Annotated in this window: 39 protein-coding genes and 1 tRNA gene; 18 read left to right on the top strand and 22 right to left on the bottom strand. The window is 74.7% G+C overall.

Annotation, left to right across the window (positions count from 1 at the left end):
• Nucleotides 1-113 precede the first annotated feature (113 nt).
• Nucleotides 114-1406, bottom strand: a complete 1293-nt coding sequence (locus ACZ407_RS04055) for a WxL domain-containing protein (RefSeq protein ID WP_468125277.1) — start codon at nt 1404-1406, stop codon at nt 114-116.
• A 449-nt stretch (nt 1407-1855) separates the two neighbouring features.
• Nucleotides 1856-2590: a 4'-phosphopantetheinyl transferase family protein gene (locus ACZ407_RS04050; protein ID WP_468125275.1), complete on the bottom strand. Its 735-nt coding sequence runs from the start codon at nt 2588-2590 to the stop codon at nt 1856-1858.
• Between the two features lie 179 nt (nt 2591-2769).
• Between ACZ407_RS04050 and ACZ407_RS04045 the strand changes: the two genes are divergently transcribed.
• Nucleotides 2770-3228 (top strand): GNAT family N-acetyltransferase, encoded by a 459-nt coding sequence (locus ACZ407_RS04045; protein ID WP_468125273.1) that lies wholly within the window; start codon nt 2770-2772, stop codon nt 3226-3228.
• A 288-nt stretch (nt 3229-3516) separates the two neighbouring features.
• Here the strand turns inward: ACZ407_RS04045 and ACZ407_RS04040 are convergent.
• Nucleotides 3517-3589 (bottom strand) — tRNA-Arg (locus ACZ407_RS04040).
• Between the two features lie 292 nt (nt 3590-3881).
• Here ACZ407_RS04040 and ACZ407_RS04035 point away from each other — a divergent pair.
• The 7 genes from ACZ407_RS04035 to ACZ407_RS04005 all read left to right on the top strand — a co-directional run bounded on the left by ACZ407_RS04035 (nt 3882) and on the right by ACZ407_RS04005 (nt 12250).
• Nucleotides 3882-5498: a dynamin family protein gene (locus ACZ407_RS04035; protein ID WP_468125271.1), complete on the top strand. Its 1617-nt coding sequence runs from the start codon at nt 3882-3884 to the stop codon at nt 5496-5498.
• A gap of 4 nt (nt 5499-5502) precedes the next feature.
• Nucleotides 5503-7317, top strand: a complete 1815-nt coding sequence (locus ACZ407_RS04030; RefSeq protein WP_468125269.1) for a GTPase — start codon at nt 5503-5505, stop codon at nt 7315-7317.
• A 149-nt stretch (nt 7318-7466) separates the two neighbouring features.
• Nucleotides 7467-7871, top strand: a complete 405-nt coding sequence (locus ACZ407_RS04025) for a single-stranded DNA-binding protein (protein WP_468125268.1) — start codon at nt 7467-7469, stop codon at nt 7869-7871.
• A gap of 296 nt (nt 7872-8167) precedes the next feature.
• The gene (locus tag ACZ407_RS04020) at nt 8168-9313 is read left to right on the top strand and encodes a thioester domain-containing protein (RefSeq protein ID WP_468125267.1); all 1146 of its coding nucleotides are present in this window, start codon (nt 8168-8170) and stop codon (nt 9311-9313) included.
• Nucleotides 9314-9450: 137 nt separating this feature from the next.
• Nucleotides 9451-11115 (top strand): energy-dependent translational throttle protein EttA, encoded by a 1665-nt coding sequence (ettA, locus tag ACZ407_RS04015; protein ID WP_468125265.1) that lies wholly within the window; start codon nt 9451-9453, stop codon nt 11113-11115.
• 2 nt (nt 11116-11117) lie between these two features.
• Nucleotides 11118-11549, top strand: coding sequence for an acyl-CoA thioesterase (locus ACZ407_RS04010; RefSeq protein WP_468125264.1), 432 nt, complete (start codon nt 11118-11120; stop codon nt 11547-11549).
• Entirely contained in the window at nt 11546-12250 is a 705-nt protein-coding gene (locus ACZ407_RS04005) for a DUF8010 domain-containing protein (RefSeq protein WP_468125263.1), read from the top strand. Before ACZ407_RS04010 ends, ACZ407_RS04005 begins: the two co-directional genes overlap by 4 nt.
• Before the next feature lie 50 nt (nt 12251-12300).
• Here ACZ407_RS04005 and ACZ407_RS04000 read toward each other — a convergent pair whose 3' ends face one another.
• Nucleotides 12301-12705, bottom strand: a complete 405-nt coding sequence (locus ACZ407_RS04000; RefSeq protein WP_468125261.1) for a globin — start codon at nt 12703-12705, stop codon at nt 12301-12303.
• A 92-nt stretch (nt 12706-12797) separates the two neighbouring features.
• Here ACZ407_RS04000 and ACZ407_RS03995 point away from each other — a divergent pair, with 92 nt between their 5' ends.
• A complete protein-coding gene (locus tag ACZ407_RS03995; RefSeq protein WP_468125260.1) occupies nt 12798-13796 on the top strand; it encodes a methyltransferase domain-containing protein in 999 nt (332 codons plus the stop codon).
• A gap of 29 nt (nt 13797-13825) precedes the next feature.
• Here the strand turns inward: ACZ407_RS03995 and ACZ407_RS03990 are convergent, their stop codons facing one another.
• From ACZ407_RS03990 to ACZ407_RS03925, 14 genes are all read right to left on the bottom strand, one after another.
• On the bottom strand, nt 13826-15022 hold the full coding sequence (locus ACZ407_RS03990) for an FHA domain-containing protein (RefSeq protein WP_468125259.1): 1197 nt from the start codon (nt 15020-15022) through the stop codon (nt 13826-13828).
• Between the two features lie 46 nt (nt 15023-15068).
• On the bottom strand, nt 15069-16400 hold the full coding sequence (locus ACZ407_RS03985) for a vWA domain-containing protein (RefSeq protein ID WP_468125257.1): 1332 nt from the start codon (nt 16398-16400) through the stop codon (nt 15069-15071).
• A 35-nt stretch (nt 16401-16435) separates the two neighbouring features.
• Entirely contained in the window at nt 16436-18037 is a 1602-nt protein-coding gene (locus ACZ407_RS03980) for a protein phosphatase 2C domain-containing protein (protein ID WP_468125256.1), read from the bottom strand.
• A gap of 3 nt (nt 18038-18040) precedes the next feature.
• Nucleotides 18041-20950, bottom strand: coding sequence for a serine/threonine-protein kinase (locus ACZ407_RS03975; protein ID WP_468125254.1), 2910 nt, complete (start codon nt 20948-20950; stop codon nt 18041-18043).
• Nucleotides 20947-22290 carry a coiled-coil domain-containing protein gene (locus ACZ407_RS03970; protein ID WP_468125253.1) on the bottom strand — a complete coding sequence of 448 codons (1344 nt, stop codon included), beginning with the start codon at nt 22288-22290 and terminating at the stop codon, nt 20947-20949. Before ACZ407_RS03970 ends, ACZ407_RS03975 begins: the two co-directional genes overlap by 4 nt.
• A gap of 162 nt (nt 22291-22452) precedes the next feature.
• The gene (locus ACZ407_RS03965) at nt 22453-23460 is read right to left on the bottom strand and encodes a glutamate ABC transporter substrate-binding protein (protein WP_468125251.1); all 1008 of its coding nucleotides are present in this window, start codon (nt 23458-23460) and stop codon (nt 22453-22455) included.
• Between the two features lie 13 nt (nt 23461-23473).
• Nucleotides 23474-24844, bottom strand: a complete 1371-nt coding sequence (locus ACZ407_RS03960; RefSeq protein WP_468125249.1) for a hypothetical protein — start codon at nt 24842-24844, stop codon at nt 23474-23476.
• Nucleotides 24845-25057: 213 nt separating this feature from the next.
• On the bottom strand, nt 25058-26053 hold the full coding sequence (locus tag ACZ407_RS03955; RefSeq protein WP_468125248.1) for an N-acetylglucosamine kinase: 996 nt from the start codon (nt 26051-26053) through the stop codon (nt 25058-25060).
• Entirely contained in the window at nt 26050-27324 is a 1275-nt protein-coding gene (locus ACZ407_RS03950) for a 6-phospho-beta-glucosidase (protein ID WP_468125246.1), read from the bottom strand. The genes ACZ407_RS03955 and ACZ407_RS03950 overlap by 4 nt, the downstream gene beginning before the upstream one ends.
• Before the next feature lie 5 nt (nt 27325-27329).
• Entirely contained in the window at nt 27330-28163 is an 834-nt protein-coding gene (locus ACZ407_RS03945; RefSeq protein ID WP_468125244.1) for a carbohydrate ABC transporter permease, read from the bottom strand.
• Nucleotide 28164: 1 nt separating this feature from the next.
• Nucleotides 28165-29046 (bottom strand): carbohydrate ABC transporter permease, encoded by an 882-nt coding sequence (locus ACZ407_RS03940; RefSeq protein WP_468125478.1) that lies wholly within the window; start codon nt 29044-29046, stop codon nt 28165-28167.
• Nucleotides 29047-29181: 135 nt separating this feature from the next.
• Nucleotides 29182-30513 (bottom strand): extracellular solute-binding protein, encoded by a 1332-nt coding sequence (locus ACZ407_RS03935; protein ID WP_468125242.1) that lies wholly within the window; start codon nt 30511-30513, stop codon nt 29182-29184.
• A 78-nt stretch (nt 30514-30591) separates the two neighbouring features.
• Nucleotides 30592-31827, bottom strand: coding sequence for an ROK family transcriptional regulator (locus ACZ407_RS03930; RefSeq protein WP_468125241.1), 1236 nt, complete (start codon nt 31825-31827; stop codon nt 30592-30594).
• 206 nt (nt 31828-32033) lie between these two features.
• On the bottom strand, nt 32034-33119 hold the full coding sequence (locus tag ACZ407_RS03925; protein ID WP_468125240.1) for a mechanosensitive ion channel family protein: 1086 nt from the start codon (nt 33117-33119) through the stop codon (nt 32034-32036).
• 260 nt (nt 33120-33379) lie between these two features.
• Here ACZ407_RS03925 and ACZ407_RS03920 point away from each other — a divergent pair, with 260 nt between their 5' ends.
• Nucleotides 33380-33916 carry an HNH endonuclease gene (locus tag ACZ407_RS03920; RefSeq protein ID WP_468125239.1) on the top strand — a complete coding sequence of 179 codons (537 nt, stop codon included), beginning with the start codon at nt 33380-33382 and terminating at the stop codon, nt 33914-33916.
• On the opposite strand, the gene ACZ407_RS03915 is transcribed toward ACZ407_RS03920, so the two are convergent.
• Complete coding sequence (locus ACZ407_RS03915) at nt 33908-37009, bottom strand: beta-N-acetylglucosaminidase domain-containing protein (protein ID WP_468125238.1); 3102 nt, start codon at nt 37007-37009, stop codon at nt 33908-33910. The two genes, ACZ407_RS03920 and ACZ407_RS03915, sit on opposite strands and share 9 nt — an antisense overlap.
• A 218-nt stretch (nt 37010-37227) precedes the next feature.
• Here ACZ407_RS03915 and ACZ407_RS03910 point away from each other — a divergent pair, with 218 nt between their 5' ends.
• From ACZ407_RS03910 to ACZ407_RS03900, 3 genes are read left to right on the top strand one after another with little or no spacing between them, the layout of a single operon-like run.
• Complete coding sequence (locus tag ACZ407_RS03910) at nt 37228-37443, top strand: hypothetical protein (protein ID WP_468125236.1); 216 nt, start codon at nt 37228-37230, stop codon at nt 37441-37443.
• A gap of 18 nt (nt 37444-37461) precedes the next feature.
• On the top strand, nt 37462-39450 hold the full coding sequence (locus ACZ407_RS03905) for a 4-alpha-glucanotransferase (protein ID WP_468125476.1): 1989 nt from the start codon (nt 37462-37464) through the stop codon (nt 39448-39450).
• A gap of 20 nt (nt 39451-39470) precedes the next feature.
• Complete coding sequence (locus tag ACZ407_RS03900) at nt 39471-39704, top strand: hypothetical protein (RefSeq protein WP_468125234.1); 234 nt, start codon at nt 39471-39473, stop codon at nt 39702-39704.
• A gap of 218 nt (nt 39705-39922) precedes the next feature.
• Here the strand turns inward: ACZ407_RS03900 and ACZ407_RS03895 are convergent, their stop codons facing one another.
• A complete protein-coding gene (locus ACZ407_RS03895; protein WP_468125233.1) occupies nt 39923-40414 on the bottom strand; it encodes a MarR family winged helix-turn-helix transcriptional regulator in 492 nt (163 codons plus the stop codon).
• 218 nt (nt 40415-40632) lie between these two features.
• On the opposite strand from ACZ407_RS03895, the gene ACZ407_RS03890 reads away from it, so the two are divergent.
• From ACZ407_RS03890 to ACZ407_RS03875, 4 genes are all read left to right on the top strand, one after another.
• A complete protein-coding gene (locus ACZ407_RS03890; protein ID WP_468125231.1) occupies nt 40633-41889 on the top strand; it encodes an MFS transporter in 1257 nt (418 codons plus the stop codon).
• Nucleotides 41890-42011: 122 nt separating this feature from the next.
• The gene (locus ACZ407_RS03885; RefSeq protein ID WP_468125229.1) at nt 42012-42962 is read left to right on the top strand and encodes an EamA family transporter; all 951 of its coding nucleotides are present in this window, start codon (nt 42012-42014) and stop codon (nt 42960-42962) included.
• Nucleotides 42963-43008: 46 nt separating this feature from the next.
• Nucleotides 43009-44013: a DMT family transporter gene (locus ACZ407_RS03880; protein ID WP_468125227.1), complete on the top strand. Its 1005-nt coding sequence runs from the start codon at nt 43009-43011 to the stop codon at nt 44011-44013.
• Between the two features lie 9 nt (nt 44014-44022).
• Nucleotides 44023-44937, top strand: coding sequence for a LysR family transcriptional regulator (locus tag ACZ407_RS03875; RefSeq protein WP_468125226.1), 915 nt, complete (start codon nt 44023-44025; stop codon nt 44935-44937).
• Nucleotides 44938-45098: 161 nt separating this feature from the next.
• Here the strand turns inward: ACZ407_RS03875 and pepN are convergent, their stop codons facing one another.
• A complete protein-coding gene (gene pepN / locus ACZ407_RS03870) occupies nt 45099-47681 on the bottom strand; it encodes an aminopeptidase N (protein WP_468125224.1) in 2583 nt (860 codons plus the stop codon).
• A gap of 186 nt (nt 47682-47867) precedes the next feature.
• Nucleotides 47868-48896 carry an aspartate-semialdehyde dehydrogenase gene (locus tag ACZ407_RS03865; protein WP_468125222.1) on the bottom strand — a complete coding sequence of 343 codons (1029 nt, stop codon included), beginning with the start codon at nt 48894-48896 and terminating at the stop codon, nt 47868-47870.
• A gap of 272 nt (nt 48897-49168) precedes the next feature.
• Here ACZ407_RS03865 and ACZ407_RS03860 point away from each other — a divergent pair, with 272 nt between their 5' ends.
• Nucleotides 49169-50638 (top strand): M28 family metallopeptidase, encoded by a 1470-nt coding sequence (locus tag ACZ407_RS03860; protein ID WP_468125221.1) that lies wholly within the window; start codon nt 49169-49171, stop codon nt 50636-50638.
• Nucleotides 50639-50779: the final 141 nt, after the last annotated feature.

Here is a 50779-nt window from a genome sequence, read left to right as displayed (position 1 = left end):
GGGGGGGGGGGGGGGGGGGGGGGGGGGGGGGGGGGGGGGGGGGGGGGGGGGGGGTTTCCCCCCCCCCCCCCCCCCCCCACCACCCGGTGGGCGCTCGCCGACGGGTCCGGCGGTCAGGCGACCGAGAAGGTCACGACGGACTGGTACGTGTCGGCGAACATGAAGGCCGGCAGCTGGATCATCGCGCCGCCGCCGACGGCGAACTCGCCACCGGTCAGCTCGTCCCCGCCCGGAGCGGCGGAGGCGACCTTCATCGGGGTGTCCGTGATGGCTCCGGGGGCCCCGGCGGTGCAGGCGCTCGGGCTGTCCGGGTTGGTGACGGTGCACACCGGCTGGATGCCGAGCTGGGCCTTCGCCAGCGCGTGTCCGGTGGCGGTGTTCAGGAACGGCGTACGGGTGACCGTGAGGTCCCATCCGAGGGTGCCGCCGCGGAAGTCCTGGACGGTGGCCGCGTTGAACTGGCCCACCACGGACTGCTTCTTGCCGTTGATGGTGACCGCGCCGAAGTCCAGTGCGGGCAGCCCGCCGGTCGGGCCGAGGGACAGCGGTCCGGCCAGCACCTCGATGTCCACCGGGTGCGGGACCCCGACGGCCGGCGGGATCCAGTTGAAGGCCTTCGCCGGCTGCACCGCGCCGTCGATGATGACCGCATCGGCCTTCTTGGTGATGGTGAGGTTGCAGGTGGCCACCCCCGCGGCGTCCGCCGAGCCGGAGCCCGTGTCACCGGTGGCCGCGCCCGACAGCAGGGCCTTGCAGGTCACCGGTCCGGCCGGGAAGTTGGCACCGGTGGCGACGACCGCGGTGTTCGGGCCGCCGCTGTTGGGCGTCAGCCTGGTCGTGATCGGGTCCTTGGGCAGGGCCTCGACCTGGATCGAGGCGATGGGCGCGCTCGGGCGCGGCTGCGGCACGCAGGTGGTGGTGAAGACGCTGCCGCTGAGGTCGGCGTCGGTGACCGCCTGGTCGAGGAGGATGTCGAGCTTGGTGCCCTCGGTGCCGTCCGGGACCTTGACGGTGCCGGAGAAGGGCTTGGGGTCGAGGGGTACGCCGGCCACCACCGAGACGGTCTCGGGCGGGCTGACGACGGTCTGCGTGGTGCTCCCGACCTTGAGGGTGATCTTGGTGGTGTTCACCGTGGTCACGGAGAAGCCGGGCACCAGCGGGCTGGCGCCCGGGTCGATGGTGATCGGCACGACGTCCCCGGCCTTGGCCGTGTCGGGCACGGTGACCGTGTAGTTCTGGTTGCCCGAGCCGTCGGGCTGCGGCGCCGGCGCGTCACACGCGGAAAAGACGGGGGTGGTCGTCGTCGCGGCCGCGGCCGTGCCCGCCAGGCCCACCACGCCACCCGTCAGCGCCAGGGTCAGGGCCCCCGCCCCGGCGAGGATTCTTCGTCGGTAACTCGTACTCACTGGGTCGCGACTCCTTCGTCATGACGAACCCCTCCCCCCACCCGCTGTGTGGGGGAGGCCGAGCCGGTGCGGTGGCCGATATTGACGCGTCACGCCGTCGAGAAGTCAATGAGCAGCCGTGCCGGGAAGCGCACAGAAATTGATGTCCCATCAGACCGGGGTGTACGTCCCGGCCAGGGCTGATGGGGCCGGCGCGCGGCGCGGCGGGGCGCGGCGGGGACCCCGGCTGCGGGGCCGGGCGGGGTTCGGACGGAGGCCCGTACCGGGGCCGGACGGAAGTCGGCACGGGGGCCGGACGGGAGCCGGGCGGGGGCCGGACGGAGACCGGTATGGAGGCCGGTACGAAGGCCGGACGGGCGCCGGTACGAAGGCCGGACAGGCGCCGGTACGAAGGCCGGCCGGGCGCCGGTACGAGGGCCGGGCGGCGGTCGGGCGGCGCCCGGCCGGCGTCAGCCCGCCTGCGGCGCGTCCGGGTCCGCGGACACGGCCAGTGCGGCCGAGAAGCCCGCCGGGGCGGGGACGTCCGTGAGGATCCAGCCGGGAGTCGGTGCCGGGGTGGCGGCCGAGCCCACGTACGGATCGGCGAAGCCGAGGCCGAGCCCGGTGCCGGTGCCCTTGAGGTAGGCCTCCTTGCGCGACCAGATGCGGGCCAGCGCCGCCGACTGCTGCGGCCCGTCCAGGGCGAGGAGTTCGGCGGTCTCCCGCGGGTGCAGCATGCGCAGCAGGTCGGCGACCACGGCCGGGCCCGGCACCGCCTCGACGTCCACGCCGACCGGGACCCCGGAGAAGGCCAGCAGGGCCACGTCCTCACTGTGCGAGAGGGAGAAGTGCAGGCGGTCGGCGGGGCCCCCGCCCGGGCCGCCCGGGGCCAGGGCGGGCCGCCCGTGCGGTTCGCCGCAGCAGGGGCACTCCTCGCGGATGAACTCGACCCGCTCCGGAGCCGTGCCCAAGTAGCCCCCGAGCAGCACCCGCAGCCCCACGTGCGCCGCCAGGTAGCGGTGCCGGTCGGCGGGCCGCACGAAGGCGGCGGCGCGGGCCCGCTCGGCCTCGTCGAGCAGGGCGTCGCCGACCGGGTGCCCGCCGACGGCCTGCCGGTCGGTGTTCAGGTGCCAGAGCACCACGGCGCCGCCCAGCGGCCGCTGCGCGGTGTCCGGCTTCCTTGAGTCCAGTTCGTACGTGCCCATCCGACGAGGGTAATGCGCCTCCCGCCTCGGAAGTTCGCCGGTTGGGGGGATGCGGCGCGATCCGCACGGTGCCCGCGGGCCGCTCCGGCGGAGCTCCGCGCGCGCCCGCCCGGGCGGTTCGGACCGGCAGCTGATCACTTTCGCCGCCATCCGCGGCACCCACGCTCTAGCCTGGCGCGATGGAGATAGCAGTCGATGACCTGTCGGGCCCCGACATAGCCCGCTTCCTGGCGGAGCACGTCCAGGAGATGCAGTCCGTCAGCCCGCCGGAGAGCAAGCACGCCCTCGACCTGCACGGGCTGCGCCGCTACGACATCACCTTCTGGTCGGCCCGGGACGCGGACGGCGTCCTCGTGGGCTGCGGTGCCCTCAAATGGCTGGACGAGGAGCACGCGGAGATCAAGTCGATGCGCACGGCCGCCCGCGCCAAGCGCTCCGGCGTGGCCACCTTCGTGCTGACCCACCTCATCGAGGAGGCCCGGCGGATGGGCTACAAGCGGCTGAGCCTGGAGACGGGCTCGGCGGAGTTCTTCGCCCCGGCCCGGGCGCTGTACGCGAAGTTCGGCTTCGAGCCCTGCGAGCCCTTCGCCGACTACAAGCCGGACCCGCTCAGCGTCTTCATGACCCGGAGCCTCTGAAGCCTCCGGCTCCCGGCCGCCCGTGCCTCTCCTCGCACACCCGAGTACGGGCGCACCGGGCATCCCGGCCCGTCACCCCACCGGAGTACGGCGTACCTGCCGGAGTACCCGTCCGCGGACCGCGGCGGGCCCCGATGCGCCGGGAATCGGCCAGTCGGGGGGAGGGTCGCCCGGATGCCGGGCGGGCCTTATCGCGCCACTACACCCGCCGCACTAAGGTGCGCTCGCCGGCGCAAGCACTCCGGCCCCGAGGGCCGGTGCGCGCGCAGGAACGCGGAAGAGAAGACGTGCCCCCGGCAGGACTCGAACCTGCGGCCAAGTGCTTAGAAGGCACCTGCTCTATCCACTGAGCTACGGGGGCCGGAAGGTGACCGTGAGCCGGGTCAAGGATAGGGCTCCGCTCGCCTTGTCCCGGTTGCTTCACCCGCGTGCCACGATGTGGAGGTTCGGTGAAGCGGTCCCGATAATCGCAGGCAGGTGCGATTCGCGCAGCGCTTTTGCGCCGCCGCGTGCCGGGTGTTGTGTACTCGTTATGCCGTCGCCCCAGTCGTCCGTTGTGTCCCGCGTGTCAGTCCGGAGTGGCGGTCGGCGCGCAGAGAGTCTATAAGCTTCAAAAAGGACACAAAATTGGGCATTCTTCGCATGTGGTGACCTTGGATGTTCGGCCTCAGCTGATCGATGCCCTCTCCGCCCTGCGCGACCGGGTCGCCTCCGTGCGTCTGCCGCTGCCCCTGCCCGGCGCCCCGCGCGCCCGCCAGACCAGAGCCGAGCTCCTCGCCCAGCTCGACGACTACCTCGTACCGCGGCTCAAGGCCCCCGAGGCCCCGCTGCTCGCCGTCATCGGCGGCTCCACCGGCGCCGGCAAGTCCACCCTGGTCAACTCGCTCGTCGGCCGCCAGGTCAGCGAAGCCGGGGTGCTGCGCCCCACCACCCGCACCCCCGTCCTCGTCTGCCACCCCGACGACCACCACTGGTTCGCCGGCATGCGCGTCCTGCCCGACCTCATGCGGGTCTGGCTGCCGCACGACGAGGCGGAGTCCCTGCGCGCCGCCGGCGACACCGGCGAGGACGAACCCGGCGGCACGGACGGGGCCCACCGCGAACTGCGCATCGAGACCGTCGCCACCCTGCCCCGCGGACTCGCCCTCCTCGACGCGCCCGACATCGACTCCCTCGTCGTCGAGAACCGCACCCTCGCCGCCGAGCTCATCTGCGCCGCCGACGTCTGGGTCATGGTCACCACCGCCTCCCGGTACGCCGATGCCATCCCCTGGCACCTGCTGCGCACCGCCAAGGAGTACCGGGCCACCCTGATCACGGTCCTCGACCGGGTCCCGCACCAGGTGCTCACCGAGGTCTCCCGCCAGTACGGCGCCCTCCTCACCCGCGCCGGACTCGGCGAGGTCCCCCGCTTCACCGTCCCCGAGCTCCCCGAGTCCACCGGCGGCGGCGGGCTCCTGCCCGCAAGCGCCGTGGCACCCCTCCACGCCTGGCTCACCCACCACGCCCAGGACCCCGCCGCCCGCCAGCAGGCCGTCGGCCGCACCGCGCTCGGGGTCCTCGACTCCCTCGGCAGCCGGATGCCCGAACTCGCCGCCGCCGTGGCCGCCCAGCACGCCGCCGCCGTCCGCCTCACCGCCGCCGTGGAGGACGCGTACCGCCGCGAGGGCAAGCGGGTGCGGACCCGGCTCGACCAGGGCGCCGTACTCGCCGGCGACGCCCTCACCCGGTGGCGCGGCTACCCCCTCGACACCACCGCCGACGAACTCCTCGACTCCCTCGCCGAAAGCCTCGCCGCCCTCATCCAGTGCGCCGTGGCCGCCGCCGACGAACGCATCGCCGAGGTGTGGCGGCGCGAGCCTGCCGCCGGGGCCGTCCCGCTGCCCGTCCCCGACCGGGAGGCCGCCGAACGCATCGGAGTGGCCGTACGCCGCTGGCGGCGGGTGCTCGAAGAGCTCGCCGAGGAGGAGGTCGCCGGACTCGACCACCAGAACGCACCCGAGGCCGACGCCGTCGCCGCCCTGCTCGTCGCCTCGCTCCTCGGCGGCAAGCGGGCCCGGGCCGCCGGCGAACGGCTGGCCCAGCGCATCGGCGCCCAGGGCGCGCTGCGGCTGCGCGACCGCGGGAACGAACTCGTCGGCACCCACCTGGAGCAGGTGCTGAAGGCCGAGCGGGACCGGCGGCTCGCCCCCCTCGACGCCCTCGAAGTGACCCCGGAACCGCAGGCGGAGCTGATCGCCGCGCTGTCCGTACTGCAGAAGGAGAGGTGACGCGGTGACCGCAGTGACCGATCAGCCGGAGCACAACCGTTCCCGCTGGGACGACGGGCTCATCGCCCGGCGGGTCGCCCCCGGCGCCGCCGGCGGGCCGGGCGGGCCGGGCGGCCCCGACGAGGAGGAGGACGCCGAGGCCCACGCCCTGCTGCGCGCCGTCTCCGGGGCCGCCCGCCCCGCCCCCGCCCCCGCCGGCCCCCCGCCCAGCCCCGAGAGCCTGTCCCTGCGGGTCCGCCTCGACGCCTTCCGGCAGCTCGTCGGCCTCTCCCGCACCCGGCTCGACGGCAAGACCCTCGCCGAGGCCGGCCGGGTCCTCGACGAGGCCGCAGCCCGCCGGGGGCTGTCCCCCCGGCACACCGTCATCGCCATCGCGGGCGCCACCGGCAGCGGCAAGTCCACCCTGTTCAACGCCCTGGCCGAGGTGCAGATCTCCGAGACCGGACTGCGCCGGCCCACCACCTCCGCCCCGATCGCCTGCAGCTGGTCCGACGGCGCCGCCGGGCTCCTCGACCGGCTGGAGATCCCCGGCCGGCTGCGCCGCCGCCCGCGCGACGCCGGCAACACCGACGAGGCCATGCGCGGACTCGTCCTCATCGACCTCCCCGACCACGACTCGGCCGTCGTCACCCACCGCGAGCACGTGGACCGCGTGCTCGGCCTCGTCGACGCCGTGATCTGGGTCGTGGACCCCGAGAAGTACGCCGATGCCGTCCTCCACGAGCGCTACCTGCGGCCCCTCTCCGGACACGCCGAGGTCACCTTCGTCGTCCTCAACCAGATCGACCGGCTGCCCGGCGAGGCGGCCGACCTCGTCCTCGACGACCTGCGCCGGCTGCTCGACGAGGACGGCATGGCCCTCGGCGAGCACGGCGAACCCGGCGCCCTCGTCTTCGGGATCTCCGCCCTCACCGGCGAGGGCATCCCCGAACTGCGCGACGTACTGGGCCAGTTCACCCAGGAGAGGGGAGCCGCCACCCGGCGGCTGTCCGCCGACGTGGACCGTGCGGCACTGCGGCTGCGCCCCCTGTACGTGGCCGACGGACGGCCCGAGATCGGGGAGGGCGCCCGCGCCGAGTTCGAGGACCGGCTCGCCGAGGCGGTCGGCGCCCACGCCGCCGGACTCGCCGCCGAACGGGCCTGGCGGCGCAACGCGGGCAAGGCCTGCGGAACGCCCTGGCTGCGGCTGTGGCGCTGGTACGAGAACCGCCGCTCCCCGCAGCGGATCGCCCAGCGGCTCACCCGGGGCGGCGCCCCCGAACCCCCGCCCGAGGAGGAGGTGACCGCCCGGCAGCGGGTGGAGCAGGCCGTCCGCACCGTCGCCGACGAGGCGGCCGCCGGCCTGCCCGAGCCCTGGGCCCTGGCGGTCCGCGAGACGGCGGTGCGCGGCGCCGACCGGCTCCCGGAGATGCTCGACGAACTGGCCGTGACCGTGGGGGCCCCGCCCGGGAAGCCGCCGCGGCCCGCGTGGTGGCCCGCCGCCGTCCTCGCCCAGGCCGCGATGACCCTGCTGCAGATCTACGGCGGACTGTGGCTGGTCGGCCAGATCGCCGGGGTGCTGGAACCGGGGCTGCTGGTGCCGGTCCTGCTGATGGTCGCCGGGATCGTCGGCGGACCGCTGGTCGAATGGACCTGCTCGGTGGCGGCCCGGGGACCCGCCCGGCGGTACGGGCAGGAGGCCGAGAACCGACTGCGGCAGGCGGCCGCCGGCTGCGGACGGGCCAAGGTGCTCGAACCCGTCGCGGCCGAACTCCTGCGGTACCGGGAAGTGCGGGAGCAATACGCGACGGTGGCCAGGTTGTCCACAACGCCCCAGTAATCCACAGGCTCCGGCGGGATTCCGGGAAAGGGTCCAGCATGGCGTACGAGGGCTCGGGGAGAGCCCTCGTACGAGTGAGCGCGAGGGGTCGGACCGGCGCGGAAAGCCGGTGGCCGGCGCGCGCGCCGAGCCGAGTGGGGGCGAGTGGGATGAACGAAACCCTGGTGACGCTGGTGGGGCACGCGGCGACCCGGGTCGACTACCGGGAGACGCCGACGGGGGCCGTGGCCAGGTTCCGGATCGCGGTCCGGTCGCGGTATCTGGACCGCCGGAAAGAGGCCTGGGCCGACGGGCCCACGAGCTTCTACACCGTCTGGGCGAAACGCGCGCTGGCGGCGAACCTGGCCGGATCCGTATCGGTCGGCGAACCCCTGCTGGTGCACGGCCGGCTGCGGGTGCGCGACGAGGAGGCCGGGGAGGGCAGGCGGTGGGTCTCCGCCGAGGTGGACGCGCTCTCCGTGGGCCATGACCTCTCCCGGGGAACCGCGGCGTTCAGACGGGTGGTCAAGGCGGACTCGGCACTGACTGAAGCTCAGAAGGCGGCGGTGGTCTGAGTGTTCGAGAGCGCTAGGATTCCCCGGTACTCATGGGCACGTGGGTCTTTGGCCCGAAGGGGAAGACTGTGTCTGCTGCCGTTCCCGCCGTTCCTCCTGCTGCTGTTCCTCCTGCTCCTGCGGTTCCTGCCGCCGGTCCTGCCGTCGTCCCGGCGGACGTTCCGTATGCCGTTGCGCCCCTCCTCCCGGACACCGCTTCCGGTTCCGCTTGCGCCGGGCCGACCGCCGCCTGCCCGGGTGCCGCGGAGGCGGCCGCCGCGGTTCCGCCCGCCCCCCGGGGCGCCGCAACCGCCGGGGTGCGGCGGCCGGTCGCCGTGGCCCTGCTCGCCGCGGTCCTCGTCGCGCCCGTCGGCGTCGGCGCCGCCGCCGCCGTGGGGGCGCCCGACCGGCAGGCCGGGACCACCGCCGTGCTCGACGGGCTCACCGCCGCGGCCGGGCAGGCCGTGCTGCGCGGGCCGCAGGGGGAGCAGCGCATCCCCGCCGGGCTGTACGAGATGCGGGTCGAGGGCGGCGGCACCCTCCAGACCTACGGGCTGGGCGTCAAGAGCCTCGCGCAGCGCGAGACCCGCTACACCGAGACCCCCTGGGCCGCCGGGCCGCTGGCCGGCAACCGCGAGGCCGGGCGGATCCGCTGGATCCTGGAGCACTCCTACCCGCAGCGCAACGACCTCGCCGGGCTCGCCCGGGCCGCCGGGGCCGGCAGCCTCACCGCCGAGAGCGCGGCCGCCGGCACCCAGGTCGCGATCTGGCGGATCGCCGACCGGGTCCCGGTGGAGGCCGTCGATCCCGCCGCCGAGAAGCTGGCCGACTACCTCCAGAAGGCCGCGCGCAGGTCTGCCGAGCCGCCCGCCTCCCTCAGCCTCCAGCCGGGGTCCGTGGCCGGGAAGGCCGGCAGCCTGATCGGCCCCGTGACGGTCCGCACCCGCGCACAGAGCGTGACGGTGACCCCGGACGCGGCGGCCCTCGCCCACGGGGTGCGGATCGTGGACAAGGACGGCGACCCGCTGGCCTCGGCGCACAACGGCACCAAGCTGTGGTTCGTGGTGCCCGCCGGCACCGAGGACGGCACGGCCTCGGTGACCGTGCAGGGCGCCACCGGGGTCCCCGTCGGCCGGGTGCTCACCGGCGGCGCCGGGGACCAGGCGCAGGTCGTCGCCGGGTCCAGCGAGTCCGTCACCGCGGCCACCGCCACGGCGGTCTGGGCGCCGGTCCCCGAGCCCCGGAGCTCCGCCTCCCCGGCCGCGGTCCTGGCTGCCCCGGGCGCCCCGGCCCCGCAGCTCGCCGGGCAGACGGCGGCCGCGGCGGACGAGGAGCGGCTGGCGGCGAGCGGCAGCTCCGCCGCCACACCGGTGATCGCGGCCCTGGCCGTGGGCCTGGTGGTGCTGGGCGCGGGCGTGGTCCTGGCCCTGCGCAGCCGTCCCTCGGAGGACCCCGGCCGGTAGCGGGCGCGGGCCGCCGCCGGGCGGCCCGGTGCCGGGGCGGTGCCCCCGGGCCCTGACCACACGGGTTTCCGCCGGGGGATGGACGTACGGCAAGATGGGGTGTACTGCCCACCCATCGATCTGCCGGACGGTTTCTCTTGGCTGAGTACATCTACACCATGCGCAAGACGCGCAAGGCGCACGGCGACAAGGTGATCCTTGACGATGTCTTCCTGAACTTCCTGCCGGGAGCCAAGATCGGTGTGGTCGGCCCGAACGGTGCCGGTAAGTCCACCGTCCTGAAGATCATGGCCGGTCTGGAGCAGCCGTCCAACGGCGACGCCTTCCTGGCGCCGGGCTACTCCGTCGGCATCCTCATGCAGGAGCCCAAGCTCGACGAGTCCAAGACCGTCCTGGAGAACGTCCAGAACGGTGTCGCCGAGATCAAGGGCAAGCTCGACCGGTTCAACGCGATCGCCGAGGAAATGGCGACGAACTACACCGACGAGCTGATGGAGGAGATGGGCAAGCTCCAGGAGGACCTGGACCACGCCAACGCCTGGGACCTCGACGCCCAGCTGGAGCAGGCCATGGACGCCCTGGGCTGCCCGCCCGGCGACTGGCCGGTCACCAACCTCTCCGGTGGCGAGAAGCGCCGCGTGGCCCTCTGCAAGCTGCTGCTGGAGGCCCCCGACCTGCTGCTCCTCGACGAGCCCACCAACCACCTCGACGCCGAGTCCGTGAACTGGCTGGAGCAGCACCTCGCCCAGTACAAGGGCGCCGTGGTGGCGGTCACCCACGACCGCTACTTCCTCGACAACGTCGCCGAGTGGATCCTGGAGCTCGACCGCGGCCGCGCCCACCCGTACGAGGGCAACTACTCGACCTACCTCGAGAAGAAGGCCGAGCGCCTCAAGGTCGAGGGCAAGAAGGACGAGAAGCGCCAGAAGCGCCTCAAGGAAGAGCTGGAGTGGGTCCGCTCCAACGCCAAGGGCCGCCAGGCCAAGTCCAAGGCGCGTCTGGCCCGCTACGAGGAGATGGCCGCCGAGGCCGAGAAGATGCGGAAGCTGGACTTCGAGGAGATCCAGATCCCGCCGGGCCCGCGCCTGGGCTCGATCGTCGTCGAGGTCAACAACCTCTCCAAGGCCTTCGGCGAGAAGGTCCTCATCGACGACCTCTCCTTCACCCTGCCGCGCAACGGCATCGTCGGCATCATCGGTCCGAACGGCGCGGGCAAGACCACGCTGTTCAAGATGATCCAGGGCCTGGAGACCCCGGACTCCGGCGACATCAAGGTCGGCGAGACCGTCAAGATCTCGTACGTCGACCAGGGCCGCGCCAACATCGACCCCAAGAAGACCCTCTGGGCGGTCGTGTCGGACGAGCTGGACTACATCAACGTGGGCCAGGTCGAGATGCCCTCCCGCGCCTACGTCTCCGCGTTCGGCTTCAAGGGCCCGGACCAGCAGAAGCCGGCCGGCGTGCTCTCCGGCGGTGAGCGCAACCGCCTGAACCTCGCGCTCACCCTCAAGCAGGGCGGCAACCTGCTGCTCCTCGACGAGCCGACCAACGACCTCGACGTCGAGACCCTGTCCTCCCTGGAGAACGCGCTCCTCGACTTCCCCGGCTGCGCCGTGGTCGTCTCCCACGACCGCTGGTTCCTGGACCGAGTGGCCACGCACATCCTGGCCTACGAGGGCGACTCGAAGTGGTTCTGGTTCGAGGGCAACTTCGAGTCCTACGAGAAGAACAAGGTCGAGCGGCTCGGCCCGGACGCCACCCGTCCGCACCGCGCCACCTACAAGAAGCTGACGCGAGGCTGAGCATGGCCCGCCACATCTACCGGTGCCCCCTGCGCTGGTCGGACATGGACGCCTTCGGGCACGTCAACAACGTCGTCTTCCTCCGCTACCTGGAGGAGGCGCGCATCGACTTCATGTTCCGGCTGGCGCCGGGGAACGGCTCGCAGTCGTTCCAGGGCGGGTCCGTCGTGGCCCGCCACGAGATCGACTACAAGCGGCCGCTGGTGCACCGGCACGAACCGGTCACCATCGAATCCTGGGTGACGAAGATAGGCGCGGCCTCGCTGACCATCGCCTACGAGGTCAAGGACGAGGACACGGTGTACGTCAGCGCGTCCACCGTCGTCGTCCCCTTCGACCTCGAGTCGCAGCGCCCGCGCCGCATCACCGAGGAGGAGCGCTCGTTCCTCCAGGAGTACGTGGACGACTCGGCCACGTCGGTGCCGGCGGCATGACCGACCTGCTGCGCTTCGCCGATTCCGGGGAGGCGGCGGACCTCGCCGCCTTCCTGGGCCGGCTGGTGCACTACGACCGCGCCGCTGCCGTCCGCCTGCAGGGCGGCGGCGGCGCGCTCGCCGTCTTCGGCCGCCCGCCCTCCTTCGAGGTGCTCGCCATCCGCACGGCCCGGCTCGCCGCCCCCGTGCAGCTGGACCGCACCGTCTCCGCGGGCGAGCTGCTCGAAGGCATCGACGAGACGGCCGGCACGGCTCCCGTGCCCGCCGCCGTCACCGGCCCCCCGTGGGCCGGGCTGCTGCCGCCCCGCGGTGGCTGGCAGCAGGTTCCGGGACTGCCCGGACCCGAACCGATGCGCGCCGCGGTCGCCGCGGCCGTCGCCGAGTTCCGGGCCCGGGACGAGGCCCTGCCGCCCGAGCGGCGCACCCGGGCCGAACGCGACCGGATCGGCCGCGAGATCTGGTCCCGCACCCTCGGCACCACCGAGCTGCCGCTGCGCGCCGTGCACGCCGCGCAGGCCCTCGGCTTCCTGCGGCCGGTGCGCACCCCCGTGCCCGCCGGTCAGACCGCCCCCGGCGCACCCGAGCCGGTGGCCCTGCTCGCCTCCGGCACCTGGCTGCGCCTGCGCACCCCGTACGGCTCCGTCGCCACCCGGCGGCCCGGCGGCGGCGGTCTCGGCGCGCTCCAGGTCAGCCCGCGCTGATCCGCCGCCCCGGCCCGGGGCCGCAGCCATCGCCGGGGATCGGCCCCGGGTCAGCCCGGGGTGTTCATCATCGAGGCGGCCGCGTAGGTCAGGTAGCGCCACAGCTGCTGCTCGTGCTCGGGGGAGAGTCCCAGCTCGTCCACCGCGTCCCGCATGTGACGCAGCCACGCGTCGTGCGCGGCCCGGTCCACCACGAAGGGCGCGTGCCGCATGCGCAGCCGCGGGTGCCCGCGGTTCTCGCTGTACGTGGTGGGCCCGCCCCAGTACTGCATGAGGAACAGGGCGAAGCGCTCCTCGGCCGGGCCGAGGTCCTCCTCCGGGTACATCGGACGCAGCAGCGGGTCCTCGGCGACCCCCTCGTAGAAGCGCCGGACCAGACGGCGGAAGGTCTCCTCGCCGCCCACCTGCTCGAAGAAGGTCTGCTCCTGAAGCGTGTCCTGCGGATTCTCGTTCACCCGACCATCGTCTCAGACGCCCGGACGGAGTACTCCGGTCCTCGGACCACTCTGCGCTCGCCTTCGAGCCCGCCGCGCAGGACAGTGGACCCATGGGCGCACGCAGCGCACGCGCGGCCGGTGCGCGGGACCTCAGGGCCACCGCCCACGCCGCGCAGGTGCGGGAGCTGACCGCCGCCGGGGTGCTGTCCGATCCCGCGTGGCGGGCCGCCTTCGAGGCGGTGCCGCGGCACGTCTTCGTCCCGTACTTCTTCGAGGGCCGCGGGGCCGGCCACGAACGGCTGTGGGGCGAGGACCCGGACCCCGCCCGGCGGGCGCGCTGGCTGCGCGGGGTGTACACGGACGCCCCGCTGGCCACCCGGGTGCGCGACGGGGAGCTGGTCTCCTCCAGCAGCCAGCCCTCCCTGATGGCGAAGATGCTGGAGGCCCTCGACGTGCACGACGGGCAGCACGTCCTGGAGATCGGCACCGGCACCGGGTACAACGCGGCCCTGCTCTGCCACCGGCTCGGCGACGAGCTGGTCACGACGGTGGACCTGGACGAGGAGATCACCGAGGCGGCCCGCTCGCACCTCGCGCTGCTGGGCTACCACCCGGAAGTGGTCACGGGGGACGGCGCCCGGGGCTGCCCGGCCCGCGCCCCCTTCGACCGGGTCATCGCCACCTGCACCCTGCCGCTGGTCCCGTACGCCTGGCTGGGCCAGTGCCGGCCCGGGGCGCGGATCCTGGCCCCGATGGCCACGGGGCTGATCGCCCTGCGGGTGCGTGACGCCGCCTTCGCGGAGGGCCGCTTCCTGCACACCTCCGCCTACTTCGTGCCGCTGCGCGGGGGCGCCCGGGTGCACCACGGCTCCCACCCGCCGGGCGGACTGCCGTACGAGGTGCTGGAGAACGAGCGCTTCCAGTTCATGCTGGCGCTGACCGGTGGTGCGCTCGGGGCGCGGGAGGCGCTGGACCTGTGGCGGCACGAGGGGCGGCCGGGCCGGGAGCGCTTCGGGGTGACCGTGGCGGACGGGCGCCAGTGGGCCTGGCTCGACGATCCCCAGGGGCCCTACACATGGCCCCTGGGGGAGCGCGCCGGGGACGGGTGAAGCACCGGCCCCGGCCGGGTGGCGCGGGATCAGCCGCGGCGGACCGTGATGGTGGTCCAGGCGCCGACGTGCACCTGGTCCCCGTCCGCGAGCGGGACCGGGACGTACGGCTGGATCGGTTCCTCGCCGCCGTTGATCGTGGTGCCGTTGGTGGAGTTCTGGTCCACGACCGCCCAGCCGCCGTCCGGCTGCTGCACCAGCACGGCGTGCTGGTGCGAGACGCCCGGGTCCTCCGGCGGCACGGACAGGTCGATGTCCGGGGCCTCGCCGGTGGTCACCCGGCGGCGGCCGATGGTGATCTGCCCGCCGGCCAGCGGCAGGTGCTGCTCGGGGGCGTACGCGGGCAGGTTCAGCCCGGCGGCCTCGGGGCCGCTGCGCCGCATCATCGCCATGAAGTACGAGCGGTCGGGGCCGATGGTCGCCGACCAGTTGCCGCTGCGGTCCGCGAACGCCCCGGCCTGGCCGGGGTGCCCGCCCTGGAAGGGGTTGCCCTGCGGCTGCCCGGGGTGGCCCTGGCCGGGGTGCTGCCGGAACGGTGCGCCACCGCCCTGCTGCCCGGGGGGCGGCAGCATCCAGTCGTCCCCGCCGGTCTGCTGCGGGGCGGGCTGCGGCGGGCGCTGCCGGTGCGGGGCCTGCGGGGCGGGCTGTTCGAAGCCGGGCAGCGGCGGCAGCACGGGCGCGTTCGGGTGCAGGCCGGGCGGGCGCTGCCCGGTCGGGGCCTCCGGGCCCAGCTGCTCGGCGGTCCGGTGCACCTGGGAGGGCCGCGAGCCCTGGTACTCGTCGTACGGGGGCTGCGGGCGCTGCGCCTGGGCGGGCGGCGGGAAGCCGGGAGGCACGTTCATGCCGGGGCCGGTGTGCGGGCCGCCGGGGCCGGGCGCGCCCGGGTGTCCCGGGGCCTGCGGGTGGCCGGGGGCCTGCGGGTGCCCGGGGCCGCCGAGCGGCGGGCCCGCCGGGTTGTAGGCGGTGGCCTGGCGGGTCAGGAAGTGGTACCGGCACTCCTCGCAGTACGGGGCCATGGCCTCGCGCGGGGTGCGGCACTGCGGGCAGAGTTCGGCCTGAGCGGTGGGCTCGCCCCCGGCCGGGGGGAAGCCGTATCCGCCGCCGCCGTAGGAGGGCGGCGGGGGAGGGGTGGCGCCGGCGGGCGCCCCCGTTCCCGCCATGCGGATGCCGCAGACCTCGCACCAGTCGTCGGAGACCGATGGGTGTCCGTTCGGGCAGGTCGGCATGTCGGCCCTTCCCCCTCTCCCTGCCAGGCCCCCGTCGGGCCGCAATTCAGGACTTCTTCACTCGAACGGTCTTCGTCGAACGCGTTTCGAGAGTCATCTCGTCCGCATCCGTAACCTTCGCCTTCAGCCGCACAGTACCTGCCGCGGCATCGACGACGTCGACCACCTTCGCGAGCAGTTTCGCAGTGTCCTCGTTCCCCGATGCACTCGCCAGTTGCACGGCACGGCCCAGCTTGGCCGTGGCCCCGTCGAAATCTCCTGATTTGCGGGCTTCCAGCCCCTCCTGGATCGCCTCGGCCAGCTCCGCCTGGCCTGTGTAATGCGCCACTTGCGGGTTGATCGCGGTGGATTCGGCCACGTCGTCGGTCCACACGGCGCGGATCAGGCCGTGGGCCAGCACGTCCGGGGCGCCCCCCGCGGGGCCGGGGCGGACCAGCGAGGCGCGGGCCGCCAGCATCTCCTGGCCCAGGCCGGCCGGGGACACCCGGACGCCGACGTGGTAGTCGCGGGACTCGTCCCCCCAGGAACCGGTCGGATAGTCCCCGGCCCGCGGGCCCGCCTCGGTGCGGCGGCCGGTCAGGTCCACCACGGCGGGGGCGACCTGCTTGACGAACAGGACCTCCGCGCCGACGGGGGTCCACAGGCGCAGGGCCACGTCCGCGACCTCCTTGCCCATCGCCTTCTCCATCATCCCCGTGAAATCGGCGGCCAGGCCGGCCGGCTCGGGCACGATGTCGGCGGTGCCCAGCAGGGCCCGCGCGATGCCGGTGACCTCCTTGACCTCCCAGTCGTAGCCGACCCCGCGGGCATCGCAGGTGAAGCGGCCCTCGCAGGCGGCCAGGGCCGCGGCCAGCGCCTCGGGGGACTCGTGCTCGTTGCGGCCGTCGGTCAGCAGGATGCCGTGCCGGATGGCGGCCCCGGTGCCGGCGAACAGGCGTTCCGCGAGCCGCAGCCAGGTGCCGATGGCGGTGCCGCCGCCCGCGGACAGCCGGCGCAGCGCCGTCTTGGCCTCCTCGCGGGTACGGGCGTCGGCCACCGCCATCCGACCGCCGCCGGGGTAGACGTCCTTCGCCTCGTGGGTGCCCGCGACCACCGCGAACGCGGTCCCGTCGCGCAGGGTGTCCACGGCCGCCGCGGTGGCGTCCCGGGCGCTGCGCATCTTCTCGGGCGGGTAGTCCATGGACCCCGAGCAGTCGACCATCAGGACGACGGCCGAGCCGGGGCCCGGACCGCCGGATCCGGCCGGGGCCAGCTTGGCCCCGCCGGTGGACTGCACGGTGACGATGGCGCTGACCTCCCGCCCGCCCTCGGGCAGGTGGGCGTTCTGGTACACCTCCACGGCGAACCGCGGGGCCGTGGGCTTGGCGAAATTGGCCATTCGTTCGGCTCCTTGGAGAACGTCGGTGGTGCGCCTCAGGGGCGGGGCGGCCCGGGGAACGGCAGCACGGCCACGGTGATGTTGTCGTGGCCGCCCCCGTCCAGGGCGTGCCCCACCAGCACCCGGGCGCTGTGCAGCGGGTGCCCGGCGGCGTCGGCGGGCAGGACCCGGGCCATGTCGGCGGCGGACTCCGCGTAGTTCCAGAGGCCGTCCGTGCAGACGAGGACCACGCCGGGCCGGTCGGGCTTGAAGGCGGCGGTGTGCGGTTCGAGCTCGTACGCGTCGGCGCCGAGCCAGCCGGTGATGGCGTGCGCGCGTACGTCGGCGTAGGCCTCGGCCTCGCCCATCAGCCCCGCCGCGACCATCTGCGCGGCCCAGGAGTCGTCCTCGGTGAGCCGGGCGGGTGGGGTGCTGCGGTCGTCGGGGACCCAGTACGCGCGGCTGTCGCCGACCCAGCCGATGACGAGGACCCCGCCCATGGACACCGCGCCCACCAGGGTGCAGGCGGGGGCGTTCTGCTGGCCGGGCAGTTCCGGGGCCAGGGCGGTGACGGCGGCCCCGGCCGTGAGGATGGCCTGGTGCATGGCCTGCTGGGGGTGGGTGCCGCGGGGCAGGGACTCCAGCAGGGACTCGTTCGCGGCGGCCGCGGCCGCCGCGGAGGCGTCGTCGGGCCTGCTGGCGGAGGACACCCCGTCGCACACGATGGCCACGGTGGCGGTGGAACCGTCCGGCAGGCTGGTGGCGGCCACCGCGAAGGCGTCCTCGTTGCGGTGGTGGCGCAGGCCGCGGTCGCTGACCGCGGCCACACTGCAGAGCTCCTCCTCCACGTGGTCCCGCTCCCGCGGCTGCGCGTGCCCGCAGTGCTCGCAGTACCCGTCGGTGTCCACCCACCCGGACCGGCAGGCCACGCAGGCCTTGGCGGCGGGGGTGCCGTCCCCGCCCGCCCCGGGCGCCGCGTCCCGGCCGGCGGCCGGGAACTCGCCGTGGGCCGCGGCCGGAAAGCCCTCGGGGCCGCCCTCGGGGCGGCCCTGGTCACCGTGGCCGGGGGGACCGGGCGGGACCGGGTGGCCGGAGGCCGCGGGGGCGCCGAAGGGGGGGCCGCCCGGACCCGCGGGCGGGAAGCCGCCGTGGTCCGGGCCCGCGCCGGACAGGGGGCCGGGCGCGTGCCCCGGTGCGGCGTACGGGTGACCGGACGGCTGCCCGCCGGGGCCCGGCCCGTACCCGGGACCGTCCGCCGGCCCGTGCGCGGCGGCCGGGGGGAGGGCGTAGTCGGGGCCGTCGAACCGGACGGGTCCGGAGGGGAAGGGCTCCGCGGAGCCGAACGGCGCGCCGCCGAAGCCGCCGTGCCCGTCCCCGGCCGGCGGCCCGGCCGGGGCCCCCGGTGCACCCGCACCCGGCCCCGCCAGGGAGTGCCCGCCCGGGACCGCCGCCGTCGCCCAGTCGGCCGGGCCCGGGGCCGGTGCGGCCCAGGCGGCCGCGGCCGGGGCCGGGCGGGGACCCGTCAGGGGGACCGTGGGGCGGTCTTCCAGGGAGGGCGGGGCCGCGAGGGAGTACCCGCACCGGCCGCAGAAGCGGTCCTCCTCCTCCAGCGGCTCCGCGCAGCTGGGGCAGCCCGACTGCCGGTTCATCCGAGCCATAACTCACACCCACGTTCGGGGACGGAAACGGTTTGCCCGCTCCACCAGTTCGATCGTCTCCTCGCCGTCCTGCGCCAGCCGGGCGAGCACGCGGTAGGAGCGCTCCAGGCCGAAGCGCAGCCCCCGCTCGTCCAGTTGGCTGCCGAGCAGCGAAGTCTGTCCGGGATGTGCACCCCGGCTACCCGACAGTACCCAGTCGAGCGCCGTGCCCAGAACTTCGGTGGACAGCCGCTCGTGCCGCACCGCGTCCAGCTTGAACCGCCGCAGCTCCTCCAACTGCCCTGCCGCGGCCGTCAGATCGGCGAGCAGCTCCTCCCGGGCCGACCGGTCGCGCAGCCGGGCCCGCACCGCCGCGACGCGCGCGGCGGTGTAGTGGATGGACGTCGGCGGCACGGACTCCAGGACCTCCACCGCCCCGGCCCGGTCGCCGGTCGCGAGCCGGACCCGCGCCAGCCCGAACGCCGCGCTCACGAAACCCGGATCGGTGCTCCACACCAGGCGGTAGTACTCGGCGGCGTTGTCCAGCTGGCCCAGCACCTCGGCGCAGAAGCCGAGCGCCAGCTTCGGCGCGGGCTCGCCGGGGAAGGCGTCGTAGACGGCGTCGAAGGACAGCGCCGCGAGCTCGTCGTCCCCGGTGGCCAGGGCCGCGATCCCGCGGGACCAGACCACGCGCCAGTCGTCGGGGTGGCGCTGTTCCAGCTCGGTCAGCGCACGTGCGGCCACGTCCTGCTGCCCCAGCTCCAGGCGGGCCCGCAGCTCCCGCAGGCGCAGTTCCACGGAGTCGGCCGGGGCCGCGGCCAGGGCGCCGAGCAGGTCGGCGGGGGCCGTGCCCGTGAGGCCCGCGAGGAAGCCCGCGTTGGGGTCCGACGGGTCCACCAGCGGCTCGGGCAGGGCGAGCGCCGTCCCGGGCGGGTCGAGCGGGGCGAGCATGCCGGCCCCCGGTGCCCCGGACCCGCCGGGCCCGGTCCCGTCCCCGGCGGTGGCGGCCGGTTCGCCGGACGGCCGCGGCGCGGGCACCGCCGTCCCGTGCCCGGCGGCCGGCCCGTACGGGTTCCCCGGCGCGCCGGATCCGCCCGGCCCCGGCCCGTACGCGGAGGCGGCCGCGCCGGTCCCGCCCGCGCCGGCCGCCACGTGCGTGGCCGAGGTCGGCAGCCCCTCGCCCGGCCCGCCGAACGCGGCGCCCGCCGGCACCACGGCCGTCACCCCGCCGGCGGGGCCGCCCTGGGCCGGCACTGCACCCGCGGACAGCCCCGCGGACAGCCCGGCGGACGCTCCCGCGGACTCCGCCGCCGTACCCGGAGCGCCCGGAGCCCCCGGACCGCCCGCCGGGCCCGTCCCGCCCCGCAGCGCCCGCCGCAGCAGACCGCGCCGCTGCGGCACCGGCCGGTCGCCCAGCCGGGAGACCTCCGTACCCCGTTCCGCGAACAGATCCGTGTCCGGCACCCGCAGCTCCGCGCCGAAGAGGGTGGACAGCTGCGGCCGCGGACGGCCGGTCTGGAGCGCCACCACCTCCCGCAGCACCCCCGTCAGCTGCTCGGCCATCTCCTGCGCCGAGGCGAACCGGCGGCCCGGGTCCGGGTCCGTGGCCCGCACCAGCAGCCGGTAGAAGGACTCGTACCGCCGGAACACCTCGATGTGCTCGGGGTCGGGCAGGCTGTCCACGAACACGTTCGTGTAGCCCTGGAAGTCGAAGGTCAGCACGGCCAGGGTGCGCCCGACCGTGTACAGGTCGGAGGCCACCGAGGCGCCCAGCTCGGCCACTTCGGGGGCCTGGTAGCCCACCGTGCCGTACAGGGCGGACTTGTTGTCGCCCATCCGCCGGACCGCGCCCATGTCGATCAGCTTCAGCTGGTTCTGCTGCTGGATCGCGTTGTCGACCTTGAAGTCGCAGTACAGCAGGTTGCGGCTGTGCAGGTGCCCGAGGGCCTCCAGGGCCTCGATCCCGTACGCGCAGGCCTGCTCCACCGGCAGCGGATCGCGCCTGCCGTCGGGGCGGCGCCGCTCGTTCGCTATCTCCTTGAGCGACTTGCCGCCGACGTACTCCATGACGATGTAGCCGTCGAGGGAGCCGGTGCGGTGGTCGAGGTGCTCGACGAAGTTGTAGATGCGGACGATGTTGGCGTGCTCGATCTCCGCGAGGAAGCGCCGCTCCGAGATCGCCGCCGCCATCGCGTCCTGGTCGCCGGTGTCCAGCAGGCCCTTGAGCACCACCCAGCGGTCCGACACCGCACGGTCCACCGCCAGGTACACCCAGCCCAGACCGCCGTGCGCCAGACAGCCCGCCACCTTGTACTGCCCGTGCACCACGTCGCCCGCGCGCAGCTTCGGCACGAAGGAGTAGGGGTGCCCGCACTTGGTGCAGAAACCCTCGGTGCGGCCGGGCCGGTCCCCGCGCGAACGGCCCACCGGGGCACCGCAGTCCGACCGCGAGCAGAACCGCTTCCGCTCCGGCACCTCCGGGTTCTCCAGCACCGCCGTCGAGGGGTCCGGCCGCGGCACCTCCGGCACCGTGACCAGGCCGGCACCCAGCCGGTTGCGCGACAGCCCGCTGGTCCCGGTGCCCGTGCTGCGCACCGACACCGACCGGGTGGACACCGACGCGCCCGTCAGCGAACGCGACAGCCGCCCCGACACCGAGCGGCGGGAGGTGGAGGAGCGGGCCGAGGCCGAACGCGCCGAGACCGATCCCTGCGAGCCCTGGGAGCCCCGCGAACCGCGGGCCGGGCTCGTCATCCCGGTCGGCGGCGAGACCAGCGGCTCCGCCCCGCCCGCCCCGCCCGCCGGGACCGACGCCTGCGGGGCCAGCCCGCAGGCGTCGCAGTACAGCTCGCCGCCGCCCATGTCCTCGTAGGCGCCCGGGCAGTCCGGGCGCCGGCACGCCGATCCCGCGACGGCCGCCGGCATCTCGCTCATGCCCCCTCCTCGGGTGCGTCCGCGGCACCGTCCGCCGGTACGGGCGGCCGGTCCTGCGGCTCGTAGGGCCGCGGCGCCAGCATCTCGGCCGCCGCCTGCTGGTAGCGCAGCACCGCCTGGCCGGCCGCCCGCAGATCGCACGGGGCGCTCCACAGCATCCGGCGGGCGGTGTCGTAGCGCTCCGTCAGCAGCAGGTCCTCCGCCAGCCCGTGCCGGGCCACCTTCGCCCGGTACGCGTCCAGCCGGCCGCGCAGCTCGGCGCGCACGGCCAGCGGGGCGGTGACCGCGGTCAGGGACTCTCGGGCCCGCAGCAGTTCGTCCTCGGCCCGCCGCTCCAGGGACTCCAGCAGCGGGGACAGCCGGTGCCACTGCGCGTTGCGCCGGTACTCGGCCGCCGCGGCCAGCTGTTCCTGGAGCGCCGTCGGCGGTCCGCTCACGGCCGGCACCTCGGAGGCGGCGATCTTCGCGAGCACCTCCCCGCGGGCGGTCCGCGCCTCGGCGAGGGTCCGGTCGGCCCGCGACAGCACGTCCCGCAGCCCGACCAGCCGCTGTTCGGCGTCCTGCCGCACCGCGAGCACCGCCTCCACCTCCCGCCGTACGTCCTCCAGGGCGCGGGCGGCCCGGTCGTAGCGGGCGGTGTCGGGGCGGCCGCCGCCGGGGGCCGAACTGCCGGCCGCCGGCTGCCAGAAGGCCAGCGGGTCCGAGATCACCTCGGCGCGCAGCGCGGCCAGCTCGGCGGTGATGTCCTCCAGGTCGTCGCCCGAGGGGTGCTCGCCGGGGCGGACCCCCACCTGGTGGGCCAGGGTGCGGGTGCGGTGCAGTTCGGCGGCGAGCAGGTCGATGCGGGCGGGCAGGGCCGACCACACCGCGTCCGCCGCCACCACCGTGTCCAGGGAGCTCGCGTACAGCTCGTTCATCCGGGCCACCAGCTCGGCCAGGGTGAACCGCTCGGCGAGGGCGGAGCCGTCCGTGCCGCCCGGCAGGGTCACGCCGCGCCCGCGCAGCAGCCCGGTGAGGGCCACCAGCTCCTCGCGGCCGGCCCAGCGCCGCCGTTCGCGGATCGCACGGGCCTGCTTGAGGGCGTCCGCGTAGGCGTCGAAGCAGGTCCACAGGCGGGTGATCGCGGCCTCCGCGACGGCCCACCGCTCCCGGGTCAGCCCGGTCAGCTCGGCGCCCTCCAGCAGCCTGCGGCCCGCGTGGTCCTGGAGCGCGAGGAGCGAGGTCTCGACGGCCTCGTGCTCGGCGTCCAGCCGGGCCAGCGCACGGTCCACCTCGTCCCGGTCCATCACCGGGCCCGCGGGCCCTTCCGCGGAGCCGGGAAAGGATTCCGTGCCGGCCATGGACGCCCTCTCTGCCGTGCGTGCCTTGTCTGCTGCGTCTGCTGCGTGTGCTGCTGTCGGGTCTGCTGTGTCTGTCGTGCCTGTCGGTTCTGCCGTGCGCGTCGCGTGTGCCGGGCCTGCCGGTCCGGTCCTCGGGTGCATGTCCGCCTGCCGGTTCCGGGGTCAGGACGACCGGTACTTGGGGGCCGGCGGGCCCGTGATGCCCGGCAGGTCGGCGGCCAGCCACTTGCGGTAGGCCGTCATCCAGGGGCTCCCGGCCCCGCCCTGCCGGTAGCCTTCGAGGACCTTGTTGACCCGGCGCACCAGGTCCTCCGCACCCTTGTTCATGGCGATCCCGTAGTACTCGGTGCGGAACGGCCTGCCCACCAGCCGGACCGTGGGGTCCTGCGCGGCCAGGCCCGCCGCGAGCGCGTTGTCCGTGACCATCCCGTCCACCTCGCCCAGCTGGAGCCGCACCAGGCAGTCCAGCTGGTTGGGCACGGTCACCGAGATGTCCGCGCCGAAGGACCGCGACTTCAGCGCCGTCTCGGCGGTGGAACCGCTCGCCGAGCAGATCCGGTGGCCCTTGAGCGAGCGGTCGTAGCCGGTGATCGGGGAGCCCTTCGGCACGAGCACCTGCGGGCCGGTCTCGAAGTACGCGGTGGAGAACGCGACGTCCGCCAGCCGCTTGCAGTTGATCGTCATGGTCCGCACCACCACGTCCACCCGGCCCTCCTTCAGGGCGGGGATCCGCTGGCTGGTCGGGATGGCCCGGTAGATGACCGCGTCCTCGTCGCCCAGGATGTCCTTGGCCAGCGCCTTGACCAGGTCGATGTCGAAGCCTTCGAGGCGGCCGGTGACCGGATTGCGGTAACCCCAGCGGTAGCTGTTCTGGTCGATGCCCGCGACCAGCCGCCCCGCCGCCTTGATCCGCGCGATGGCCGGCCCGTCCGCCGCGGACGGCCGCAGGCTCGCCTCCGGGTCCGTGCACGTGTCGGCCTCCGACTGCTGCACCAGCCCGGTCGCCCGGGGGGCCGCCGGGGCGCCGGCCCCGGCGGCGCCGCCGTGCCGGTGCAGCGGCAGCAGCACCGCCGCGGCCGTCAGCGCGCAGGCGGCCGCCATCCCCGTCACGCCGCCCCAGCCGCGCAGCCCCCGGGCTCTGGCCACGGAGTCCGGCTCCCTTCGCCTCATGCGCATCCGCATCTCACCTGTACTCCGAAAGCCGTCGGCCGATACCGAGCAGGGAGGCCACCGCGCCCAGCAGCGCCAGCACCACCGCGCCCGCCGCCAGCCCGCCGAAGGCCCCGAGCCCGTCCCGGGCCGCCTCGGAGAACTCCCGCTGCTCGTGCGCGAGGGCCTGCTGCAACGCCGCGTCCACCTTGTCGAACGAGGCCCCGGTGCTGTCCCGGCCGCCGATGACCTGCACCAGCGCGCCTTCGTAGTCGCCCTTGACGTCGGTGGCCCGGGCGGCCTGGTGCCGCGCCTGCCACTCCCGTACGGCCGCCATCGCGCGGCTCACCGGCTCGGCGCCCGCCTCGTCGTCCGCGAGCCGGGCCGCGCGCGCCAGGCCGGAGTCCAGTCCGGCCATGTTCCCCGCGAAGTCCACGTCGTACTTGTCGGACTTCTTGTCCGCGGCGAGGACCGCCCCCCGCGAGACCAGTGTGAGGTTCTCGTTGGCCCGGGCCTGGAGGGAGCTGATCCGGGCGTCGTTGAGGACCTTCAGCGACTCCTGGCCGTCCGACCGCGAGGTGCCCAGGTCCGTGCGGGCCACGGCGTGGCCCACGGCCAGCCACAGGAGCACCACCACGGCGGCCGCGGTCGCGGCGAGCATCCCGTGGTTGAACACGCGGTTGGTGCGCAGGAAGTTGCGCCGCTGCGCCCACACCAGGACGCCGATCGCCAGCAGTCCGGCGGCCAGCGCCGCCACCGGCCAGCTGTCCGCCTGCTCGTAGTCCCGGTACAGCCGCCCGGTCTCCGCCTCGTACAGCCGCTGGGCCGCGGGCAGCAGCTGCTTGCTCATCCGCTCGTCGGCGTAGCGCAGGTACGCGCCCCCCAGCGGGAGGCCCTGCCGGTTGTTGGCGCGGGCCTGCTCGATCAGGCCCGTGTACTGCGGCAGCTGCTCGCCCAGCAGGGCTATCTCACGCTGCGACTGGGCGGAGCCCTCGGTGTTCGCCGCCGCCTTCACCAGCAGCTTCGAGGCGTTGGAGATGTCCTTCAGGTACCGGTCCCGCAGCACCCGGGACTCCTGGCCGCCGGCCAGGAACCCGCTGGAGGAGGCCGTGTCCGCGTCCGCCAGCGAGCGGTAGATGCTGGCCGCGTCCGCGCTCAGCGGCTGGCTGCGGCTCACCACGTCCTCCGCCGCGGCCGCCCGGTCGGCGATCTGCCAGGCCGTGACCGCCCCGAACAGCACCACCAGCGCGGCCAGGACCGCCCCGATGAGGCGCAGCCGCCCGGGCTCGGTGGTCGCCGCCGCACGCAGCCGCGCGAGGGCCTCCGCCCAGGCGCTGTCCCGCCCGGGCGGCGGCCGGTCGCCGGCCGCGGGCGGCGCCGCGGGCGTGCTCGGTGCGTATGTCACCTGACCTCCCCCTCGGTCGTGGACGGCGGGTGTCTGCCCGGCGGCCTGCCGCCGGACCGGGCGACGGCCGCCCGGCCAGCAGTATGGCCGTCCCGGCCGACATCCACAGCATCAATGTCCCGATCTTGTCCTCGCCGGCGGTCCCGCCCCCTCCCGTCCACACGCCCGGCGGGCCCGCCACGGTTCCACAACTGCCCAGTGACGGGCCGCTGTTCACCCGAAGTGGGCCCGCAGCTTCGCGTGCGCCGCCGGGTCCGCGGCCACCGCGTCCAGACCCAGCAGGGCGGCGCCCAGCACCGGCGGGGCGGTGACCACCGAGACCTCCGCCCGCGGAGCCGCCTCCGCGAGCAATGCCCGGATCCGCCCGTTGAGTTCCGGATGTCCGGCCGCCAGTACGCTGCCCCCCAGCAGCACCGGCAGGTCCTCCGCCAGCGAGTCCAGCCGGCGCAGCGCCACCGTCACCATGGCGACCACCTCGTCCGCCTGCCGGTGCACCAGGCCCCGGGCCGCCGCATCCCCGGCGGCGGCCGCCGCGAAGAGCACCGGCACCAGTTCGTGGATCCGCGCGCGGGGCACCGCGCCCAGGTGCAGCGCCTCGATGAGCTCCCCCATCGACCCCAGCCCGAAGTGCTCCGGCAGGGCGTCCGCCAGGGCGGTGGGCCCGCCGCGGCCGTCGGCCGCCCGCGCCGCGTGCCACAGGGCCTCCTCGGCCAGGCCGCCCCCGCCGCCCCAGTCCCCGGAGATCATCCCGAGGGCGGGGAACCGCGCGGTCCGCCCGTCCGGCAGCATGCCCACGCAGTTGATCCCGGCCCCGCACACCACGGCCACCCCGCGCGGGGCGTCCACCCCGGCCCGCAGCACCGCGAAGGTGTCGTTGCGCACCTCGACCGTGCGGCCCCAGCCGCGCGCGGCCAGCGCCTCGGCGAGCTCCAACTCCTCCACCGGCAGGTCCGCGTTGGCCAGGCAGGCCGACACGTGCCGCACCCCGCCGCCGGGCCAGTCCAGCCCCGGCACCCGGGCGGCGGCCTCGGCCACGGCCGCGCCGACCAGGTCCAGGGCCGCGCCGGCCCCGGAGGCCCAGGGCCGGAAGCCCGCCCCGCGGGCGGTCGCGAGCACCGACCCGTCGGCGCCGACGAAGGCCACGTCGGTCTTGCTGTTGCCCGCGTCGATCGCCAGCAGCACGGCACCCGCGTCCGCGGTCGTGCTCACGCCCACGCCAGGTGCTCCTTGTTGTGGGCGAGCAGCGCGTCCGTCAGCGCCTCGGCCTGCGCGTACTGCCCGACCAGCGGGTGCGCGAGCAGGGCCCGGAACACCCGGTCCCGGCCGCCGCGCAGCGCCGCGTCCAGCGCCAGGTCCTCGTACGCCGTGACCTGCGCGACCAGTCCCGCGTACAGGGGGTCGAGCCGGGGCACGGGGAGCGGGACCGGGCCCGCGCCCTCCGGTCCGCCGACCCGGGCCTGCACCTCGATCACCGCGTCGTCGGGGAGGAAGGGCAGGGTGCCGTTGTTGTACGTGTTGACGACCTGGAAGGGCGAGCCGCCGCCGCCCAGCAGGGCGGCCGCGAGGTCCACCGCGGCCTCCGAGTAGAAGGCCCCGCCGCGCTTGGCCAGCAGCTCCGGCTTCTCGTCCAGGGCGGGATCGGCGTACAGGCGCAGCAGTTCGGCCTCCATGGCGGCCACCTCCGCGGCCCGCGAGGGCTTCTCGCGCAGCTCGCGCACCACCTCGTCGTGCCCGTAGAAGTACCGCAGGTAGTACGAGGGGACCACGCCCAGCCGGTCCAGCAGCGGCCGCGGCAGGTGCAGGTCGGCGGCGATGGCCTCGCCGTGCCCGGCGAGCAGGTCCGGCAGCACGTCCCGGCCCCCCGGGCCGCCGAGGCGCACGCCCAGCTCCCAGGTGAGGTGGTTGAGGCCGACGTGGTCGAGGTGCACCTCGGCGGGGGAGACGTCCAGCATCGCGGCGAACCGGCGCTGGAAGCCGATGGCCACGTTGCACAGGCCCACGGCCTTGTGCCCGGCCCGGAGCAGCGCCCGGGTCACGATGCCCACGGGGTTGGTGAAGTCGATGATCCAGGCGTCCGGGTTGGTGCGCCGCACCCGCTCGGCGATGTCGAGGACCACGGGGACCGTGCGCAGGGCCTTGGCCAGCCCGCCCGCCCCGGTGGTCTCCTGCCCGACGCAGCCGCACTCCAGCGGCCAGGTCTCGTCCTGCTGCCGGGCGGCCTGCCCGCCGACGCGGAGCTGGAGCAGCACCGCGTCCGCGTCCGCGACCCCGGCGTCCAGGTCGGAGGTGGTGGTCACGGTGCCGGGGTGGCCCTGCCGGGCGAAGATCCGCCGGGCCAGCGCCCCGATGAGCTCCAGCCGGTCCGCGGCCGGGTCGACGAGCACCAGCTCGGTGACCGGAAGGGTGTCGCGCAGCCGGGCGAAACCGTCGACCAGCTCGGGCGTGTAGGTGGAGCCGCCGCCCACCACTGCGAGTTTCAACGAAGTCAGCCTTTCACTCCGGTCAGGGTGACGCCCTCGACGAACGCTTTCTGCGCGAAGAAGAAGAGGACGATCACGGGGGCCATGACCAGCACGGTCGCGGCCATGGTGAGGTTCCAGTCGGTCTGGTGCGCGCCCTTGAAGGACTCCAGGCCGTAGCTGAGGGTCCACGCGCCCGGGTTCTCCGAGGCGTAGATCTGCGGGCCGAAGTAGTCGTTCCAGCAGGCGAAGAACTGGAAGAGGGCCACCGCGGCGATGCCGGGCTTCGCCATCGGCAGCACCACCTTCAGCAGGGTGCGCAGCTCCCCGCAGCCGTCCACCTTCGCCGCGTCCAGGTACTCGTCGGGGATGGTCAGCAGGAACTGCCGCAGCAGGAAGACGGAGAACGCGTCGCCGAAGGCCATCGGCAGGATCAGCGGCCACAGGGTGCCGGAGAGCCCCAGCTGCTTCGCCCAGAAGAGGTACATGGGGATGACCACGACCTGGGGCGGCAGCATCATCGTCGCCACCACCAGCATGAGCGACAGCCGCCGGCCCCGGAAGCGGAACTTGGCCAGGGCGTAGGCGACGGGCACCGAGGAGCACACCGTCAGCAGCGTGCCCAGGCCCGCGTACAGCAGGGTGTTGCGCCACCAGGTCAGGAAGCCGGGGGTGTGCCACACCCGCGCGTAGTTGCCCCACTCCCAGGTGTGCGGCCACAGGTCGCGGGTCAGCGCCTGCTGCCCGCTCATCACCGAGGTCAGGAAGAGGAAGACGAAGGGCAGGACGAAGAACAGGGCGGCCGCCACCCCGAGGGAGTGCACGGCGATCCAGTGCAGTACGGGCCTCTTGGCGGCCATGTCAGTCACCCGTCCCGATCAGCCCGCCGCGCCGGCGCATCAGCAGGGCCGTGAAGGCCATGGAGAGGAGGAACAGCACCAGCGCGACCACGCAGGCGGAGCCGTAGTCGAAGCGCTGGAAGCCGACGTTGTAGACGAGCTGGGGGAGGGTCAGCGTGGACTTGTCGGGGTATCCGGGCTCGAACTGCTGTCCCGAGCCGCCGATCACCCCCGCGGCCACCTTCCCCGCCACCAGCGGCTGCGTGTAGTACTGCATGCTCTGGATCACGCCGGTGACCACCGCGAACAGCACGATCGGCGAGATGTTCGGCAGGGTGATGTGCCGGAACCGGGCCCAGGCCCCGGCCCCGTCCAGCTCCGCCGCCTCGTACTGCTCCTTCGGTACGTCGAGCAGCGCGGCCATGAAGATGACCATGAGGTCGCCGATCCCCCACAGGGCCAGCGCCGTCAGCGCGGGCTTGGACCAGGCCGGGTCGGTGAACCAGCCCGGCTCGGGCAGGCCCAGCGCCCCGAGCACGGTGTTCGCCGGACCGGTGCCCGGGTTCAGCAGGAAGACGAAGGCCAGGGTCGCGGCCACGGGCGGGGCCAGGTACGGCAGGTAGAAGAGGGTGCGGAAGAGCCCCGGCGCGGTCTTGATCTTCGTGACGAGCAGGCCGAGCCCGAGGCCGAAGGCCACCCGGCAGGCGACCACGACCACGACCAGCCACAGGGTGTTCCGCATCGCCGGCCAGAACAGCGGGTACTGCGTGAGCACGTACGACCAGTTGTCGAGCCCGTTGAAGGAGGGCGGCCGGAAGCCGTCGTACTTCGTGAAGGAGAAGTACACGGTCGACACGAGGGGGTAGGCGAAGAAGACGGCGAAGCCGATCAGCCACGGGGACATGAAGGCCGCGCTGCGCAGGGCGGCGGCCCGGCGGCGGGCCTTCGCGCCGCGGGGGCGCCGGGTCGGGGCGGGCCCGGCCGGGGCGGAGCGGGCCGGGGCCGGTGTCGGGGGCAGGGTGCCGGTGGTCATCGTCGGCTACTTCGCCTTCGCGATGTCCGTGTCGATCTGCCGGTCGGTGGCGGCGAGCCCGGCCTTCACGTCGGCCACCGCGCCCTTCTCGTACCGGTAGGCGAAGTCCTGGAAGGTCAGCTGGTAGGTGCCGCCGTCCGCCTGGGCCGGGGTGGTGGTGGACTTCTCGTTGCGCGCGATGTCGATGAAGGTCTTGAACTCCGGGCCGGCCTGCAGGCGCGGGGAGGCCAGCGCGGCGAAGGTCGAGGGCACGTTGTGGATGGCGTTGGCGAAGTCCACGACCGCGTCCGTGTCGGTGGTCAGGTACTTCACCAGCTCCCAGGCGGCGTTCTGCTTGCGGCTGCCGGAGGCGATGCCGATGACCGTGCCCGCCAGGTAGCCCTTGCCGTAGTCGGCGACCCGGTCGTCGGGCACGGGCATCGGGGCGGTGCCGATCTCGAAGGGGACCTTCGCGGCCTTCGCCATGGCGGGCCGCCACTCGCCGTCGATCTGCATGACGACCTTGCCGGTGTGGAAGGGGTGTTCGGCGCCCCACTCGTCGCCGAACCCGGCCCGGAACCGCTCCAGCTTCTCGTAGCCGCCCAGCTTGGCGACGAGGTCCTTCTGGTAGTCGAGCATGGCGGCGAACCCCGGGTCCCCGGCCAGGTTCGACTTGCCGTCCGCCGTGAAGTAGGCCGGGCTCCACTGCGCGGCCAGGCGCATCGGCGTGGTCTCGTAGCCGTGGAAGGTGGGCATCAGTCCGACCCGCTCGTACGAGTCGCCCTTCGGCCGGGTCAGCTTCTGCGCGACCTTCGCGAACTCGCTCCAGGTCTTCGGCGCCTCCTTGATGCCCGCGGCCTCGAAGGCGTCCTTGTTGTAGACGAGTCCGTACGCGTCGCCGAGCAGCGGCAGGGTGCACTGGTTGCCCTCGAACTGCGTGTACTCCAGCAGGGGCTTGGGGAACACCTTCGCCTTGTCCACGGAGGACTTGGCGAGGAAGGGCGTGAGGTCGGCGAACGCGCCCGAGTTGCAGAACTTGCCCACGCTGTCGGTGCTGAACGAGGAGACGACGTCGGGGGCCTTGTCCCCGCCCGCGCGCAGGGCCTGGTTGACCTTGTCGTCGGTCATGTTGCCGGTGAGGCGCACCTTGATGTTCGGGTGGGCCTTCTCGAACCGGGCGATGTTGTCCCGGATGGCCTTGACCTCGGCGGGCGCGGACCAGCCGTGCCAGAAGTCGAGGGTGACCTGTGCGCGGGGGTCGTCGTCGGCCCGGCCGCCGCTCTGGCCGGTACAGGCGGTGGCCAGCAGGGATATGGCGGCGACGGCCACGACGGCGGCGGCGCGGGGGCGTACGGGCATGCGGGGTCTCTCCTCAGGCAGGGGGAGGGTGAGCGGGAAAGGTGGGGAGCGGGGGGCGGGAGCGGGGCCCGCCGGGGCTCAGCGGGCTGTGTCGAAGCGGGAGGTGTCGAAGACCTCGTCCCGGGTGGCGGCCAGGGCGGCTTCCAGCGCCCCCCGCAGCACCGGCTCCTCCCGGACCTCCCCGGCGGCCAGCCGGGGCCGGGAGGGGGCGAGTTCGGCGAGTTCGGCCTCGATCAGGGCGCGCAGCGGGGCGCCGCCCGCGCCGATCACGGCGCCCGAGAGCACCACGACCTCCGGGTCGAGGACGGCGACCATCGAGGCCAGGCCGGTGGCGAGGCCGGTGGCGAAGACGGCCAGCAGCCGCCCGCCCGGGCCCTCCGGATCGGCCGCCGCCCGCTCCAGCAGGGCGATGGCCGCGGCCACCTGCGGCTCGTACGGGGAGCCGGCGGGCGGCGGGGGCACCTCGATGCCCAGTTCCCGGGCGAGCCGCGGCACCGTCTGGTGGCCGGCCAGCTCCTGGTAGCCGCCGGTGTTGGCCCGGGTGACCCCGCGGACCAGCGGGGTGCCGGGCACCGGCATGAAGCCGACCTCGCCGGCGCCGCCGGTCCAGCCGCGGTGCAGCCGGCCGCCGAGGACCAGGGCGGCTCCGATGCCGTCCTCGTTCCACAGCAGGACGAAGTCCTCGTGGCCGCGGGCGGCCCCGAGCCGCTGCTCGGCCACCGCGACGAGGTTGACGTCGTTCTCGTACTCGACGGGCATGGGCAGCACGGCGGCCAGTTCGTCGAGCAGGGTGGGGGAGTGCCAGCCGGGCAGGTGGCTGGCGTAGCGCAGCCGGCCGGTGTGCGGGTCGAAGGCGCCGGGGGTGCCGATGACCACCCGGTGCAGGGCGGTCCGGTGCAGCCCGGCCGCCTTGGCGGCGCCGTCCAGGGCCTCGGTGACCTGGGCCACCGCCCCCGGCCGCCCGGAGCCGCGCAGCGGCACCTCGAAGCTCCCGGTCACGGTGCCCGCGAGGTCGGCGACGGCGGCCCGGATCCGCTCGGGGGTGACGTCCAGCCCGGCCACGTGTGCGGCCTCGGCGTTGAGGGAGTACAGCTGGGCGCTGGGCCCGGGGCGGCCGCCCGCGGTGCCGGTGGCCACCACCAGCCCGGCGGCCTCCAGGCGGGCCAGCAGCTGGGAGGCGGTCGGCTTGGACAGCCCGGTCAGGCGCCCGATCCGGGTGCGGGACAGGGGGCCGTGGGCGAGGAGCAGGTCCAGCGCGGCACGGTCGTTCATCGCGCGCAGGACGCGCGGGGTCCCCGGGGTGGTTCCTGCCATCTCTCCGACCGCCTTCCGATGACTGTTAGGAAGGTTTCCTATTCGCGTGGGCACGCTATGACCCAGGTCAGAGCCGTGTCAATGGGAAGCGCCCCCGCTCTGACCGAAAGGGCCGGAGCGGGGGCGCCGAAGGGGCAGCCGCGCGGGCGGTTCACCCCGATTGCGGGGGTGTGCCCCGCCTGCTTCTTCTGCTTCCTGCGCTTCGGCTACTTCGTCATCCGCACCGGAGCGGCCGGAGCCGGTATCGGCGTCGCGGCCAGCGACTGCGGGGAGGACGGGTTGGCCAGCGCCGACGGCGGGGCCACCGAGGCCGCCGGGTCCGGGGCGGCCGGGCCCTCGTCCTCGGCCGGCGGCAGCCCGCCGACCAGACGGATGCCGGCCGCGTCGAAGGCCAGCTTGATCCGCCAGCGCAGCTCGCGCTCCACCGAGAACTGCTGCCCCGGCACCGTCTTCGCCGACACCTTCACCGTCATCGAGGCGAGCAGCACCTCGTCCAGCCCCAGCACCTCCACCGGACCCCACAGCCGCTCGTCCCACGGGGACTCCTTGGCCATGCCCTCGGCCACCTCCTGGATCACCGTGCGCACCCGCTCCAGGTCCTCGGTGGGCTTGACCTGCACGTCCACCCCGGCGGTCGCCCAGCCCTGGCTGAGGTTCCCGATCCGCTTCACCTCGCCGTTGCGCACGTACCAGATCTCGCCGTTGTCACCGCGCAGCTTGGTCACCCGCAGGCCGACCTCGATGACCTCGCCCGAGGCCACTCCGGCATCGACCTTGTCCCCGACCCCGTACTGGTCCTCCAGGATCATGAACACGCCGGACAGGAAGTCCGTCACCAGGTTCCGCGCACCGAAACCGATGGCCACACCGGCCACACCGGCACTCGCCAGCAGCGGACCGAGGTTGATCTGCAGCGCGCCCAGCACCATCAGCCCGGCCGTGCCGAGGATGACGAACGAGGCCACCGAACGCAGCACCGAGCCGATCGCCTCCGAGCGCTGCCGCCGCCGCTCGGCGTTCACCAGCAGCCCGCCCAGCGCCGTGCCCTCCACGGCCTCGGCACTGCGGTTCATCCGGCTTATCAGCTTGGTGATGCCCTTGCGGACCACCGAGCGCAGGACCGCCGCGATCACCAGGATCAGCAGGATCTTCAGTCCCACGTTCAGCCAGCTGGCCCAGTTCTCCTCGACGAAGCTCGCCGCGTTGGTGGCGCTCTCGTGGGCCTCTTCGAGGGTGTTCGGCGCTTCGGGAGTGGTGGCAGCCAGGGCCGACAAGGGTGCGGGCCAGGACACGACAGAACCTCCAGGTGTAACGGTCTGCCCGCCGGAAGGGGTGTTGCGGGCAGGCCAACCACACTAACGGGGCATACCCCCGGACCCGGTGGCCGTGCAAGGGGGAGAGACCAGGCTCACCAGGGAACCGCGGCCGTGTGGTTGAAAACACCTCCGACCCGTTACAGGCGCGTGGTGGCGCTTTGACCAGCAGTGAGGAGAGACTGAGAGCAGATCGTCCCGGCGCGAGCCACGCGCCGCCGGCGTACAAGGAGGCACCCGTGCCGCACGTCCTGGTCCTCAACGCGTCGTACGAGCCCCTCGGCGTCGTACCGCTCCGCCGCGCGCTCGTCCTCGTCCTGGAGAACAAGGCCATCTCCCTGGAGGAATCCGGCGCCTACATGCACAGCGCGACCAGAGCCGTCCCCGCGCCCAGCGTGGTACGGCTCAAGCGTTTCGTGCGGGTCCCCTACCGGGGGCCCGTTCCGCTCACCCGCCGCGCCCTGTTCGCCCGCGACGGAGGCCGCTGCATGTACTGCGGCGGCGTCGCCACCAGCGTGGACCACGTCATCCCGCGCAGCCGCGGGGGCCAGCACGTCTGGGACAACGTGGTCGCCGCCTGCCGGCGCTGCAACCACGTCAAGGCCGACCGGCACCTGGTCGACCTCGGCTGGCGGCTGCACCAGCCGCCGGCCCCGCCCTCCGGACTGGCCTGGCGGATCATCGGCACGGGTCATCGGGACCCGCGCTGGATGCCGTACCTGCAACCGTACGGAGCCGCGGACGCAATGGCCCGGATCGACGGCGTTTCAGCCTGAGACCGGGCCCTTCTCGTACCCCGCCCCGTTCCCGGGGCGGGGCTTCGGAGCGCCCGCCGCCGGCCCCTGGGGCACGACCGCGTACGCCTCCACCGACCACAGGCTGATCCCGTACGCCGTCGCCCGCGCCTCGCCGGTCACCCGTACGAACCGCACCCCCGGCTCGTCCATCCGCACCGTCTCCCGGCCGCCGCGCGCCCCCGTCACGGCGGCCGCCGTCCGCCAGGACACCCCGTCCGCCGAGGTCTCGATGCGGTACGCCGAGGGGTACGCGTCCTGCCAGGACAGCACCAGCTGCCCCAGCCGCACCGGCGCGGGCAGCTCCAGCCGCCACCAGGCCCCGTCCTGCGCGGGCGAGGACCAGCGGGTCGCCGGGTCCCCGTCCACCGCGGCCGCGGCCGGGAAGTCCGCCGTCTCGTCCCCCGAGGACAGCGCGGCCGCCCCGCGCGCCAGATCCGGGCCGCCGGTGCGCGGGAACGCCCGCACCGTCAGCGTCCGGGACTCCCCGCCGAAGGACACCGGCACCTCGTACACGCCCGCCGGGGTGCCTGCCGGCACGGTCACCTCGACCGGCACCGACACCTGCGCCCCGCGCGGCACCGTGGTCTGCGCCGGCACCTTCACCTCGATGCCGTGCGGGGCCTTCGCCGTCAGTGCGCCCTTGACCGCACCCGGCCGCACCCCCGAAAGCTCGGCGGCCACCCGCTGGGCGCCGCCGCCGATCTCCGCATCCGTACGGCCGCCGCCGCCCAGCTCGAAACGGGCCGAGGGCTCGTCCGCGAACCACGGCACCACCCGGTGCACGCCCGGCCCGTCCCCGGCCCACTGGAGCCGGACCGCGTCCGCCCGCAGCCCCTTCGCCGGGGCCTGGGTCCAGCCGCTCGGCGAGGCCTCCCCGAGCCGGCGCCAGCCCCCGCCCGGCACGTGCGCCTCGACCACCGCACCGCGCCCGCCGGCCGCCGGGTCCGTCATCACCGTGACGGCCTCCACCGGGCGCGGCCGGTCCAGCCGCACCGTGTACGAGCCCGGGGCGCGGGCCACCGAGGCCCCCGGCACCTTCCGGCTCGCGCCCGTCCACGCGTCCGCCTCGGCCACCGCCTTCGCCAGGAACGCGCCGAGCACCCCCTCGCCGACCACCGCCCCCGAGCCCGCCGCCGACACGTCTTCCATGGCGGTCCGCAGCGCCAGCCGGGCCCGCCAGGCCGCCGCCCCGTCCCCCCGCGCCTGCGCCCGCAGCAGGTCCACGGCCAGCTCCCCGGCCGTCCCGTACCGGGCCAGCTGGTCGATCCACGCCCCGGCCTCCCCGGTCAGGGTGCCGTCCGCCGTCCCGCCCAGCCGGGCCCGCGCCTCCCGCATCACCGTGAACGCCGCCCGCAGCCGGTCCCCGGCCCGGTCCTGCGCCGCCCGGCCGGCACCCGCGCGGGCCTGCCAGAACTCGGCCAGCAGCGGCCGCAGGTACGCCGACTCGGTGCGGTCCAGCACCGAGGAGGACGTGTTGCCGGCGAGCGCGGCCAGCGCCTGCCGGGCCCGCGCGTCCCCGGCGGCGAGGTCGTCCAGCGCGGCCTGCCAGGAGGCGTCCGCGCGGTAGCTGCGGGCGTTCCACGCGAAGTCCGCCGCCGTGAACAGCGGGATGCGGGAGGCCGCGGCCTGCGGCATCGCATTGGCCAGTAGCTCCGCCGAGCCGTTGGCCACGGCCGGCTCCCGGCCGGTGTACGGGCCCAGGAACAGCCGTCCCTGCACGTAGTCGTTGACCGGATAGTTGTCCATGGTGACCAGGGGGTGCCGGAACACCTGCCGGGCCCCGGCCAGTTCCCGGCCCGTGATGGTGCGCGGCACCACCCCGACCCCCGTCCACGCCACCTGCACCCGCGGGTCCAGACGGCCCGCGAGCGCGGTCCGGTACGGAGTGGCCCCGTCCTGGTAGTACTCCGTCGGCACCACCGACAGCGGGGCCGCCCGCGGGTGCCGGCGGGCCAGATGGGCCGCCAGCTCGCCCGCGAGCTCGGCGTGCGCCCGGGCGGCCGCCTCGGGTCCGCGCCCGTACCGCTGCCGGTCGGCCCGGCAGCCCCACTCGGTGTAGCTCACGTCCTGGAACTGGAGCTGGAACGCGCCGAAGCCCAGGGCGGCCATCGCGTCCACCTTGCGCAGCAGGGCCTCCCGGTCCGAGGTGGAGGACAGGCACATGGTCTGCCCGGGGGCCACCGCCCAGCCCAGGGTCACGTGCCCGGCCCGGGCCCGCCGCGCCAGCGCCCGGAACTCCGCCTGCTGCTCCTCGGGGTACTCCTCGCGCCAGCGGGAGGTGCGGAACGGGTCGTCACCGGGGGCGTACAGATAGCGGTTCTGCTTGGTGCGGGCCATGAAGTCCAGGTGCGCCAGCCGCTGCGCGTGGCTCCAGGGCTGCCCGTAGAACCCCTCGGCGGTGCCGCGCACGGCCGCCGACGGCCAGTCCCGCACCAGGACCGCGGGCACCTGGGGGCCGCGCACCAGCTGGCGCAGGGTCTGCGCGGCGTGGAAGAGCCCGTCCGGGCCGGTGCCGGCGAGGGCCACGGTGTCCCGGCCGGCGTGCCGGCCGACCGCGATCCGGTAGCCGCCGGCAGGCAGGTCCCCGGCCCCGTCGGCGCCGAGCGCACGCAACGCCTCCTCGGCGTCCGCCCCCTGGGCCCGCACCACCACGGCCGCTGCGGGCGGCTCCGCCGAGGCCGGCCACTCGCGCAGGGTCCGCACCCCCGCGGAGCGCAGGAGGCCGCGCAGCACGTCCAGGGCGTACGGATCGGTCCCGTCGGGGGCGACGAGCACGGCCTCGCCCCCGAGGCGTACGGGCGTCCCGCGGGCGGTGAGCGACTGCGGGCGGGGCCGGACGGAGGGGAGGTCCGCGGTCCGTCCGGGGGCCGTCCGTGCGGCGGGGGAGGGTCCGGCTGCGCCCGGGGCGGCCGCTGCGGGCTGCCCGCCGGGAGCGGCGGTCCGGCCGTCCGTCGGCGCCGGGTGCGGAGCCGGGGCCGCGAGGGTGTCGGCCGCGGTGAGGCCTCCGGCGAGGAGGCCGCCCATGACGGCGACCGCCGTGGCGGCCACCCGCTTCCTGCCCCTGAACTGCACGAAGCCTCCTCGCTCGAGTGATCCCCCGCTCGTTCGAATCAGCCCGAGCTGACCACCCGTACGGCTGAAGTGTCAATGCACGGGGCCGTTGTGACCGCTATGACCCGGGTTTCGGGCCACCCTGGGAATGCTCAAGGGCCGTTGGGGTAATCCTGCGATGCCCGTCTTTCTGCCGGGGCGGCCCGTCCGCCGCCCCGGCCGTGCGAAGGAGACGATCCATGACCGCCGCCGAGCGTCGCGCACCCCGGCACGCGTCCGGAGTGCCCCCGATACCCGCCCCGGCCGGTCCCTCGGCCGTCCGGCTGCCGCGCCAGACGCGGCTCACGAGTGAACCCCCGCTCGACGGCGTCCCGTTGATCAGCGAGCCGCCGCTGGGCGATGAACCCCCGCTCACCAGCGAGCCCGCCATCCTCGGCGGCTCGTACGGTCACTAGACGACACACGAGGTGCCGATGACCCTGGCCCGGCTCGCCGCGATGCACGGGGTGGCCACCTCGTACTCGCCCTCGCAGGACCTGACGGTCCCGGTCCCCGAGCGGACCGTCCTCGCGGTGCTCGCCGCCCTCGGGGTCGAAGCCTCGACCCCGGCGGACCTGGCCGCGGCCCTCGCCGCCGCCGAGGCCCCGCGTCTGCTGCCCCCGACCCTCGTCCACTGGGCGGGCGAGGCGGCCCCCGCAGCACTGGACCTGCTGCCGCCCGGCACCGCACTGCGGGTCCGCCTCGAAGACGGCGGCGAGATCCCGTGGCCGGACGGTCCGGACGGGCTGCCGTACGGGGTGCACCGGCTGACCGCCCGCACCCCCGACGGCCGCGAGGCCGCCGCCACCCTCGTGGCCGCCCCCGGACGCGCCCCCGAACCCCCGGGACGCCAGCACGGCTTCCTCGTCCAGCTGTACTCCCTGCTCACCGACCGCTCCTGGGGCATGGGCGACCTCGGGGACCTCGCCGAGCTCGCCGGCTGGGCCGCCCGCGCCCACGGGGCCGGCTTCGTCCAGGTCAACCCGCTGCACGCGGCGGTGCCCGGCAACCCCACCGACCCCTCCCCGTACCGGCCCTCGTCGCGCCGCTACCCGGACCCCGTGCACCTGCGCGTCGAGGACCTGCCCGAATACGCCCGGTGCGCCCACCAGGAGACGCTGGCCCGGCTCGCCGCCGCCGGCGGGACCCTGCGCCGGGAGGTGCTGGAGAAGGGGGCGCTGATCGACCGGGACGCCGTCTGGGCCCTCAAGCGGGCCGCCCTGGAACTCCTCTATGCGGTCCCGCGCAGCCCCGAACGCGAGCGCGCCTACCGGGAGTTCCGCACCGCCCAGGGCCCCGCCCTGGACGCGCACGCCGCCTGGTGCGCCCGCGCCGCCGGGGACGGCCCGCAGGGCCGGGACTTCCACCGCTGGCTGGTGTGGCTCACCCACACCCAACTCGCCGCCGCCCAGCAGGCCGCCCGCGCGGCCGGGATGGCGCTGGGCCTGGTCCACGACCTGGCCGTCGGAGTGCACCCCGACGGCGCCGACGTACGGGCCGAACCCGGGGCGTACGCCGCGGAGATGTCGGTCGGCGCCCCGCCGGACGCCTTCAACTCCCGCGGCCAGGACTGGGGACTGCCGCCCTGGCGCCCGGACGCGCTCGCGGCCTCCGGCCACGCCCCCTACCGGGCCCTGCTCCGCGGCCTGCTGGAGCACGCCGGCGCCCTGCGCATCGACCACGTGATGGGACTGTTCCGGCTGTGGTGGATCCCCGCGGGCGCCCCGCCGACGGAGGGCACGTACGTCGCGTACGACGCCGAGGCCATGCTCGCGATCCTCGTCCTGGAGGCCCACCGGGCCGGGGCCGCGGTCATCGGCGAGGACCTGGGCACGGTGGAGCCGGGGGTGCGCGAGACGCTGGCCCGGCGCGGGGTGCTCGGCACCTCGGTGCTCTGGTTCGAGCGGGACTGGTCCGGCGGCGGCGGGCCGCTGCCGCCGGAGGGCTGGCGGGCCGGCTGCCTCGCCACCGTCACCACCCACGACCTGCCCCCCACCGCCGCCCGCCTGACGGGGGAGCACGTGGAACTCCGGGACCGGCTCGGCCTGCTGGGCCGTCCGCTGGAGCAGGAGCGGGCGGCCGACGCGGCCGACACCGCCGAGTGGCTGGAGCTGCTGGCCGGGCTCGGTTTCGACGTGCGGGACGAGGAGGCCGCGGTGCGGGCGCTGTACTGCTTCCTGCTGCGCACCCCGGCCCGGCTGGTGGGGATCTGGCTGCCCGACGCGGTGGGGGACCGCCGCCCGCAGAACCTGCCCGGCACCTGGGACGAGTACCCGAACTGGCGGCTGCCCGTGGCCGACGCCTCCGGGCAGCCGGTCACCCTCGCCGGGCTGGCCTCCTCGGAGCGGCTGAAGGCGCTGATGGCGGCGGTCCGGACCGCGGCGGACCCCCGTACGGCACCCCCGGGCGCGCGGGCCGATTAGGTGTTCGCTACGTTTGCCGTGTGGACAAGAAGAACGCCCTGCGCGCCGGCGCCGTGACGGCCGGATCGACGCTGATGATGCTGCTGATGACGTCTCCCGCCCTCGCGCTCACCCGCGACGACGGCGACGACCCCGGCCCGGGCCTGAGCATCGGCGAGACGCTCGGCCTGTACGTGGCCGCGCCGATCGTGCTGTTCCTGGTCATCGCGGGCCTCGTGATCGTCGGCGACAAGTCGCGCAAGCAGGCCAAGTAACACCGGACCGGCTTCGAGCAGGGCGCCGGGGAGCCCCAAGGCCCCCCGGCGCCCTGTCGTGTGTCCGTACGGGCCGCGCCGGCGCCCCGTAGGCCGCGGGCGGGACCCGCGCCGGGCGCGCCCCGGCGGGCCGTGCCCGTGCCGGCCGCGCCCGTGTCGGCCGTGCCCGTGCCGGCCGCGCCGGTGTCGGCCGTGCCCGTGCCGGGCGTCGCCGCAGGTCAGACCGCGGCCATCAGCCGGCGCAGCATGTCCCGGAGCTGCTCGGCCTCCTCGGCGCTGAGCGCCGCCTCCAGGGCCGCCCGCTGGACGTCCAGCCCGGCGACCACCGCCTCCTCGACGAGGCCGAACCCGCGCTCGGTGAGGGAGACCTGAAGGCCCCGCCGGTCGTTCGGATCGGGGGCCCGGCTCAGCAGCCCCGCCTTCTCCAGCTTGTCCAGCCGACCGGTCATCCCGCCGGTGGTCAGCATGAGCGTGTCCGACAGCTGCCGCGGCGAGAGGGTGTACGGCTCACCCGAGCGGCGCAGCGTCGCAATGACGTCGAACTCGCCGCGGGAGATCCCGAAGGGCGCGTACGCCCGCTCCTGCGCCTCGCCCATGTTCCGGGCGATCCGGTAGATGCGGCCGAAGACCGCCATGGGGCCCGTGTCCAGCTCGGGCCGTACCGCATGCCACTGTGCGGCGATCGCGTCGACCGCGTCCCGTTCGTCCATGTCCGCAGTATCGGCCCGCCCGTCACTCGACCGCAAGAAAGTAGCTTGCGTGAAAGTAGCTTAGCGGTAAGCTACTTCCCATCGAGCTAATCGGGCTCGGCGACTACGGGGGTGTCACGATGGGCGGGCCAGGTTCTCCGGCGCGGAACGGATCGGCGCGGAACGGTTCGGTACAGCGCGGTCCGGTGCGGGGCGGACGGGTCGCGGGGGAGCGGTCCATGCTGTTCGGGGTCGGGGTGAGCGCCGTCGGCATCGGCATGTACGTCCCCTTCACCCTGGTCTTCTTCCACCACGTCACCGGGCTCTCCTTCGCCGCCGTGGGCGCCGTGCTCACCGCCACGGGCCTCGCCGGACTGGCCTTCATGCCGCTGGCCGGCTCGGCCGTGGACCGGTTCGGGGCCAAGCCGGTCAACCTCGCCCTGTACGCGGTCCGGGTGCTCGGCTTCGCCCTCTACCCGTTCGCCGACTCGCTGCCCGCCTTCGCCGCGGTCGCCCTGGTCACCGCCCTCGCCGACCGGTCCTTCCCGGTGGTGCAGCAGTCCCTGATCGGGGAAGTGGCCCGCGGCTCCGCCCGGGACCGGCTCCAGGCCTCCCTCCGGGCCCTCCAGAACGCGGGCATGTGCGCGGGCGCCCTGCTGGTCACCGGCGTGCTGGCGCTCGCCGGGAACGGCGCCTTCACCTACACCGCCTGGGGCAACGCCCTGGCCTTCGCCCTCGCCGGACTGCTCGTCAGCCGGGTCCGCCCGGTGCGCGACGACGCAGCGGCCCCGGCGCGGCGGCCGGCCGCCGGATACCGGATGGTGCTCCACGACCGGCCCTTCCTCGGGCTCACCGCGGCCAACTTCCTCACCGCCCTCGGCTACGCCGCCCTGTCGGTCCTCTTCCCGCTCTACATCGCCGACTGGCTGCACGGCCCCGCCTCGCTCACCGGCGCCGCCTTCACCGCCAACACCATCCTGTGCGCGGGGGCCGGCGTGCTCGTGGCCGCCCGGGTCCGCCGCTCCGGGGCCCGCCGCACCCGCTCCGCCGCCCTCGGCGCCCTGCTCTTCGCCCTCGCGTTCGCCGGACTGATCGTGCTCGGCACCGTCCGCCCCGGCGGGGCCGTCCTGGTCGGGGCCCTGCTCGTCATCGTGGCCGTCTACACCCTCGGCGAGCTCGTCCACAGCCCGTCCGGCGGGGCCCTGTCCGTCTCGGCCGCCCCCGAGGCCGTACGCGGCCGCTACCTGGCCACGTACCAGCTGTCCTACTCGCTGGCCACCGCCCTGGCCCCGTCCCTCTTCACCGCCCTGCTCGCGGCCGACGGCCGGCTGCCCTGGGCCGTCCTCGCGGTCGCCGCCCTGGGCGCCGCCCTCGCCCTCGTCCGGCTGGAGCGCCACCTCCCGGCCGAGGCCGTGCACGCCGAGCCCGCCGCACCGGACCCGGCCGCGGGGTCCGACCCGCGGGAGGCGGCCCGTCCGGTGCCCGCGGCCTGCTGACGGACCCGCCGCCCGCACCGCGAGCACCGAGCCGCACCGCCCGCGCCGCACGCCCACACGCATCTGCCGTCCGCATCTGCCGTCCGGACCGGCCGTCCGGATCCCTCGGAGGAGCAACCACCATGAACCGCTCGGCCGTTGTGGCCCTGACCGCGCTCGCCCCCGTCTCCTGGGGCTCGACCTACGCGGTGACCACCGAATTCCTGCCAGCCGACCGCCCCCTGTTCACCGCCGCCGTACGGGCCCTGCCGGCCGGGCTGCTCGTCCTCGCCATGGCCCGGACCCTTCCCAAGGGCGCCTGGTGGTGGAAGTCCGCCGTCCTCGGCGCGCTGAACATCGGGGCCTTCTTCCCCCTCCTCTTCCTCGCGGCCTACCGCCTGCCGGGCGGGGTCGCGGCCGTGCTCGGCGCCTTCGGCCCCCTGGTCGTGATCGGCCTGTCCGCCCTGCTGCTGAGCGAACGGGCCACCCGCCGGGCCCTCCTCGCCGCCCTCGCCGGCGCCTTCGGCGTCACCCTGGTCGTCCTCAGGGCGGGCGCGGGGCTCGACCTGCCGGGCGTGCTCGCCGGCATCGCCTCCTCCGGGTCCATGGCCGCCGGCACCGTCCTGACCAAGCGCTGGGGGCGTCCCGAGGGGGCCGGTCCGCTCGCCCTGACCGGCTGGCAGCTGACCGCGGGCGGCCTGCTGATCGTGCCCGTGGCCGCACTCGTCGAGGGCGCCCCGCCGGCCGTCGACGGCACGGCCCTGCTGGGCTACGGCTACCTCGCGGTGGTCAACACGGCCGTGGCGTACTGGCTCTGGTTCCGCGGCATCGGCCGGATCGGCGCCACCTCGGCCACCCTGCTCGGCCCGCTCTCCCCGCTCACCGCCGCCGTCATCGGCTGGGCCGCCCTCGGCCAGTCGCTGGCCCCCGTACAGCTCGCCGGCATGGCGATCGCCTTCACGGCCACCGCGGTGGGCCAGCTGCCGGCCAGGGCTCCGCGGGAGCCCCGGCAGCCTCGCAAAACGTTCAGTTCTGCTGAACAGAACAGTCGAAAAGATTCGATGGACCTGATGGGTCGCCTGGTGCGACGGTAAGGGCACGCACGACAGACCCGTACCCGGACCCGAGGGGGAGACCGAAGTGGCCGTCATGGACCGCGTCCGCACCGATGCGCACCGGCAGCGCAGCCAGCAGCAGCCGGAGTCGCAGCCGCAGCCGCCCGCGCAGCAGCGCCCGCAGCTGCCGGGGACCGGTCCGGCGAGGAAGGCCGCCGGGCTCGGCGTGCTCCTCGCGCTCCTCGCCACGGTCGTCTGGTCCGGCAGCTTCGTCGCCACCCGCGGCATGGCCGACACGATCCCGCCCGTGCAGGCCGTCTTCTGGCGCTGGATCATCGCCCTGCTCGCCGTCGCCCCCCTCGCCCTCCGCGAGACCTGGCGGCAGCGGGCCCTGATCCGCCGCCACCTCGGCTTCGTCTCCCTCGCCTCGTTCTTCGGGATCGCCCTCTACAACACCCTCGTCCACCAGGCCGGACTGACCACCTCCGCCGCCAACATGGGCATGATCATGGCCGCTTCGCCGGTCGTCATGGCGGTCTTCGCCCGGCTCGGCGGCGAACGCCTCGGCGCCGTCCGCACCTCCGGCCTCCTCATCGCCGCCCTCGGCGTGCTGCTGCTCGTCGGCAAGGGCTCGCTCACCCTGGACTTCGCCGCCGGCGACCTGTGGATGTTCGGCGCCGCCCTCTCCTTCGCCTCGTACAGCGCCCTCCTGAAGCGCAAGCCGGCCGAACTCGGGGGACTGGCCTTCCTCTTCACCACCTTCGCGCTCGGCGCGCTGATGCTGGCCCCGGCGTACGCCGTCTCCGCCGCCGTCCAGGGCGGCTTCGCCCTCACCCCCGGCACCGCCGGCCCGCTGCTGTACGTCGGCGTCTTCTCCTCGGCCGTCGCCTTCTTCGCCTGGAACCGGGCGGTCTCCCTCATCGGCGCCGCCCGCGCCGGAGTCGTCTACTACCTCCAGCCGGTCTGCGTGGCCCTGCTCTCCTTCCTCCTGCTCGGCGAGCACACCGGCCCCGCACAGCTGCTGTGCATGGCCCTGATCCTCGGCGGGGTGGCGCTCGGCGCCGGCCGGCAGAAGACCGCCCGCCGGTAGGTTCACCCCATGACCGGGACGACCGACTGGGACATCAAGAAACTGCGGATCCTGCGGACCCTGGCCGAACGGGGCACGGTGACCGCGACGGCCGAGGCGCTGCACATGACGCCCTCGGCCGTCTCGCAGCAGCTGACCAACCTCGCCCGGCAGCTCGGCGTCCCCCTCCTGGAGGCCCAGGGCCGCCGGGTCCGCCTCACCGGCGCCGCCCACCTCGTCCTCAGGCACGCGGAGGCCGTCTTCGCCCGGCTGGAGGCGGCCGACGCGGAACTCGCCGGATACGTGGCGGGGGACGTGGGCGAGGTCCGGCTCGGGGCCTTCTCCACCGCCGTGCCCGCGCTGGTGGTCCCCGCGGTCGCCGCCCTCCGCCGGACCCGGCCGGGCATCGAGGTCCGGGTGCGGGAGGCCGAGGCGGCCCAGGCGTACGAGCTCCTCTCCGCGGGGTCGGTGGACCTCGCCCTCTCCCTGGCAGCCCACGCCCCGACCGCGCGGGACCCGCGCTTCACGCGCATCGAACTCCTGGAGGACCCGCTCGACGTGGCCCTGCCGCCGGACCACCGGTTGGCAGGGGCCGCGTCCCTGCGCCTCGCCGACCTCGCCTCGGACCCGTGGATCCACGGCGGCTCCGGCCCCTGGTCCGAGATCACGGTGGCGGCGTGCGAGACGGCGGGCTTCGTACCGGAGCAGGCGCATGCGGCGGCCGGGTGGACCGCGATCCTCGCCATGGTGGGGGCGGGGATGGGGGTGGCGCTGGTGCCGCGGATGGCCCTGGCGCGGGTGGGAGGCGGGGCGGTGATCCGTCCCCTGCCGCACGACCGGCCGACGCGGCACGTCGTCGCGGCGGTGCGGCGGGGATCGGAGGCCGCGCCCGCGGTCGCGCACGTCCTGCACGCGCTCCGCGGCGTCGCGTCCGGCCTCGCGTAGCGGCTCCGCCCCGGCCCCGCGCCTCACGCTGCTCCGCAGTCCCGACGGGGCTGGACCCTCCCGGCGCTGCCGGGTGGAATCAAGCCCCGCCAGGAGGTACCCCCAACCCGGTGGGGCTGGGGGAGGTTGAGGCGCGGGGGTCCGGGGGCGGAGCCCCCGGGTCAGGCGGACGCGTCTGCCGCCTGGGCCTTCAGGGCCCGCTCGACGCCCGACCGGGACTCGGAGACGAGGCGCCGCAGGGCCGCGTTCGGCGAGGCCGAGGCGAGCCACGCGTCCGTCGCGTCCAGCGTGGCCTGCGAGACCTGGAGGGACGGGTACAGCCCCACCGCGATCTGCTGCGCGATCTCGTGGCTGCGCGAGTCCCAGACCCCCTTGACCGCCGCGAAGTACTTCTCCGTGTACGGCGCCAGCAGCTCCCGCTGGTCCGTCTGGACGAAGCCGCCGATCACGGCCTCCTGCACCGCGTTCGGCAGGCCGTCCGACTCCACCACCGAGGCCCAGGCCGCCGCCTTGGCCTCCGCCGTCGGACGGGCCGCCCGCGCGGTCGCCGCGTGCCGCTCGCCCGCCGCGGTCTTGTCCCGCTCCAGCTCGGCCGCGATCTCCGCCTCGTCGGCCCGGCCGGTGGCCGCCAGCCGCTCCAGGAAGGCCCAGCGCAGCTCCGTGTCCACGACCAGGCCCTCGACGGTCTCGGAGCCGTCGAGCAGCGCGGCCAGGAAGTCCAGCTGCTCCGCGGTGCGCGCGGTCGCCGCGAAGGCGCGCGCCCACGCCAGCTGGTGGTCGCTGCCCGGGGCCGCCGCCCGCAGGTGCTCCAGGGTGGCCTCGGTCCACCGGGCCAGCCCGGTCTCCCGCCACGCCGGGTCCGCGTACAGGTCCACGGCCAGCTTCACCTGGCGGTGCAGGGACTGCACCACGCCGATGTCCGACTCCTTGGCGATGCCGGAGAGCACCAGCGACAGGTAGTCGCGGGCGGCCAGCTCGCCGTCGCGGGTCATGTCCCAGGCCGAGGCCCAGCACAGGGCCCGCGGCAGGGAGGCCTCGAAGTCGCCCAGGTGCGCGGTGACCTGCGCCAGGGAGTGCTCGTCCAGGCGGACCTTGGCGTACGACAGGTCGTCGTCGTTGAGCAGGACCACGTCCGGGCGGTGGTGGCCCACCAGCTCCGGCACCTCGGTCAGCTCGGCGGCCGCGATGTCCAGCTCGACCCGGCGCTCGCGCAGCAGCTTGCCGCTCTCCTCGTCCAGCGAGTAGAAGCCGATCGCGATCCGGTGCGGGCGCAGCACGGGCTCGCCCTTGGCGCCGGCCGGCAGGGCCGGGGCCTCCTGGCGGACCTGGAAGGAGGTGATGGTGCCGTGCTCGTCCACCGCGATCTCGGGGCGCAGGATGTTGATGCCGGCCGTCTCCAGCCAGGCCTTCGACCAGGCGGTCAGGTCGCGGCCGGAGGTCTCCTCCAGCGCGCCGAGCAGGTCGGACAGGCGGGTGTTCCCGAAGGCGTGCGCCTTGAAGTACGCCTGCACGCCCTTGAAGAACTCGTCCTGGCCGACGTACGCGACGAGCTGCTTGAGCACCGAGGCGCCCTTGGCGTAGGTGATGCCGTCGAAGTTGACGAGCACGTCGTCCAGGTCGCGGATGTCCGCCATGATCGGGTGCGTGGAGGGCAGCTGGTCCTGCCGGTACGCCCAGGTCTTCATGGAGTTCGCGAAGGTGGTCCACGCGTGCGGCCACTTCGAGCCCGGGGCGTAGGCCTGGCAGGCGATCGAGGTGTAGGTGGCGAACGACTCGTTCAGCCACAGGTCGTTCCACCACTCCATGGTCACCAGGTCGCCGAACCACATGTGGGCCAGCTCGTGGAGGATGGTCTCCGCCCGGACCTCGTACGCGGCGTCCGTCACCTTCGAGCGGAACACGTACTGGTCGCGGATGGTCACCGCGCCCGCGTTCTCCATCGCGCCCGCGTTGAACTCCGGCACGAAGAGCTGGTCGTACTTCGCGAACGGGTAGTCGTAGGCGAACTTCTCCTGGAACCAGTCGAAGCCCTGCCGGGTGACGTCGAAGATCGCGTCGGCGTCCAGGAACTCCGCCAGCGAGGGACGGCAGTAGATGCCGAGCGGGACGGTCTGGCCGTCCTTCTCGTACGTGCTGTGCACCGAGTGGTACGGGCCGACGATCAGCGCGGTGACGTAGGTGGAGATCCGCGGGGTGGGCTCGAAGGACCAGACGTTGTCCTTGACGTCCGCGGCCTCGGGGGTCGGCGAGTTCGAGATGACCGTCCAGCCCTCCGGGGCCTTCACGGTGAACCGGAAGGTCGCCTTCAGGTCGGGCTGCTCGAAGGACGCGAACACCCGGCGGGCGTCCGGGACCTCGAACTGGGTGTACAGGTAGGCCTGCTCGTCCACGGGGTCGACGAAGCGGTGCAGGCCCTCGCCGGTGTTGGTGTACGCGCAGTCCGCGACGACCTTCAGCTCGTTCGTCCCGGCCGCGAGGTGCTTCAGCGCGATCCGCGAGTCGCGGAACACGGCCGCGACGTCCAGCGCGCGGCCGTTCAGGACGACCTCGTGGACGGCGGGCGCGACCAGGTCGATGAAGGTCTCGGCGTCCGCCTCCGCGGAGTCGAAGCGGACCGTGGTCACGGACCGGTAGGTGCCCCCCTCCTGGGCCCCGCTCAGATCGAGATCGATCTCGTACGAGTCGACGGTGAGCAGCTTTGCGCGCTGCTGAGCCTCTTCACGGGTCAGGTTCGTGCCAGGCACGCGTTCATCTCCTTCGATGGTGACGTTGCCGGGCCATCCTTCCATGCCGGGTCGGCCGCCCGCCCGGGGTAATCGCCGAGGGCGGAACGGGGCTGATCTGCGCGGCCGCCCTCCGGAGGGAGGGAGGGGAACGCAGGAGGGGCGGCACCGTGGCGGTGCCGCCCCTCCCCGGGCCGTGCGGGCCGGTCAGCCGCGCAGCTCGTCCGCGACCAGCTCGGCGATCTGCACCGCGTTCAGCGCGGCGCCCTTGCGGAGGTTGTCGTTGGACAGGAACAGCGCGAGGCCGTGCTCGACCGTCTCGTCCACGCGGATGCGGCCCACGAAGGAGGCGTCCTTGCCCGCGGCCTGGAGCGGGGTCGGGATCTCGGAGAGCTCGACGCCCGGGGCGTCCTTGAGCAGCTCGTACGCGCGCTCCACGCTGATCGGCCGGGCGAAGCGGGCGTTGACCTGGAGGGAGTGGCCCGAGAAGACCGGGACGCGCACGCAGGTGCCCGAGACCTTCAGGTCCGGGATTTCGAGGATCTTGCGGGACTCGTTGCGGAGCTTCTGCTCCTCGTCGGTCTCGAAGGAGCCGTCGTCCACGATGGCGCCGGCCAGCGGCAGCACGTTGAAGGCGATGGGGCGCTTGTAGACGCCCGGCTCCGGGTACGCGACGGCCTCGCCGTCGTGGGTCAGGGCGGCGGCCTCGGGGGCCACGGCCTTGATCTGGCCCTCCAGCTCGGCGACGCCGGCCAGGCCGGAGCCGGACACGGCCTGGTAGGTGGTGGCGATCAGCGCGGTCAGGCCGGCCTCCTCGTGGAGGGGGCGCAGCACCGGCATCGCGGCCATCGTGGTGCAGTTCGGGTTCGCGATGATGCCCTTGGGCCGGTTCTTGACCGCGTGCGGGTTGACCTCGGAGACGACCAGCGGGACCTCGGGGTCCTTGCGCCAGGCGGAGGAGTTGTCGATCACGACGGCGCCCTGGGCGGCGACCTTCTCGGCGAGGGCCTTGGAGGTGGCGCCGCCGGCGGAGAAGAGCACGATGTCCAGGCCGGAGTAGTCGGCGGTGGACGCGTCCTCGATGGTGATCTCCCGGCCCTCCCACTCCAGGGTGGAGCCGGCCGAGCGGGCCGAGGCGAAGAGGCGCAGCTCGGCCACCGGGAACTTGCGCTCGGCGAGGATGCGGCGCATGACGCCGCCGACCTGTCCGGTGGCTCCGACGATTCCGACCCTCACGGTGACTCCTTCTGGTACGTACAGCTCGGGCAACCCTGCCCCATCATGCGTGCGACCCCGGGCCGCTTGTCCAATCCATTGTCCGAAGGGCGGGACGGCCCTGCGGCGGCGGAATCCCCGCACCCGAATGTGGCGGGGAATGACAAATGTGTGGCTTCTGTGTTGCCGGGGCCTTCCCGGGCGGATTCAGCCGGTTCCGGCGACTAACGTCCGGGTGTCGTGACCGCTATGCGGACACGCATTCCGCAGAACGAACTCGGGGAGAGACCACCGTGCGCGCCCACCGCCACCGCAACCGGACCATAGCGGCCCTCGTCACCGCCGCCGTCGCCACACCGCTCCTGCTCACCGCCACCCCCGCGGTGGCCCACGAGCAGCCGGAGAAGCTCGCCAGGACCCTGGTGAAGGAGGCCTCGGGGAAGAGCGCCTACCGCCACCTCGTGCAGCTCCAGAAGATCGCCGACGCCCACGGCGGCAACCGGGCCGCGGGCACCTCCGGCTACGACGCCTCCGCCGCGTACGTGTACGCGCAGCTGAAGAAGGCCGGCTACAAGGTCTCCTACCAGGACTTCCACGTCTACGAGGCGCAGACCCGCACCGAGAAGCTCTCCGTGCTCACCCCGGAGGCCAGGGAGCTGGCCACCGCCGCCTTCACCTTCACCCCCTCCACCCCGAAGGCCGGGCTGACCGCCCCCATCGCCCTCGCCCGCGTGGACGACACCCCGGGCTGCGACGCCGCCGACTACCCGGCCGGGGCCTTCACCGGGAAGATCGCCCTGGTCAAGCGCGGTGCCTGCACCTTCGCCGACAAGCAGCGGGCCGCCGCGGCGGCCGGCGCGGCCGGTCTGATCGTCTACAACCACAGCGGCACCACCCCGGTCCGCGGCGCCTTCGGCGACCCGTCCGAGGGGGTCATCCCGAGCGCCGGCATCTCCCTCGCCGACGGGGAGGCGCTGACCGCGGCGGCCGGCCGCGGCGAGGTCAAGGTGAAGCTCTCCCTCGACCAGGAGCACATCAAGCGCACGACCCGGAACGTGATCGCGGAGACCCGCGGCGGCCGCGCGGACCGGGTGGTCGCGGTCGGCAGCCACCTCGACTCGGTGCCGGAGGGCCCGGGCATCAACGACAACGGCTCCGGCTCCGCAGGCCTGCTGGAGGTCGCGCTCAAGCTGGCCGAGCAGACCCGCAAGACCGGCACGCAGCCGGTGAACAAGGTCCGCTTCGCCTGGTGGTCCGGCGAGGAGCTGGGCCTGCTCGGCTCGGAGCACTACGTCTCGAAGCTCAGCGCGAAGCAGAAGAAGGACATCGCCCTCTACCTGAACTTCGACATGATCGCCTCGCCGAACCCGGCGCAGTTCGTGTACGACGGCGACGACTCCGACAAGACCGGCGAGGGCGCCGGCCCGGCCGGCTCCGCGCAGATCGAGCGCCTGATCAACCGCTTCCTCGACAAGAAGCACAAGCCGCACGAGGGCTCCGACTTCGACGGCCGCTCCGACTACGGCCCGTTCATCGCCAACGGCATCCCCGCCGGCGGCACGTTCACCGGCGCCGAGGGCATCAAGACCCCCGAGCAGGCGGCCCGCTACGGCGGCACGGCCGGCGCCCCGTACGACCCCCACTACCACGGCGCGGGCGACGACCTGGAGAACCTGGACCTGAAGGTCTTCGACACGAACGTGGACGTCATCGCCCACGCGGTCGGCACCTACGCCCAGGACCTGCGCTCCCTGAAGGGCTAGCGCGGACCGCGGAGGGGGGCCGCGGAAAGGAGGAGGGGCGGGGGGGGGGGGCGCCCCCCCCCCCCCCCCCCCCCCCCCCCCCCCCCCCCCCCCCCCCCCCCCCCCCCCCCCCCCCCCCCCCCCCCCCCCCCCCCCCCTTTC

It is taken from the genome of Streptomyces sp. NPDC030809, assembly GCF_055572195.1.
Note: the sequence above shows the minus strand (reverse complement) of the source record. Positions and strands in the feature narration are given on the sequence as shown.

Bases quoted from the DNA above. Each gene is read 5' to 3' on its own strand.
- ACZ407_RS03890 (WP_468125231.1), top strand. From the start codon at position 40,633: ATGCTGTTCGGGGTCGGGGTGAGCGCCGTCGGCATCGGCATGTACGTC.
- ACZ407_RS03940 (WP_468125478.1), bottom strand. From the start codon at position 29,046: ATGTCCCCGTGGCTGATCGGCTTCGCCGTCTTCTTCGCCTACCCCCTC.
- ACZ407_RS03980 (WP_468125256.1), bottom strand. From the start codon at position 18,037: ATGGCTCGGATGAACCGGCAGTCGGGCTGCCCCAGCTGCGCGGAGCCG.
- ACZ407_RS03995 (WP_468125260.1), top strand. From the start codon at position 12,798: ATGGGCGCACGCAGCGCACGCGCGGCCGGTGCGCGGGACCTCAGGGCC.
- ACZ407_RS04010 (WP_468125264.1), top strand. From the start codon at position 11,118: ATGGCCCGCCACATCTACCGGTGCCCCCTGCGCTGGTCGGACATGGAC.
- ACZ407_RS03905 (WP_468125476.1), top strand. From the start codon at position 37,462: ATGACCCTGGCCCGGCTCGCCGCGATGCACGGGGTGGCCACCTCGTAC.
- ACZ407_RS03895 (WP_468125233.1), bottom strand. From the start codon at position 40,414: ATGGACGAACGGGACGCGGTCGACGCGATCGCCGCACAGTGGCATGCG.
- ACZ407_RS04005 (WP_468125263.1), top strand. From the start codon at position 11,546: ATGACCGACCTGCTGCGCTTCGCCGATTCCGGGGAGGCGGCGGACCTC.
- ACZ407_RS03910 (WP_468125236.1), top strand. From the start codon at position 37,228: ATGACCGCCGCCGAGCGTCGCGCACCCCGGCACGCGTCCGGAGTGCCC.
- ACZ407_RS03935 (WP_468125242.1), bottom strand. From the start codon at position 30,513: ATGCCCGTACGCCCCCGCGCCGCCGCCGTCGTGGCCGTCGCCGCCATA.
- ACZ407_RS04025 (WP_468125268.1), top strand. From the start codon at position 7,467: ATGAACGAAACCCTGGTGACGCTGGTGGGGCACGCGGCGACCCGGGTC.
- ACZ407_RS03945 (WP_468125244.1), bottom strand. From the start codon at position 28,163: ATGGCCGCCAAGAGGCCCGTACTGCACTGGATCGCCGTGCACTCCCTC.
- ACZ407_RS03990 (WP_468125259.1), bottom strand. From the start codon at position 15,022: ATGCCGACCTGCCCGAACGGACACCCATCGGTCTCCGACGACTGGTGC.
- ACZ407_RS03930 (WP_468125241.1), bottom strand. From the start codon at position 31,827: ATGGCAGGAACCACCCCGGGGACCCCGCGCGTCCTGCGCGCGATGAAC.
- ACZ407_RS03965 (WP_468125251.1), bottom strand. From the start codon at position 23,460: ATGAGGCGAAGGGAGCCGGACTCCGTGGCCAGAGCCCGGGGGCTGCGC.
- ACZ407_RS03970 (WP_468125253.1), bottom strand. From the start codon at position 22,290: ATGGCCGGCACGGAATCCTTTCCCGGCTCCGCGGAAGGGCCCGCGGGC.
- ACZ407_RS04050 (WP_468125275.1), bottom strand. From the start codon at position 2,590: ATGGGCACGTACGAACTGGACTCAAGGAAGCCGGACACCGCGCAGCGG.
- ACZ407_RS03875 (WP_468125226.1), top strand. From the start codon at position 44,023: ATGACCGGGACGACCGACTGGGACATCAAGAAACTGCGGATCCTGCGG.
- ACZ407_RS03985 (WP_468125257.1), bottom strand. From the start codon at position 16,400: ATGGCCAATTTCGCCAAGCCCACGGCCCCGCGGTTCGCCGTGGAGGTG.
- ACZ407_RS04045 (WP_468125273.1), top strand. From the start codon at position 2,770: ATGGAGATAGCAGTCGATGACCTGTCGGGCCCCGACATAGCCCGCTTC.
- ACZ407_RS03975 (WP_468125254.1), bottom strand. From the start codon at position 20,950: ATGAGCGAGATGCCGGCGGCCGTCGCGGGATCGGCGTGCCGGCGCCCG.
- ACZ407_RS03885 (WP_468125229.1), top strand. From the start codon at position 42,012: ATGAACCGCTCGGCCGTTGTGGCCCTGACCGCGCTCGCCCCCGTCTCC.